This window comes from Marisediminitalea oceani (genome assembly GCF_003731635.1).
Classification (GTDB): Bacteria; Pseudomonadota; Gammaproteobacteria; order Enterobacterales; family Alteromonadaceae; genus Alteromonas; species Alteromonas oceani.
The window spans coordinates 24950-82620 of the sequence record NZ_RCUA01000032.1; the positions used below are offsets into that span (position 1 = coordinate 24950).

General features: G+C 45.1%; 57 protein-coding genes and 1 pseudogene (1 of these 58 cut by a window edge). 4 read left to right on the forward strand and 54 right to left on the reverse strand.

Translation table 11 applies throughout. From position 1 onward, the window contains the following. The first annotated feature begins 377 nt into the window (after positions 1-377). Positions 378-1115: a hypothetical protein gene (locus tag D9T21_RS09530; protein WP_377908090.1), complete on the forward strand. Its 738-nt coding sequence runs from the start codon at positions 378-380 to the stop codon at positions 1113-1115. Here D9T21_RS09530 and D9T21_RS09535 read toward each other — a convergent pair. The 47 genes and pseudogenes from D9T21_RS09535 to D9T21_RS09770 all read right to left on the reverse strand — a co-directional run bounded on the left by D9T21_RS09535 (position 1112) and on the right by D9T21_RS09770 (position 49143). Next, entirely contained in the window at positions 1112-2851 is a 1740-nt protein-coding gene (locus D9T21_RS09535) for a glycosyltransferase family 2 protein (RefSeq protein ID WP_123324939.1), read from the reverse strand. The two genes, D9T21_RS09530 and D9T21_RS09535, sit on opposite strands and share 4 nt — an antisense overlap. A 174-nt stretch (positions 2852-3025) precedes the next feature. Beyond that, positions 3026-4279: a J domain-containing protein gene (locus D9T21_RS09540; protein ID WP_123324741.1), complete on the reverse strand. Its 1254-nt coding sequence runs from the start codon at positions 4277-4279 to the stop codon at positions 3026-3028. 179 nt (positions 4280-4458) lie between these two features. Further along, positions 4459-5658: a Wadjet anti-phage system protein JetD domain-containing protein gene (locus tag D9T21_RS09545; RefSeq protein ID WP_206427255.1), complete on the reverse strand. Its 1200-nt coding sequence runs from the start codon at positions 5656-5658 to the stop codon at positions 4459-4461. A gap of 12 nt (positions 5659-5670) precedes the next feature. Beyond that, positions 5671-9114 (reverse strand): ATP-binding protein, encoded by a 3444-nt coding sequence (locus D9T21_RS09550; RefSeq protein ID WP_123324742.1) that lies wholly within the window; start codon positions 9112-9114, stop codon positions 5671-5673. Further along, positions 9104-9715: a DUF4194 domain-containing protein gene (locus D9T21_RS09555; protein ID WP_123324743.1), complete on the reverse strand. Its 612-nt coding sequence runs from the start codon at positions 9713-9715 to the stop codon at positions 9104-9106. The genes D9T21_RS09550 and D9T21_RS09555 overlap by 11 nt, the downstream gene beginning before the upstream one ends. After that, positions 9712-11193, reverse strand: a complete 1482-nt coding sequence (locus D9T21_RS09560; RefSeq protein WP_123324744.1) for a DUF3375 domain-containing protein — start codon at positions 11191-11193, stop codon at positions 9712-9714. The genes D9T21_RS09555 and D9T21_RS09560 overlap by 4 nt, the downstream gene beginning before the upstream one ends. Beyond that, entirely contained in the window at positions 11190-12062 is an 873-nt protein-coding gene (locus tag D9T21_RS09565) for a WYL domain-containing protein (RefSeq protein ID WP_123324745.1), read from the reverse strand. Before D9T21_RS09565 ends, D9T21_RS09560 begins: the two co-directional genes overlap by 4 nt. A gap of 93 nt (positions 12063-12155) precedes the next feature. Then, on the reverse strand, positions 12156-12467 hold the full coding sequence (locus D9T21_RS09570; protein WP_123324746.1) for a type II toxin-antitoxin system RelE/ParE family toxin: 312 nt from the start codon (positions 12465-12467) through the stop codon (positions 12156-12158). Positions 12468-12471: 4 nt separating this feature from the next. Beyond that, a complete protein-coding gene (locus D9T21_RS09575; RefSeq protein WP_241155677.1) occupies positions 12472-12759 on the reverse strand; it encodes a type II toxin -antitoxin system TacA 1-like antitoxin in 288 nt (95 codons plus the stop codon). Between the two features lie 167 nt (positions 12760-12926). Beyond that, positions 12927-13404 (reverse strand): annotated as a pseudogene (locus D9T21_RS22970) (transposase); the annotation flags it as partial. Between the two features lie 352 nt (positions 13405-13756). Continuing rightward, positions 13757-14767, reverse strand: a complete 1011-nt coding sequence (locus D9T21_RS09585; RefSeq protein WP_123324748.1) for a HipA domain-containing protein — start codon at positions 14765-14767, stop codon at positions 13757-13759. Further along, entirely contained in the window at positions 14764-15117 is a 354-nt protein-coding gene (locus D9T21_RS09590; protein ID WP_123324749.1) for a HipA N-terminal domain-containing protein, read from the reverse strand. Before D9T21_RS09590 ends, D9T21_RS09585 begins: the two co-directional genes overlap by 4 nt. Next, entirely contained in the window at positions 15110-15451 is a 342-nt protein-coding gene (locus D9T21_RS09595) for a helix-turn-helix domain-containing protein (protein ID WP_164464632.1), read from the reverse strand. Before D9T21_RS09595 ends, D9T21_RS09590 begins: the two co-directional genes overlap by 8 nt. Before the next feature lie 512 nt (positions 15452-15963). Beyond that, entirely contained in the window at positions 15964-17052 is a 1089-nt protein-coding gene (rfbB, locus tag D9T21_RS09600; protein ID WP_123324750.1) for a dTDP-glucose 4,6-dehydratase, read from the reverse strand. A gap of 22 nt (positions 17053-17074) precedes the next feature. After that, positions 17075-17929, reverse strand: coding sequence for a dTDP-4-dehydrorhamnose reductase (rfbD, locus tag D9T21_RS09605; protein WP_123324751.1), 855 nt, complete (start codon positions 17927-17929; stop codon positions 17075-17077). A 9-nt stretch (positions 17930-17938) separates the two neighbouring features. After that, positions 17939-18484: a dTDP-4-dehydrorhamnose 3,5-epimerase gene (gene rfbC / locus D9T21_RS09610; RefSeq protein ID WP_123324752.1), complete on the reverse strand. Its 546-nt coding sequence runs from the start codon at positions 18482-18484 to the stop codon at positions 17939-17941. 294 nt (positions 18485-18778) lie between these two features. Continuing rightward, positions 18779-19657: a glucose-1-phosphate thymidylyltransferase RfbA gene (gene rfbA / locus D9T21_RS09615; protein ID WP_123324753.1), complete on the reverse strand. Its 879-nt coding sequence runs from the start codon at positions 19655-19657 to the stop codon at positions 18779-18781. Positions 19658-19846: 189 nt separating this feature from the next. Then, positions 19847-20809 (reverse strand): GDP-L-fucose synthase, encoded by a 963-nt coding sequence (gene fcl / locus D9T21_RS09620; RefSeq protein WP_123324754.1) that lies wholly within the window; start codon positions 20807-20809, stop codon positions 19847-19849. A gap of 63 nt (positions 20810-20872) precedes the next feature. Further along, on the reverse strand, positions 20873-21988 hold the full coding sequence (gene gmd / locus D9T21_RS09625; RefSeq protein ID WP_123324755.1) for a GDP-mannose 4,6-dehydratase: 1116 nt from the start codon (positions 21986-21988) through the stop codon (positions 20873-20875). A 27-nt stretch (positions 21989-22015) separates the two neighbouring features. Continuing rightward, positions 22016-23266 carry a protoporphyrinogen/coproporphyrinogen oxidase gene (locus D9T21_RS09630; RefSeq protein ID WP_206427256.1) on the reverse strand — a complete coding sequence of 417 codons (1251 nt, stop codon included), beginning with the start codon at positions 23264-23266 and terminating at the stop codon, positions 22016-22018. Positions 23267-23292: 26 nt separating this feature from the next. Beyond that, on the reverse strand, positions 23293-24753 hold the full coding sequence (locus D9T21_RS09635; protein WP_123324757.1) for a hypothetical protein: 1461 nt from the start codon (positions 24751-24753) through the stop codon (positions 23293-23295). A 133-nt stretch (positions 24754-24886) separates the two neighbouring features. Next, positions 24887-25975: a polysaccharide pyruvyl transferase family protein gene (locus D9T21_RS09640; RefSeq protein WP_123324758.1), complete on the reverse strand. Its 1089-nt coding sequence runs from the start codon at positions 25973-25975 to the stop codon at positions 24887-24889. Beyond that, complete coding sequence (locus D9T21_RS09645) at positions 25975-29685, reverse strand: glycoside hydrolase family 99-like domain-containing protein (RefSeq protein ID WP_123324759.1); 3711 nt, start codon at positions 29683-29685, stop codon at positions 25975-25977. The genes D9T21_RS09640 and D9T21_RS09645 overlap by 1 nt, the downstream gene beginning before the upstream one ends. 110 nt (positions 29686-29795) lie before the next feature. Next, positions 29796-30743 (reverse strand): acyltransferase, encoded by a 948-nt coding sequence (locus tag D9T21_RS09650; protein WP_123324760.1) that lies wholly within the window; start codon positions 30741-30743, stop codon positions 29796-29798. Between the two features lie 3 nt (positions 30744-30746). Beyond that, positions 30747-31844 (reverse strand): globin family protein, encoded by a 1098-nt coding sequence (locus D9T21_RS09655; RefSeq protein WP_123324761.1) that lies wholly within the window; start codon positions 31842-31844, stop codon positions 30747-30749. A 15-nt stretch (positions 31845-31859) separates the two neighbouring features. Then, positions 31860-33092, reverse strand: coding sequence for a glycosyltransferase family 2 protein (locus D9T21_RS09660; protein WP_123324762.1), 1233 nt, complete (start codon positions 33090-33092; stop codon positions 31860-31862). Between the two features lie 17 nt (positions 33093-33109). Further along, a complete protein-coding gene (locus D9T21_RS09665; protein WP_123324763.1) occupies positions 33110-35035 on the reverse strand; it encodes a rhamnan synthesis F family protein in 1926 nt (641 codons plus the stop codon). A 2-nt stretch (positions 35036-35037) separates the two neighbouring features. After that, entirely contained in the window at positions 35038-36078 is a 1041-nt protein-coding gene (locus tag D9T21_RS09670; protein WP_206427257.1) for an HAD family hydrolase, read from the reverse strand. A gap of 243 nt (positions 36079-36321) precedes the next feature. After that, positions 36322-36723 carry a 50S ribosomal protein L17 gene (rplQ, locus tag D9T21_RS09675; RefSeq protein WP_070176332.1) on the reverse strand — a complete coding sequence of 134 codons (402 nt, stop codon included), beginning with the start codon at positions 36721-36723 and terminating at the stop codon, positions 36322-36324. A gap of 40 nt (positions 36724-36763) precedes the next feature. Further along, a complete protein-coding gene (locus D9T21_RS09680; protein ID WP_123324765.1) occupies positions 36764-37753 on the reverse strand; it encodes a DNA-directed RNA polymerase subunit alpha in 990 nt (329 codons plus the stop codon). Between the two features lie 19 nt (positions 37754-37772). Further along, a complete protein-coding gene (rpsD, locus tag D9T21_RS09685) occupies positions 37773-38393 on the reverse strand; it encodes a 30S ribosomal protein S4 (protein ID WP_070176334.1) in 621 nt (206 codons plus the stop codon). A gap of 24 nt (positions 38394-38417) precedes the next feature. After that, positions 38418-38810, reverse strand: a complete 393-nt coding sequence (gene rpsK / locus D9T21_RS09690; RefSeq protein WP_012519215.1) for a 30S ribosomal protein S11 — start codon at positions 38808-38810, stop codon at positions 38418-38420. A 16-nt stretch (positions 38811-38826) separates the two neighbouring features. Beyond that, complete coding sequence (gene rpsM / locus D9T21_RS09695; RefSeq protein WP_070176335.1) at positions 38827-39183, reverse strand: 30S ribosomal protein S13; 357 nt, start codon at positions 39181-39183, stop codon at positions 38827-38829. 164 nt (positions 39184-39347) lie between these two features. Then, a complete protein-coding gene (rpmJ, locus tag D9T21_RS09700) occupies positions 39348-39464 on the reverse strand; it encodes a 50S ribosomal protein L36 (RefSeq protein ID WP_073325329.1) in 117 nt (38 codons plus the stop codon). A 25-nt stretch (positions 39465-39489) separates the two neighbouring features. Further along, entirely contained in the window at positions 39490-40809 is a 1320-nt protein-coding gene (gene secY / locus D9T21_RS09705) for a preprotein translocase subunit SecY (RefSeq protein ID WP_123324766.1), read from the reverse strand. 5 nt (positions 40810-40814) lie between these two features. Then, positions 40815-41249 (reverse strand): 50S ribosomal protein L15, encoded by a 435-nt coding sequence (gene rplO, locus D9T21_RS09710; protein ID WP_105934293.1) that lies wholly within the window; start codon positions 41247-41249, stop codon positions 40815-40817. Between the two features lie 3 nt (positions 41250-41252). After that, the gene (gene rpmD, locus D9T21_RS09715; protein ID WP_014950907.1) at positions 41253-41432 is read right to left on the reverse strand and encodes a 50S ribosomal protein L30; all 180 of its coding nucleotides are present in this window, start codon (positions 41430-41432) and stop codon (positions 41253-41255) included. 6 nt (positions 41433-41438) lie between these two features. Next, entirely contained in the window at positions 41439-41939 is a 501-nt protein-coding gene (gene rpsE, locus D9T21_RS09720) for a 30S ribosomal protein S5 (RefSeq protein ID WP_123324767.1), read from the reverse strand. A gap of 9 nt (positions 41940-41948) precedes the next feature. Next, positions 41949-42302: a 50S ribosomal protein L18 gene (gene rplR / locus D9T21_RS09725; protein WP_123324942.1), complete on the reverse strand. Its 354-nt coding sequence runs from the start codon at positions 42300-42302 to the stop codon at positions 41949-41951. 12 nt (positions 42303-42314) lie between these two features. After that, positions 42315-42848 carry a 50S ribosomal protein L6 gene (rplF, locus tag D9T21_RS09730; RefSeq protein WP_123324768.1) on the reverse strand — a complete coding sequence of 178 codons (534 nt, stop codon included), beginning with the start codon at positions 42846-42848 and terminating at the stop codon, positions 42315-42317. 13 nt (positions 42849-42861) lie between these two features. Further along, on the reverse strand, positions 42862-43254 hold the full coding sequence (gene rpsH / locus D9T21_RS09735; RefSeq protein ID WP_105934289.1) for a 30S ribosomal protein S8: 393 nt from the start codon (positions 43252-43254) through the stop codon (positions 42862-42864). Between the two features lie 12 nt (positions 43255-43266). After that, a complete protein-coding gene (gene rpsN / locus D9T21_RS09740; protein ID WP_070125769.1) occupies positions 43267-43572 on the reverse strand; it encodes a 30S ribosomal protein S14 in 306 nt (101 codons plus the stop codon). 11 nt (positions 43573-43583) lie between these two features. Next, positions 43584-44123 (reverse strand): 50S ribosomal protein L5, encoded by a 540-nt coding sequence (gene rplE / locus D9T21_RS09745; protein WP_105934288.1) that lies wholly within the window; start codon positions 44121-44123, stop codon positions 43584-43586. Between the two features lie 16 nt (positions 44124-44139). Beyond that, on the reverse strand, positions 44140-44454 hold the full coding sequence (rplX, locus tag D9T21_RS09750; protein ID WP_105934287.1) for a 50S ribosomal protein L24: 315 nt from the start codon (positions 44452-44454) through the stop codon (positions 44140-44142). Between the two features lie 12 nt (positions 44455-44466). Further along, entirely contained in the window at positions 44467-44835 is a 369-nt protein-coding gene (rplN, locus tag D9T21_RS09755) for a 50S ribosomal protein L14 (protein WP_105934286.1), read from the reverse strand. 281 nt (positions 44836-45116) lie between these two features. Further along, positions 45117-46499 (reverse strand): DUF4397 domain-containing protein, encoded by a 1383-nt coding sequence (locus D9T21_RS09760; protein WP_123324769.1) that lies wholly within the window; start codon positions 46497-46499, stop codon positions 45117-45119. A 199-nt stretch (positions 46500-46698) separates the two neighbouring features. Next, positions 46699-49143, reverse strand: coding sequence for a TonB-dependent receptor (locus D9T21_RS09770; RefSeq protein WP_123324771.1), 2445 nt, complete (start codon positions 49141-49143; stop codon positions 46699-46701). A 314-nt stretch (positions 49144-49457) separates the two neighbouring features. On the opposite strand from D9T21_RS09770, the gene D9T21_RS09775 reads away from it, so the two are divergent. Then, positions 49458-50009, forward strand: coding sequence for a DsrE family protein (locus tag D9T21_RS09775; RefSeq protein WP_123324772.1), 552 nt, complete (start codon positions 49458-49460; stop codon positions 50007-50009). A 19-nt stretch (positions 50010-50028) separates the two neighbouring features. Here the strand turns inward: D9T21_RS09775 and epmA are convergent, their stop codons facing one another. Next, positions 50029-51006 carry an elongation factor P--(R)-beta-lysine ligase gene (gene epmA, locus D9T21_RS09780; protein ID WP_123324773.1) on the reverse strand — a complete coding sequence of 326 codons (978 nt, stop codon included), beginning with the start codon at positions 51004-51006 and terminating at the stop codon, positions 50029-50031. A gap of 58 nt (positions 51007-51064) precedes the next feature. After that, positions 51065-51634, reverse strand: a complete 570-nt coding sequence (efp, locus tag D9T21_RS09785; RefSeq protein ID WP_123324774.1) for an elongation factor P — start codon at positions 51632-51634, stop codon at positions 51065-51067. 34 nt (positions 51635-51668) lie between these two features. On the opposite strand from efp, the gene epmB reads away from it, so the two are divergent. Continuing rightward, positions 51669-52700: an EF-P beta-lysylation protein EpmB gene (epmB, locus tag D9T21_RS09790; protein ID WP_123324775.1), complete on the forward strand. Its 1032-nt coding sequence runs from the start codon at positions 51669-51671 to the stop codon at positions 52698-52700. Positions 52701-52720: 20 nt separating this feature from the next. Here epmB and D9T21_RS09795 read toward each other — a convergent pair whose 3' ends face one another. Further along, positions 52721-52912, reverse strand: coding sequence for a hypothetical protein (locus tag D9T21_RS09795; RefSeq protein WP_105934279.1), 192 nt, complete (start codon positions 52910-52912; stop codon positions 52721-52723). Positions 52913-53034: 122 nt separating this feature from the next. Between D9T21_RS09795 and priC the strand changes: the two genes are divergently transcribed. Next, complete coding sequence (gene priC, locus D9T21_RS09800; protein WP_123324776.1) at positions 53035-53346, forward strand: primosomal replication protein PriC; 312 nt, start codon at positions 53035-53037, stop codon at positions 53344-53346. Between the two features lie 21 nt (positions 53347-53367). On the opposite strand, the gene D9T21_RS09805 is transcribed toward priC, so the two are convergent. From D9T21_RS09805 to D9T21_RS09820, 4 genes are all read right to left on the reverse strand, one after another. Further along, positions 53368-54639, reverse strand: a complete 1272-nt coding sequence (locus tag D9T21_RS09805; RefSeq protein ID WP_123324777.1) for a YfiM family lipoprotein — start codon at positions 54637-54639, stop codon at positions 53368-53370. 35 nt (positions 54640-54674) lie between these two features. Then, positions 54675-55340: an HAD family hydrolase gene (locus D9T21_RS09810; protein ID WP_123324778.1), complete on the reverse strand. Its 666-nt coding sequence runs from the start codon at positions 55338-55340 to the stop codon at positions 54675-54677. Beyond that, positions 55340-57232 carry a DNA topoisomerase IV subunit B gene (parE, locus tag D9T21_RS09815; RefSeq protein ID WP_123324779.1) on the reverse strand — a complete coding sequence of 631 codons (1893 nt, stop codon included), beginning with the start codon at positions 57230-57232 and terminating at the stop codon, positions 55340-55342. Before parE ends, D9T21_RS09810 begins: the two co-directional genes overlap by 1 nt. Before the next feature lie 120 nt (positions 57233-57352). Beyond that, on the reverse strand, positions 57353-57671 hold the 3' portion of the coding sequence (locus D9T21_RS09820; protein WP_123324780.1) for a YqiA/YcfP family alpha/beta fold hydrolase. It continues 281 nt past the right edge of the window; only the last 319 of its 600 coding nucleotides appear in the window; its start codon lies beyond the right edge, outside the window; the stop codon is at positions 57353-57355.

Genomic DNA, 57671 nt, shown 5'->3' on the forward strand with positions numbered 1-57671 from the left:
ACCTGCCGAAGCGGGATGCGTATAATACGCTTTTGGTTTTCTGCGTCAACACTTTTTTGAAAATTTATTTTCGAAGCATTGTCGCTGTATACCGCTTCACATAAGGCTTTCACGTTATGCCGGGTTGGCCTGTTAGGGCGATCCCTTTCGAAGTGGGGCGCATTTTAGAGATTTATAATTAAAGGTCAATACCCATACCTAACATTTCTTGTAATTTTGTGATCGAACGGATACTTTGTAACCAATGTGACAATTTTGTCAGCTATTGTTGAACTAAATCGTAAAGTGCTGTTCAAAATTTAGCTAAAAAGTCTCTTTACTATTATAAGTAGGGTTTGAACATGAATCGTAGTTGTTGCTTTATCCTTGGTTCGCTGATGTTACTCACTAACCACTGTGCGCTTGCTATTACAGACACAGCTGTTAAAGAAAGTGAAAATAAGGTGCTGCAAGTTTTCATTAAGCGCCAGGTAAACCAGTCGATGTCTGTAGGTCGGGCAGTTGGCTCGATTACCAGTAACTATCCAAATGAAGTTGAAACCATCGTAGCAACTGCACTCGATTTATACCCGGAAAATTACCAGGAGATCATCCATGCAGCAATTTCCTCGCAACCTACGGCTACGTCTAAAATTGTAAAGATTGCTATAGATAAAGAAGTCAGTAGCTGCCCTAATATAGTACAGCTGGCGATACAAGCTGATCCCAGTTACGTGGATTTTGTGGTTGATGCCGCTGCAAATTCGAATCCGGAACAGCTTAAAGACATTGTGCGGGTAGCGGTTCTTACTGAGCCGGATTCTGCCGATACTATAGTACAAACCCTTACTGCTGAGCATCCTAATGAACTGGTTGACATTCTTTCCAGCGCTATTCGTGCCGTACCACTGGTAGGTGAGTATGTAGTGGATGCATTACTGGCAGTATTCCCAGGCGAAGCTGAAGCTGTAGTGACTACGGCAGTTCGTGAATCCGGTGAACAGCGGGAACAGGTGCGTAAGATTATTGAAGCTGCGCATCAGGCCGGAGTAGATGAAGACTCCCTTAAACGGTTTGCTATTAATGGTGGTGCCAGTGAAGAAGAGTACAGTGCTGCGGTAAAGCAGGATAATTAATTATCCTGCTGCGCAACTAACTCATTCCACTCTTTTTGGTCTTTTATTGAGAAGTTTTCCCGACGCAGCGTAAGATTAGGGTTATATGCCGGATCATGGGCAATCACCTCTGCCCAATTGGACTTTAAGTAATCGAGCTCAGCATTGAAACGGGCCATTTTCTTTTTACTTACGTCCAGCCCTCGCGATACCGATTCATGATGATAAAGTTCTGCCTCAGCGCAGTAGAGGTTTCTTACTCCTTGCGCTCTCACCCGCAGGCAGAAGTCCACGTCATTAAACGCGACTGTGAGATCTGTTTCATTTAATCCCCCCACCGCATCAAACAACGACTTTTTCACCAGTAAGCAAGCGGCGGTTACTGCACTGTAATTATGTGAGGCGATTAGCCGGTTCATATAACCGGGATGGTACCGAGGAAAGTACTTATGGGCATGCCCGGCTCCACCGCCATAGCCCAATACTACACCGGCATGCTGAATACGGTCGTCGCCGTACATGAGCTTCGCACCCACACAACCAATATCTTCTCTTAACGCATGACCAACCATATATTCCAGCCAGTCCGGCGTGATCACCTCGATATCGTTATTGATCAACCCGATCACTTCTCCTTTGGCCTGCTGCGCCGCAAAGTTATTGATAGCGGAGTAGTTAAAGGGATGTGGGTATTTTAATACCCTGATCTTCTCGTGTTGACTGAGTTCCTCGAAATAAGCCAGGGATTCAGGCTCATCGGAGTTATTATCCACCAGCAGAATTTCATAGTTCTGGTAGGTGCTCTTGGTCAAAATAGACTCGATACACTCTTTAACCAGTTGTTTGGCATTTTTGGTGGGGATGATGAGCGAGACTAAAGGCCTATTGAATATTGGCCACTGGATAACATTAACGAGTTTGTCGGACACTACCCTGGAACGAGCGTCTATCGTGTTAACAAGCTGAGTAATCTCTTTAAGCTGAGCACGTTTTTTGGCATTGCTATCGGGGCGGTGAATTAACGCGTAAGGAAAATGCTCGACCACCATATCCGGCGATTTAAGCCACCACTCGCTAATGAGGCCAGCTATGGACTTTGCTGTTGTGGTGCTAATTGCTCTTCTCCAATCAGCAGGTAGCACAACGCCTGTTTCGATATACCCGTTGGTTAACTGATAATCCGGATTCCAGTCTGGCAACATTCGTGCATTCTCAAAGGTGTTGCCTGAGTTTTTTTCATCGGTGTCCACATAGAGTAATGCAGTGATGTGCTGACGAGCCAATAACGCTAGTGTTGATGGATGCAGTTCATCACCACACTCTAATAATAGTAAGGGTACATTCTCTGACGTTACAACATCATCCGTAAGGTGGTTAAACGCGGTAATATTTAGCGTTTTAGTATTGGTCTGCCGTTTAAACAACGTGCACTGTACAAGAACGGATTCAATATGTGCCGACTGATGAACTAACGATGCCAGGGTTTTCGATACTCCCAGCGCATCGTTACCAATAATTGCGACTGAAATTTTAGCGTGCAGTACCGGTAAATCAGCCAATATTTGATTGATGTCGCTGGCTTGCTTAGCTAACGACTGATTGTAAAGTGCCTGAAGTTTTTTCTTACTCGGAAACCCATAAAACAGTCCGGATTTTTGCAATGAACGGCTGTAAAAAGAGGTAAGAGCCGGGTTTTTCTTAGCAAAATTACGCAATGGCTTGGGCACAACCCCAACACCAGCCTTAATTGCCATCATCGAATATTTTTTTACAGACATGCGCGAAGAATTCAAAAACCTTGATTAGTAATTATCCGGTTACTGGTAATGCATAGCAACCGGCGGGCAGTATCGCTTAAAAAACAAAAAGGGGCAATCTGCCGCCACAACGAGTACTCGAACAAGATAGCCATCAACCTAGCTAGACGTTGATTAATCGAACATATCAAATGGAAAATCGTCAAAGGGCAGTTCGGACATAGGAATACGCGTGAAATTAAGTGGTTTAAGTCGTGCCTTTAGGTGCTTCTGCAGCCCTTTAACCGTTTTAATTTCCCGGCACTTTGCCATGAGAATCTCAACATCTTGCTCAAGCGCCTGGCGATATTCTCGTAAGCCTTTTTCCCGGGCGGCCTTAGTGCCACCACCAAAGCGCTGCCAAATTATCACACTCAGTCCGTCACCGCGTCGCAACTCGTGATAATCGGCGTTTAACTGTTTAACCTTGTCTTTTAATATTGTTTCTAACTGCACAGTTAAATTGTCGTTTAACTCCAACTGATATTCTGGCAAATACTGCTGTGCTAACAAAAATATAGCCAGCGGATCCTTAACGTCCCTGGCGTGTGAAAGTTGTTGCATCAAATCCATTTTTTCAGCCTTCTTATCCGGGTCGAGTTCCCGGTCAGGATGCAGCTTTTTAGCTAACTGCCGATAGAGTCTGTTGATTTGTTTATCGCTGAACAAAGCAGTAGCTACATCGACATTCGTATTATGGAAGTCTTGATTATGTTGTTGGTACGAATGATCGTGTTGATCTGACTCGTCATGAAAATATGGCGACTCCTGCCCGTGAATATCTTCATCATCACCCACGTAACCTGATTCCATTTTATGTTTGAGCACCGATTCAAAATAGGCCATTGCCTTATGCGGGTCATGGATCAACTCAACCAACTCTTCGTCACTGAGTTCTATCTCTTCTCCAAGCATTAGCGACAACTCAATCCGGTAATGATCGAGTTGCTCCTCAGGTACCTCGCTGGAGTTGGGGTTCTGCTTAATTGAGGTGACTATCGCTTCATTAAAAGCGTCCCTCAAGTCATTGGTATTCACAGGATTAAACGGATTCGACTCAAGTATCGTTAATTCTTCCTGGATCCAATCCAGCAGGGCCTCATGTTGCCTACCCTTTATTGATTTACGCGGCACAAAAGAAACTAGATGGCGGATCCACTGCTCGTTAGCCCGGCAGACCTCCTGTTCAATGGGTTCAACCGATTGCTTGAAGTACGCCATAAACGCTTCAAGCTTAGCCTGATAACGGTCATTTCGTTGCTGTTTTTTGTTAACTTCTACCCACAGTTTATCGACCGTCTCCCGTGCTTGGGCGCTTTGGCTTCCTGAGGAACTCACTGATACAACCGTTAACCCACTATTGCTGTTGATGTGACCTTGCTTAGCCATTACTTATCTCTTTGTAGACCTTCATTCCAATTCGCCAGCATACTGTTAGCAAACCTTTCATTACATTCAGCGATCCTACCATGTTTGTTTTGCTAAACCGATGTTACTAACCACTATTGCAGTAAACGTATGCGCTCTCATCCCCTGTCATAGCCGTGACAAATACAACCAAACTATTGTTACTTACATCCTAGTTGCCGTAACTGCTCGGTTAACAGACTGAATGGAATTCTTTCTTGTTCCAGCCTTAAGCGCGGTTGCCAATGATCTGCTTTTAGCTTTGAATAGAGTGCAGCTTCGGCGGGAATGAGGTTGGGCAGGCTTTCTGGCGTTTGGCGTTTGTTAAGCGCTTCCGCGCCCCAAAAAGGCTTAGTGGCTAACAATGTCGCCTCATCCATCAACAGCGATTGAGTGTTGCTGAAATACCCGCGTATTTGTGAGAGCATGGCAAAACCGTCAGTATCAATATCGCCCCAGTAATATAGTCGGCAGTTGTTTAACCACTGTATCTGTTTGAGCAACTGAATGCTATAGCCTTTGCCAAAGATTACCAGCGCATTTTTCACATTGGGAAACGCCAGACCATTTACCAGGTTTTCCGTTATGAAGACACGGTCGACCATTAACGACAACTGAGCAAAATGGCTAATCGGTAGCGTAATATCCCGCAACCCGCCAAATTCATAATACAGTTGTGTGTCAAGCAGCCGAAAGCGTATCTGTGGCTCATCAAAACGCAAACCAAAGCGCTTTTCAAAACCGTGTTCACCCATCTGCGTATACTGGCTATTAATCGCGTCCGCGGGTAATACCGAATCTAACAGCGTTTTTACGGTTTGCTTGCGGTGTTCTATATACTTACTGTCTACCCCGGCTATGGGGAGCTCGCGCAGATAACACCCGGGGATCGGATTCGCCCTGAAAAAGTGCGCAATCGCAATAAGCTTCTCCCACTCCCCCGCATGATTCAGTAACAGTTTAATCGATATCTGCTGGCCAATGCGCACATGAGGCAAACCAGCTTGCAACAGCTTGGCATCGGCAATGAATTGCTGCCATTCCTGCCATTTCCCACAAAACCGGGCCAAAGCTTCTGGCGACTCAAACACCACAGCAACGGGGACATTCTGACGCCCCATAGTGGCATAACTCACTTGTTGTTTAAGCAGACTCACGCCAGCATAAGGCAGAAGCTCCCGCTCAAAGGCCTGTTGAGCGGTCGTCAGTACGGCAAAATCGTGCAGCAGTTGTTTGTCTGTCGGCCGTTTGAGTGAAACTTGCAAAGGAAATAACATTTCGCCACAGAGCCACTGCTTGTAGAACATCTGATTTTGCCATTGCTTTTGCAGTTTTGCTTTCAGCGCTTTTACTGTCTGCACCTATTAAACCCCTTATTCACGTTCCGGCGCTGGGTTATGTTCTACCTCTTCCACCAGCGCTTTATATTGCCGCTGCGATTTATGTTGTGCGAGCCGCTCACGATATTCTTTTATAGTCATATTCAGCACCATGGAGCGGTTATTGCGCTGATCAACAAAGTGCACTTGTTTTACGTAGTGTTCAATGACATCGAGTTTCTGTAGCGGCGTTACCAGTAACAGTTGAAGTCCGAGTTTTTTAAACAATTCAAGCCCAAAACGTGTACTGTCTTTCGAGCCACGGGCAAAGGCTTCGTCAATCACCACCAGATTAAAACGGCGCTTGGCGTTTGCGCCGGTTTCTTCATCCACCAGGCGATATTGCAGCAGGATGGCCGCCGCCAAAATGGAATACGCCAGCTTCTCTTTCTGCCCGCCGGACTTACCCCCTGAGTCGGAATAACACTCTTTCTCACTGTTATCTTCACGGTATCGCTCAACCACATTAAATAGTTGCCAGAAACGTACATCCACCACTTTCTGAGTCCACTTCGGCTCGTTGCGCATTTGTTCAATCAGCGCTTTGACCTGCTCGAACTTGTGTTCGGAATATAAATTGTCGTCGGTAGAAAACTCCACACAACTCTTCAGGCGCTGTTTGAATTCACGAATATCCAAATCCGATGAGGAAATACTGTCTATTTCAATATAGGTGCCCTGCTGGTAATCCAGTTCCCGTAGCGAACGGTTGATCATACTGACTCGCGCATCTATTTGCTCTTCCTGCTTATCCAGATAGCTACGAAACAGTGCCATCGAACGAATGGTGTCCTGATTAAGCATTTCTTTAAAACGGGTTTCATGGCGGGGTAAGTCTTCATCCTGCAGTGTTTTCAGCATCTGCTGATATTCAGACAGTGACTGCTCACTAACGTCCAGTTCGGTTACATCGTTAGGAAAACGGAAAGCAAAATCTTTCATGGCGGTGAGCATCTGCTTTTCCCGCTTACTGCGTTTCTCCTCAAGATGCTGGATTTTTTCATTCAGTTTGGTGCGTAACACCGAGCATTGGTTCGCCAGCATGTCGATGCGCAATTGCGCCGCACCATGCTTTTCATACAAGGCGGACAGATCCGGGTAACAACGCTGCTTTACCTGTTCGGATACTGCGTTACACTCGGCTGTCTTTTCAGCCAGGATCTTATGATCGTCTTCCAGCTTAGTCTCAAGTTTACCCAGTTGTTGATAGTGCGCACGAAACGCTTCTTCCACCTGGGTTAATTCGGTTTGTGCGTGCTGAAACTGTTGTTGTAACTCCCGCAATACATCGGAGCTTTGTTCCAGTACCCGTATTTCTTGCCTGGCTACTTCCAACTGATTAGCAAACTGTGACCAGTTGATTTGCTCAAAGGTTAAGTTAAAGTCGCTGAGGTTTTTGGCCTGACGACGTAACTCTTCAATATCGCTGCGCTGGCTGGCGCATTGCGCTAACTTGGTTGCCATGGCCCCGGCATCAGTTTGCAGTGCACGTATTTGGGCGGCCAGCAGGTCGAGCTTTGCCTGGTTACTCCAGCCAAGTACAAAGCGGCTTTTGTCATGCAAGCTGTGGCGATCGTCTTTCTCATGACGAAAACGACCTGACTTTACCTGCCCCTGCAGAGTGATGGCTTTTTCACTCCGACGAAAGTCAGTCATTGACTCGCAGCACTGATAGTCAAAACGCTGCTGTAACTCGCGGTGCAACCACTGAAAGTGCTCACTGTCGCGCTTGATTGCTATTTTTGCCAGCAGAGAATCCGGCTGCGGCGATTGCGGAAAGTAATTCTCGGTACTTTTAACACGGTAATACACCAACCGCGTACCCAGATGGGTGTTTTCAACAAAATCACTCACATCAGCGTACAGTGAATCCGGTACCACCAACGACAATGCAAAGTTGTGCATCACCCGCTCAACGGCGCCCTGCCATTGAGTCTGGCTCTGTTTTACCTGCACCAACTCACCAACAAAGGGTAAGCGGCTTTCCTCTACATTAAGATGTTCACACAATCGCTCGCGGATGTTTAGCTGGCGTACCGGGATATTGGATTTGCGATGACGCAGCGCCTCCAACTCTTGCTGCACCGCCTGTTGTTGTTGCTGTAACTGGTGGTTTTGCAACTTGTAATCGTCTTGCCGGCTCTCAATATTTTCGAGTTGCTGTTGATGTTGTTCAAACAAAGAATGCGATTCACGTATATTGCTGACAAAGTTATCTGCTGTTAGCGCTTCGGGCAGCCCGAGCTGCTTCACCAGTGCGAGATAGTTATCACACAAACGCTTACTTTGGTTTCTTGCTTCATCTAAGCCTTTAATTTTATCTTGCAGTTGCTGCAACCGGCCCCCACCGTTTTGATCGATATCGCTTCTGAGCTGACTTACCGTTTGATTAAGGCGATGTTTCTGACTTTGCAACTGCTGTTCATCAATGGCCAGTTTTTCAAGCTCTCCTTGCTGGCGGGCAATCCGCTTTTGATACAGTACAATCGCTTTCTCGGCCATAAAGCTGTCTACGTAATCACGGCAGAACGCAAAGTGTTGTTTTTCCTGCGCCGCCTCTTTCGCCTGACGGCCATGTTTATCAATCGGTTGGAGTAAGGTAATTTTTTCACGAGCCGCGACCACCGCGTCGTGGAGTCGCTTTAATGATTCATAATTGCGCTCCAGTTCCTGAATTTGCCCCTCCACATCGGGCTGCTCAAGCATATTCTGGCGCACAAAATCGGTCACAGAGCCGACTGATTTCATGGAAATCGTTTGATTAAACAACTCCAGCGCCTTGCCATCGGTACCTAACCCCAACCACTTACTGAAGGTTTGTTGATATTGATTAAAACTCTCAACCAGAGTGAGCTCGGGCATTTTTTGCAAGCGTTTACGCAACGCCTTAATTTGCGTGCCAAAGTCGCTGAAGTGGGTGGCAATGTCGAGCGCCTCCGGAACAACAACGAACAAGCGTTTCACTTTGTTTTCGCCAGGTTTGAGCCAGAAGATCTGCGCCAGCGTAATTGTTTGTTGCAGTGCTACGGAGTGAAATTGTGCCAGCAGTACCGAATAGTGATTTCCCTTGCTACGCAAACCTACCGCACGGGCTTTACCCGACTCATCCTGCTGTGACGTATAATAGCCGTAAAAGTACGACTCCAGCGAACGCTCTTTGTTTTCAGCACCCGCAGCCTTATTAAACGCCAGCTTTCTGGGCGGAACCAGCAACGTTGTCAGGCCATCGACCAGCGTTGATTTACCGCTACCGATATTGCCGGTGAGCAGGCAATTGTCGCCACTATTGTCCAGGTGCCAGATCTGCCTATCAAAGGTCCCCCAGTTTAATACCTCAAACCGGGTTAAACGAAAACCCTGCCGCTGCGTTGCTTGTGATACAGGGCGAGGATCGTTATGTATTGGCGCAGCGGCCTCTGTTAACGTGTCACTGCTCATCACTGGCTTCCTCATTGCTATGGATATCGAATAATTCCGTGTACCGGACAATTTGCTCTGCTGTCACAAAGGCTTTGAGGATACGCTGGACTTCAAAATCATTTTTATGATTGGGTAACTGATTCAAAAAGCCCATTTGGGTGATCTTTTTAATCAGCGCATCAAACTCTTTGTGCTGCTTTACTTCGTTACTGGCATCCGGGAAATGGGGGGCGAGCCACTGCCATATTTCCTGACGCTCAACAATAAGACGCGGACTGCTCTCTTCACTATCGTGTTCGGCCAGGCGCTTGCGTAAAAATATCAGCAGCAAGGTTTGCCCAAAGCTCAGTTGACGACGGGTAATGAGCGAGGGGATCTCTGTTTGCTCTTCTTCGGTATCAACCTCACGCTGTTGTAAAAATGCATACCCTTCTGCATCATCGAGTCGCAACGACAAACCGATCTGGTCAAAATAACTGCGGATAAGCGCCTGATCACGCTCCAGCACATCCCACAGGTCGCGATGTTTTGCCCGGTAAACCGGCCCTTTGAGCAGCCGGACCTTCAATGCCGCATGATGCTGCGCAGTCAAGGCTTCTACAGATGCTTGTTCGTTCATGATGACGTATCCCGAATAAACGTAATAGTGGGTACCGACAGAGTGCGGCTAACGCCCGGTTCACTCTGCCAGCTAACATGTTGCGGTTGTTGGGGGTCAATACTGGCAGGCACAACCTCTTCACAGGCCAGTTTAATGTAGCTGAGTACCTCATCAAGGCCGTACTGCAGGGGATAGTCTTCCAGCACACTGGCTAACGTCACCTGCCCCTGATGTTTATCCAGCGAAGTAAAGATCTGCTGCTGTAACTGCAGTTCGTCAATATGACTGACTTCAAACAGATTGCTTAAATCCACATCGGCTTCTTGTGCACCCTCTTTGATGTCAGAATCCACTTGTTCCGGGGTTTTAGGGACAAACAAACCACGGCTGAGGTGAGGATAAATACTGGCCTGGATTCCAGCAATCTCGGCAAAATTCTGCAGCAAATGCAAAGGGGTGTCGGGACTATTCGTTTGATGTGCAACGGCTTCAAAATCGCGGATAAGTTCGAGAATGCGCCGGTTATCCTGCGACTGCTCCTCGATGTAGCGGCGCAGTTGTTCGGTAATTTGCTGTTTGGTGCGATTAACTTTGTCACCGGCCTCCAGCAAATAGCTGTAAAGGTGCTGGAGCAAATCGTCACTACTGACAAACTCATGCCCCAATTGGTGGTGCATTATCTGCTTTAAGTTTTGTCTTAGCGAATCGCGCATTTGCTGTGTCATCAACAATTCAAAAAACGCGATAAACGATTTCCCTTCGTCGGAACTGTTTATTACGTCTTGATCGGCAAATACGATATCCAGCACCCGCCCTTTCTGGCCACCTCCCAAGGTGATCTTCTTGCGGGTGTCCTTATCCAGGAGCCGAAAATTCGCCTCTACCTGCCTGAAATCACCGAGTAATTTACGCGATATATCAGAGACCAGATAGAGCCTTTCCCGCACTTCGGTATCGTCTAGCCCGAGGCTGGAGCCTTGCTTTACTGCCTCGATTTGCTGTTCGATCAACGCTTTTTTCTGCTGCAAGGCTTCTAGTTGCAAAGACTTATCGTCGGTGGTGCCCTGCACCAGCTCCCCAATTAAATCAATAAGGAGTTTCAGGCGCGATTCTGTGCCGACAAATTGTCGCCCCTGCAACTCTTCAACCCAGTGCAACGCCTTCTCGACATCAGGCAATAAATCGCATTCTGGTTCATCAGTGTTTTGCGGCAGGTACTTACGCAGATAACCGGGCTTTTGATTGATCCAGTCGTCGATATAGGCGCGGGCTGTTTTCGGGTATTTTTGCTCACCATACACTTCAGCGACATCGTTTAAGTGGTAATCGAGCATTGCGATCAGTTCCTGATACGGTACCGCCCGGCGATTATGGCGAATAAACGCACTGTAAAAAAAACTCGTCATCAATGGAAAGTGTTGGGCGCGCAGCAAACGCAAAGCGACACTTTGATCTTTAAATTGCTCCAAAAACTCTACGCTGAAATCGGCTTTCATTGCTTAACTCCTGGTAGCAACGGACTCACATCCATGTTTTTCAGCACCTCTTTATTCGCCAGCGCCAGTGGGAACTGAATGGGATCGAGCCTGTAATTTGCAGAACAATCCACTCGCCATGCCTGGGTTAAATAGCCCAGCAACGCTTCGCGGGTTTCCACGGTTAAGCTGCCGTTTGTCATGTTGTAATCAAGTTCGATGGCTTGCTTATGCTTAACTCCCGGATGCGGTATTAAGTCCAAAGGGATGACATTATTCCAGGCCGTATCACTGAGCACCGACTCTGTATTCAGCGGCTGCCCGTCCAGTAAATTGATATCTAAAAAACGATTGCTGACAAAATCCCTGAATGCCTGATTGCTTCTGTCGTAGCAGCGTACGTGCCAGCGATAACCGTTATTAATGAGTGAATGGGGCACTAGTTCCCGTTCCGTTATGCCGGAAGACAGCGACACGTAGCGGCAGTGTATGGCTTTTTTATGCATGATGGCCCGTAACAGCGGCGCAATAGTCGATGATGAAGCATGAATAAGACGCACCGCTTCAACGCATACGTCACTGGGTCGCTGCGGCAACTTAAATTTATTTGCGTCTTTGTTTGCCAACCTGAACAGCACTTCTTCCGCGTGATGCGGAAACAACGGTGAAAATTCGGCGGTACGGTAGTAGAGCTTGGTTTGATGCCTTAGCACCAGGTTGTCGGGTGCCAGCGATTTATACAACGTTAAATCACGGGTGGCGGAGGCGATACCCGTTTGAAAATGGCCAACCAGATCCGCTCTGGCCACTTGCCCGAAGAATTCCAAACAAAAATCGATAAACGCGAGCCGTTTTTGCTGAGTGAATGGAATAGTGCTGAAATCTGCCATGTCTTGCCACTGTGTGTATAACTATTGTTCAGCATAACATGAAATCATAATGATGCAATCTTTTTGATTCCACCATTACAAGTGTAACAGGATCTAAGCTTCAAGGCGAGATAGTAGTAACGCGACGATGTCTCTCGCTTCGTGGAGTACTGCGATAATAGTCGGCTTTTTTACGCCTTCATAAAGATAAAAGATATAGTGATGCTGGCATTTTGTGACGAGTAAATCAGGAAACGTATCTGAAAATTTGCGAATGGCTACAGTTTTGCGCCCGATAAGCTCAAAAGTGTCTTTTATGGCTTTTCTATAGATGTTTGTTTGTGCAACGCCCCAGTTCTCAAGGGTATAGCTTACTATCTCGCGAATATCGGCTTCAGCAGCATCCGTAATGTCATACAAAGGCATTGTTTTATTTAGCTTTCGCTATTTCTTCATCAAAAATTTCATCAACGGACTTACTCGAAATTTTACCTGCTTTGGCGGCGGCAACACGCGGCGCCAGATACGCCTCAAGCTTTTGTAAGGCGGCTTGCTCGTCTGCATTAGGTAGTGCCCGTTCAAGCACATAGCTTTTGATACTCTTGCCTTGTAAGGCAGCTGCGGCTTTTAAGTTCTGATGCTGCTCAGGCGTAATTTCTATAGATAATCGCATAAATACCTCCAAAGCATTTGATGATAAATGCTCAATTTTCATCATACTGGGATTTACAACAATTTGTCAATTTTGTACAAATGTTGTTTAACTAACCGACTAATGTCACATTAGAAAAATTGCTTGCAGTACAGGCGAACAAGCAATAAAAAAGGCCGTACTGGACAACCTTAATACAGTTATTCGAATAACGATTGCTCATAGGTTGGACATTAAGGATTAACCGAGACCAAGCCATGCTTCAAGCGCCCGGTTTTCTTATCTCTGGCAGGATGTGCCCGATTGGCACATCCTGATAAATAATTTACTGCCCAATTCCACGTTTGTATAAATTCAGATTAAGCGTCATGGAGTATCGACTCCATTAATAGATAAAACCAGCTTTGCGTATTTTTCGCGACCATGAAGCTCGATATATCGACGCCCATCAGACGTTGAATACTAAACCCAATACGCTGTTTTACCAATAATGCCAGCAAACTGCCATATCAGTCCCTCCATCAAGCCCGTATTCCGAGTATTGAACTTACGTAAACTGCAGTAGGGTTTCCACTCCTTGAAGAGTAATTCTATCTGCCAGCGCTAGCTGTATAATTGTAAGACTGCTTGTACTGCGTATTGCTCTCACGGCAAGTTCGTCGCCCAATAGGTTGGCTCTGATTTACCTGGAGGCCAACTCGCTATCAGGCGATCTGACATGGCGAATCAATGCCATAGAGTTTACTTTTTTGACAATACCGATCTGCTACTACCAATTGCAGAAATTAACCCAAATGGTTTTCTGGATGTAAAAGAAAAGGAATATAACTCAGTTAAACCCGGCTGGTTTCGTACAAATGTTCTTTTGAAGTGGGATAAGGATAAAGTCCGGATACTCCGCTGATCCTTTAGAAAATGGGCTGCACCTGATGCTTTCTCCCTGTTTTATTATCTCACTGTCTTATGGCCTATATCCCCACAGTAAGAGAGAAAGATCGAGTAACAATGAACCATTTTCTTTACGAGCCTGCCTAAAAACACACAATACCGCGCTACAATTACATCACTTAACTGATTTTAGCCCAGCAATATCCGGGGCAAAGCGAGCCAGCTTTGCTTTGATATGCTGTTCGATAACCGTTTTATCCGGACTCGAAGAAGCCGCGAGCAACGGCTGAAAATAGCGGGCAACATCGTTGCAGAGTTGAGCCACTAGCTTCTGTGCCGCCGCTTTGTGCATTCCAAGATTCATTGCCAAACGCACAAAACATTCCATACAATAATGACCAACGGCTTCATACGACGGACTAAACACGGCATTTAACTCACTCGCCAAAACACAAAGCGTTAAATCCTCGTTATAGTAATCCTGATAGGGTGCTACCGACACTACATCATACACCGGCGTAAAATCCCGCATCCTGACAGTCGCATCATCCGGGTGTCGGTACATCGACAAATTTTTACAATGGAGATCGTTGTTGCCTACCAGGTAGGCGAATAACACCTGCCTGACACCGTTGAATATTATCGCCATATTTCGCCCACTGGCTTCATATAATTTTTTCAGCACACCTTCATAAGAAAGGTTGTCACTGCCTTTATTCGATGAGTGGACGTTACACAAACTTGCGGCATCTTCAACAAACAACCGGCGACCATCGTCGCGCAAATCAAACCGACGGGTCACATAACACAGTTCACCGTCTTCAAAAGGCACCAGGGCGTTATCTGCTACATTAAATTTGCAGAGTCTGGCCAATTGCATGATGGCATGTTCGTTTTCCGGCAGATGGGGCAGATGGTCGGGGGCTGGTTTAACAATATACCGGCCATGGCCTTTTACCGGTACCAGGTAATTGCCTTCTAGATCCATGAATAATTTTTTCTGGACACCCGAGATAGATTGACCATCCAAATAGCGCGGCGCGGCACGATTAAATAATGCCTGGTCCCCTTTAACGCTTATCCCCGCTGCGGGCAGGCGGGTTAACGTAAACATCTTCTTCAGAAACGCCGGGGAGTATGGTGCAGCTCCGCCTTTAAGTGATATTTGGCCTAGCTGAGCAGTCATAATCTCACGAATTCCTTTTCCATATTCACCACAGATAGCGCCCCAATCAATACCCGGCCATTATGCAATAGCAAGCCAAATTCATCACGTTTGTCTAACCGGGTATTGGTTGTTTGATACATTTTTATCCACCCTTCACTTAGCAGGTTTTCAAAAAATGAGGGAAACGCATCAAATATAAAAGCGTCGGCTTGCAAAGGAAACTGGTGGCCTATGGGCACACCGCTACCAAGATACTCCAAGACATACTGATAGGTATACCGTACTTTACCATTAGCGGTGAGTTCTGTGAGATAACCCGCCAGCAGGTTATTGGCATAGATGGCCCCCTGGCGATTTATTTCACTCATCGGTTTGAGCCTTTCTGGCTATCACTATTTCCATGCCCATAACATTCAGTACGGCATTTAACGTGTCGATTCTGCAAGACTCAACCGATTTTTTAAGACGGGTCATGGTATTTTTGGACACGCCCGCCAGCATGGCCAGGGTACTCAAATCCATTTGGTGTTGCCGAAGGTAATCGTCAAGGACGTAATTAAACTGGTTGAGGTTCCCCGCTACTTCACTTGAGTTCATGGCCATCTTCAATTGCCTTTCCAGCGTTGATGTAGCGGCGGAAAGGCTTTGCTGGTGAGCAGATAAAGCCTGATGTAACAGCTCGTTATTCTCTGAAGCGCTCATAAACAACCTTAAAAAGTGATTATATAAAGTAAAATACAATATAGTCACCATTCAATGCGAAGTAAAGACAGAAAATCATCATTAATAGTGATTATAAAATTTAACCATTAAAAAATAACAATAAAGAGTGATTAACCACAAAAAAATCACCACGAATAAGGAAAATGTAAATAATAGACCCCTGACATCACAATAAAATAGTAACAGCTTAGTAAAAGTGAACAGTCTCATACGCCAGTAAGGCTCATCCATAGATTTATTTTTAGCTATTCCTTTGTTGCCAAACGCAGTTGTTCATTTACTGTGGTAACTCAACGGCAACGATAAACCGGAAGATAAAAGATGCGGATACTGACAATAGAGGTGTGGAGAAGGTGTATTGGATTAGACTTGCAAATACTTACCGCATTGCCGGCGCTGGTTATACGAAAGCAGGTATATCCCCTGATAACACAAAGGGAGCAACTTGCCCCCTTTCCTTTGCATTAACTATCGAGTTAAACGACAATAATTTAAGCAGTGCCTAACCGCTCCCCCTGATAACTGCCATCTAATACAGCTTGCCACCAGGCGGTATTGTTTAAATACCATTCCACGGTTTTCTTAATGCCGCTCTCAAAGGTTTCCCGGGGTGACCAGCCCAGCTCTTTTTGAATTTTACTGGCATCAATGGCATAGCGCATATCATGGCCAGGACGATCGGCAACGCTGGTAATCAGATCGCGGTAGCTGCCTTCTGCTTTGGGTTTTACGTCATCGAGGATGTCACAGATGGTATGCACCACTTCGATATTTTGTTTTTCGTTATGACCACCAATGTTATAGGTTTCGCCAATTTCGCCCTGTGTGGCTACCACCACCAGCGCCCTGGCATGATCCTCAACAAACAGCCAGTCACGAATCTGATTGCCTTTACCGTAAACTGGCAGCGGTTTACCAGCCAACGCGTTTAAGATCATCAGCGGAATAAGCTTTTCCGGAAAATGGTAAGGACCATAGTTGTTAGAACAGTTAGTCACCACGGTAGGTAATTTAAAGGTTCTTAACCATGCACGCACCAGATGATCAGAAGCAGCTTTCGACGCCGAATAAGGAGAGCTTGGTTCGTAAGACGTTTCCTCGGTGAAAAGAGGTAATTTAGTTCCCGCAGCCACTTCATCCGGATGCGGCAGGTCGCCGTATACTTCATCGGTAGAAATATGGTGGAAACGAAACGCTGACTTTTTATCCTCATCCAATTGCGCATAGTAAGCGCGGGCTTGCTCAAGTAGTACGTAAGTACCTACTACGTTTGTTTGAATGAATTCACCAGGTCCGTCGATAGAGCGGTCGACGTGGCTTTCTGCAGCCAGGTGCATAATGATATCCGGCTGATACGTATCTAGTACACGCTTTACTTCTGCGCCATCACAAATATCTACTTTTTCAAAGTGGTAACGTTCATTTGAGTCAACTTCTTTAAGCGACTCTAAATTCCCGGCATATGTTAGCTTGTCGAGGTTAACGACTTTATGATTGGTATCGTTAATCAAGTGACGCACTACCGCGGAGCCTATAAATCCCGCCCCGCCGGTTACAATAATGGTTTTCGCTGTTGTCATGGTATGTCGTTCTCTGCTGCGCTTACACCAACTCATCCATCATAGCGCTTAACTGTTCGCGCCAGTGGTTAAGTGGTGAAGTAAAAGTTTCTCGCGTTACGGTTTTATCCAGTACGCTGTAATGGGGGCGCTTTGCCGGCGTGGGATAAGCGCTGCTCGGAATGGGTTTAACCGGCACGGCCTGTTCCAGTAAGCCTTTTTCCAGCCCTAATTGCTGAATAGCTATGGCAAAATCATACCAACTGCATACGCCTTCGTCAGACCAGTGATATATGCCTACTGTGCGATGAGAAGCGGCTTCCACACAGGCACGCGCCAGCCCTTTCGCCCAGGTAGGGCTGCCAATTTGATCGTCAATCACGCCTAGCTGAGGTTTCTCCGCCATCAGGCGAAGCATGGTTTTCACAAAGTTATTGCCGTGGCTCGAATACACCCAGGATGTACGCAGAATAGCACTTGCTTCTGGAAGAATCGAAGTCACTTCCGCCTCACCCGCCGCTTTAGTTTTACCATACATGCCCTGCGGCTCAATGGCATCATCTACCGTATAGGGTGAGCCTTTTTCGCCGTTGAATACATAGTCGGTAGATACATGCACAAAAAACACATTATTGCTTTTGCAATATTTCGCCAGGTTGGCTACCGCTGTTTGATTAAGCAGGTAAGCATTTTCTTCATCAGACTCAGCTTTATCCACAGCGGTATAGGCTGAGGCATTGATCACTGCTTCAGGTTTAACCTGATCCAGCTTTGCAGCGATATCTTCACTGGAAGTAATATCCACATCTTCCCTACCAAGGCACACAGCCTCGGGTACCAGTCGAGCAATTTCCCAGGCCAGCTGACCGCTTTTACCGATGACCACGAGTTTAGTCATGATTCTTCCTTAAAACGTTGGCGCATCAACGAAAGCCGTACCGGCTTCATCCTTGCCCGATAAAGACGGCGCTTCGCCATTCACTAACGGCCACTGAATGCCAATGGTTGGGTCGTCGTATTTAACCGATACTTCGGATTCCGGATGGTAGTAATCAGTACATTTATAAACAAATTCTGCTGATTCACTGGTGACGTAAAAACCATGTGCAAAACCGGCCGGGACCCAAAGCTGGCGTTTGTTTTCAGCAGAAAGGTATACCCCAACCCACTTGCCGAAGGTTTCAGAATCCTTACGCATATCCACGGCCACGTCGAACACTTCGCCAGACACCACACGGACCAGCTTACCCTGGGTTTGCTCTAGTTGATAATGCAAGCCACGCAAAATGCCTTGTTTAGATTTAGAGTGGTTATCCTGTACGAATTCCACGTCTGCACATTCGGCTTTAAACCAATCTGTACGGAAGGTTTCCATAAAAAAACCACGCTCATCACCAAACACGCGTGGTTCAATAATTTTGACATCGGGGATGTCTGTTTTAACTACTTGCATTATTAATTCTTTTCCTATCTTGATTCTGTCATATCGACAGGGGGCATCTGTTCATTCGGGACTTCCTGACTATTCTGCGTCTTCACAGAAAGTGCACATTATCCTGTCATTCCGGTAAAGGGCGAAACACTTATCCAAGATCTCCCGACTTTACACCGTCATCCCGGAAAGGGCGTAGCACTTATCCGGGATCTCCCAATCAATGCGCCTATGCAAACTAACCAAACTGTTATGGATATCCCGGCTCAAGGCCGGGATGACAATAAAATCGGCCGAGATGAAATGCTAAGCATTTCACTTAACCCGATCACCAATCACTTTTAACAGATAACTACCATAACCACTTTTCACCAGTGGCGCCGCCAGTTTTTCTAACTGTTCAGCATCGATATACCCCATACGGTAGGCCACTTCTTCAGGGCAACAAATTTTAAGGCCCTGACGCTTCTCAATCGCTGCAACGAAGTTTGCTGCATCAAGCAGGCTATCAAGTGTACCTGTATCTAACCAGGCAGACCCCCGCCCCATCAACTCAACTTTCAGTGAGCCATCCTGCAGATACATATTATTGAGATCGGTGATTTCCAGCTCACCTCGTGGTGAAGGCTTAACTTCTTTAGCAAAATGGACAACCCGATTGTCGTAATAGTACAGACCAGTTACTGCATAATTCGATTTAGCAACAGTGGGCTTTTCTTCGATTGAAAGTGCATTCCAGTCATCATCAAAATCAACAACGCCGTATCGTTCCGGGTCATGTACATGATATCCAAACACTGTTGCACCTGAAGTCTGACCATAGGCATTTTTCAGCGACTGACGTAAATCATGGCCGTAGTAAATATTATCACCCAATACCAGTGAGCAACTGTTGTTACCGATAAAGTCTTCGCCAATCAGAAATGCTTGCGCAAGGCCGTCAGGCGATGGCTGAACAGCATACTGAAGGTTTAATCCCCATGAACTACCGTCTCCCAGTAACTCAATAAATCGTGATTGTTCTTCCGGCGTAGTGATGATGAGAATATCACGTATGCCCGACATCATTAACGTAGATAGTGGATAGTAAATCATTGGTTTGTCGTAAACAGGCATTAATTGCTTGCTGACTACCTTAGTAAGAGGGTGAAGACGGGAACCTGAACCACCCGCTAGTATTATTCCTTTTCTCATATCATCTCTTAAGCTTTATTTCAGAATTTAAATAGGGTATGGCAATGATACGCCACAAAACAATCAATAAATAACGATGTTGAAAATCATAGGCCGAAGCCTTTGTAAAATTAGGTATAATTGATAGAAAAATTCCAAGTTTATTAATTTAATTTTGGCACTAACCTAAAAATCTCACTTATAAAATGGCTAGCTACTTCGGAACTTGCTTATGTTATCTACGAACCACCCATAAGTTTGATATAAACCTTCTTCAAGGCTTAAAGTCGATTCCCATCCTAAGTATTTCAATCGTGATACGTCCATCAACTTACGTGGGGTTCCGTCGGGCTTCGTAGTATCCCAGACAATCTTACCTTTGAATCCGGTGACGTTGGCTACCGTTTCAACCAGTTCCTTGATGGTACAATCAACACCCGTACCAACGTTGATATGGCTAAACATCGGCTCGGTGTATTCATCGTAAGTGGCTTCATCCAGTTCCATTACGTGCACACTTGCAGCAGCCATGTCATAGACGTGCAGGAATTCTCGCATGGGTTTACCACTGCCCCAAGCTACCACTTCAGCATCATGGCGCTGCGCCGCTTCATGAAAACGGCGTAACAACGCAGGAATAACATGCGAGTTGTCCGGGTGGAAGTTATCATTCGGGCCATACAGGTTAGTAGGCATTACCGATCTGTAATCCCGGCCATACTGGCGATTATAGCTTTCGCACAGTTTAATACCGGCAATCTTAGCAATGGCGTAAGGTTCGTTAGTTTCTTCCAGTGTACCTGTAAGCAACGCTTTTTCGGTCATAGGCTGTTCAGCCAACTTAGGATAGATACAACTGGAGCCTAAGAACAATAGCTTTTGTACATCGTTAACGTGTGCTGCGTGAATAATGTTTGCTTCTATCATCAGATTTTCATAAATGAACTCTGCAGGATAGGTATTGTTAGCATGAATTCCGCCCACTTTAGCGGCAGCCAAATAAACTTCATCAATGTCATTGTCAGCAAAAAACTGAGACACCGCTGCCTGGCTGGTTAAATCTAGCTCATTTCGTGTGCGGGTTACAATATGCACACCGCCACGTTTCTCTAAGTTTCTGACTATCGCTGCGCCAACCATTCCGCGGTGACCAGCTACAAATACGGTTTTCATAATTTCTCCAAAACAACAAAGGCCCCAACAGAGGCCTATGTGTTAATTATACTGTAACCGCTATTATTCCTTCGCTACTGCGACAGAATAGCCGTGCTTCTTTAGTAGAGCGTGTTGTTTGGCTTTTTGTAAATCGCCTTCCACCATTTCGGCACACATCTCTTCAACAGTTATTTCTGGTACCCAGCCTAGCTTTTCTTTGGCCTTGGCTGGGTCACCGAGCAGGGTTTCTACTTCTGCAGGGCGGAAGTAACGCGGGTCCACTTTAACAATCACATCACCCACTCTAACGCCTGGTGCATTCTCGCCTTCAACTGCGGTTACTATAGCAATTTCATCCACGCCTTCACCACTGAACTCAACAGTAATACCCGCTTCTTTACAGCTCATGCGCACAAATTCACGTACGGAAATTTGTTTGCCGGTAGCGATAACAAAATCTTCGGCATGGTCTTGTTGCAGCATCATCCACTGCATACGCACATAGTCTTTAGCATGGCCCCAGTCACGCAGCGCATCCATGTTGCCAAGATACAAACACTTCTCAAGCCCTTGGGCGATATTGGCAATACCACGGGTGATTTTACGGGTTACGAAAGTTTCTCCACGGCGTGGTGATTCGTGGTTAAACAGAATACCGTTACACGCATACATACCGTAAGACTCACGGTAGTTTACCGTAATCCAATAGGCATACATTTTAGCTACGGCATAAGGCGAACGTGGGTAGAAAGGCGTGGTTTCTTTCTGCGGGATTTCCTGCACTAAACCATAGAGTTCAGAAGTGGATGCCTGATAAAAACGGGTTTTCTTTTCCAAACCTAAAAAGCGAATCGCTTCCAGTAAACGCAGAGTACCAATTGCATCAACATCTGCCGTGTATTCTGGGGCTTCAAAGGATACTGCAACGTGAGATTGAGCACCTAAGTTATATACTTCATCCGGCTGCACTTCCTGTAGGATACGCGTAAGGTTAGACGTATCGGTTAAGTCGCCATAATGCAGATGGAATTTTGGGTTTTCGTTGTGCGGATCTTCATAGATGTGATCAACACGCTCTGTATTGAATAATGACGCACGACGCTTTATTCCGTGTACTTCGTATCCTTTCTCTAACAAAAACTCGGCTAAATAAGAGCCGTCCTGGCCGGTCACACCGGTAATAAGTGCTTTTCTCATTACTAATTACTTGTCCGTTTTACAAAATTAATGATCTAAGGTAATTTTCTGAGACAACCGCATCGCAGATTCGATCGCAGCATCCATGTTAAAATATTCCCACTCAGCAAATCTACCTAATAAGTAAATGTTTGCTTTGGCTAACTCATATTTTATTTTAGATATCTTGTCTCTAGTAAATTGGTCTTGAATTACATAGGAATATATTTCATTGTTGCTGGCGATTGGAACCAAATTACCAGGTAAATTTTCAAGCTCACTCACCATTTCATCGAAAGTTAATTCACCTGAAAATTCTACAGTGCAGCTCATTCTCTTGGAGCTACCATTATTTGACTTAGAAAACCCTCCTGTGTATATAATTCTGTGAGCTTTCACATTGTCCTCTGGAAGATATAACCAGGAAATATCGGTAAAGTCACATTCACAAAGAAGGTTGCTGGTTCCATGAAAATTAAGGTTGCTGACAGACGCCAAACTATTTACTATATCTTCGTCGTCAGAAAAAAAGATATTTTGAAGGTCAGTAACCCTACCGGTATAAATTAATTTATCGACTGACTCCCCGTTGACCATTAGCGCTCCATCATAGAATTCAATTTTGTCAACAAGAACATTATATTTCACATTAAGATTTTCAGCCAATGTATCGGCTATAAATTGAGAGCCTCCTACCTTTGGATAATAAAAAGTAGAATGCACCATCTCAGCCTCCTCCTCTCTGAATATATTATCTAAGATAATAGAACCGAGATTTGGCATTGGTAACTTCCCTTCTAACCAATCAAGGGAAACCTTTTCTAAATCACACTGCCATATTTTTTGATTGTAAGGAAAAAAATAAATTTCACAAAGAGTTTGACCGAATGTATTGAGTAAATATTCTTTAAAGTTAATACAATTGGAATCGCCCCTTTTGTCACGCAACAACTCTTCGAAAATTTGCCGAACCACTCCTTTTGAAAGTTGGTACAAATTATTTTCTATTGGATATCCGATGAGCTTACCCATTAACAATATTTTGGCATTTCTCTTTACTTTTACAAAATCAGAATCCTTATCAAAAAAGGACCAAAACCAATCCAAAACATCATTATTTCTAGAATTAAAAACATGGCCACCGACCTTATGATATAGAAATCCAGACTCTATATCACATGCAATTAAGCCCCCTACTTTAGAATTCTTCTCAAGAACTTGAACTTCAGCCCCTTTCGATGAGAGCATATTAGCAATAGCCAAACCACTGACACCAGACCCTACAACTTTAATTTTCAAAATCAGACCTATAATTTTTTAAATATCTACTTATCCAATAAAATTTTAACTAATGGTTCTACAAGTATTCTCCAATCAAAATCGTATTCTCCATACATAGCAGCGTCACCTGTTATACTAGATTCGTTAATGAAATGGACACTATCTGCCCCATCTGAAACATCATTCCAAAATTTCTTTTGATTTAAATGTGCTATATTGCTGTGAGCAACTCCAGATTTAGATACTAACCAGGAATTTAATACCAAGCCAGAACCTATTACACTTACATATGAGCCCACATGAGCCGCCCACACTAAACTTTCTTCAAAAGGAATGTTAATTCCATCAAATACTGGTATTGAATGTTTTTGTAAAGTTAAGCGAATTTCGTCAGCTACGCATTTTACATCTCCAAACCCATCAACGAATATTGCGAAATTTGAGATACGTTCAGACATGTCAATTGCGAGTTCGATTAATCCGGAAGCTTGACTGATCCAAGTTTTATTGTGACTCCTTAGATTCACCCAAAGTACTGTATGATTTGAGCAAGCGGATATAATGGAACTATATTTATTAGTACCAGCTGACTCTACTTTTGACTCTACTTTTTGTTTGCATAGCGAATATATTCTATCTTTTAAATATTGAGAGATATGAAGCCCAACTGGACGAATCCATGCCCTCTTCTCATCATACAATTCCGAATCATAATTAAACAAATCTTTCGGACTTTCTAACTCTATATATTTACGTATTTTCAAGTCAGGAAATAATTCCTTAACAGATAGCCAACGATTTGAACAAGTTACAACATCAAACTCTATTGTTGCTCCGGACATATTATTTATTCTTTCCACGCCGGCCATTTCTTGCCAAAAATAATGCCCTAAATTTTCTTTTAAACCTATCAATAATGTTCTTACTTCTACATCAGTGCTATTACCGCACGACTCTTCAATAAACTCAACTTCCCTAGAATATTTCTTGTAGATATTGCTCGACTTCACTCTTAATACACTATTCCACATCATATCAACCATTTCGGGTTGCTGTTCAGGAGCATCGAGAACAAAAACTGCTGCCAAATCGGGTATAAAGATTGCGGCTCTTCTACCATGCCAGCGTCCAACTAGTAGAAAGAATTCATGAACATCTTTAAAAATATATGCTACATGGTACGCATCACAAGGTACATTTAGGAATGACTTCAATACATTACCACTAAATGGACTGAAAACAGAGAATTTGCCGTTCAAACAAAGATTTTTTTGGTATTCTGGAATCCTTAGATTGCTATTTTTAAGTACCGAACTAACGCTTCCTTCGTCTGGTACTATATCTTCCGGAAAAAATTTATTTGGTGAAATTACAGACCACAGTGCCTTTTCCGTACTCTCAGAATCTGAAGATAATTTGACAACATAATCCCAATTAAGTCCATTTTCCTCACAAAACCTTTTTGATCTTTCAACTTCAGACTTAAAATAAAAAATTTTCAGCACAATCTTTCTCTTACAATAAAATAAGAATGTATTAAGATGAACATATTAAATGGAATAAGAATTCGGCTGGACATTCAACTCTATATTATATATGGATCATCATTCAAATCACTCAGAACAAACAGCTCAAAAACTATAAATCAACCTTAAATGATAAGTCATTTACCTTATAGAATTGTTGGAATCGCTTAAAGTTATTTTCTGCCCTTCTCAAATATTTTGCAAAATCAAGAGTGCTTATTATTTCCTCTATCTGAAATAATGAATTTAATTCAAAGTCCATTATATTTATACTTGGTACACACATAGATTCCGCTAACTCTTCAGTCCGCTTGTCGTGTGTAATCAACAACGGTGGCGTTCCAGCGAGTGTAGCGGCAATTGCCCCGTGAATTCTTGTGCCTACATAAACATCATCCTTTGCAACATCGACCAACCAACTATTTAAGTTTGTATGATACTTACCTTTTTCCATCAATGCTCTTTCAAAAAAAGAAAAGTTGCTAAAACCATAATAAGACATGGCTAGTTGATGTTCATTCTCAGATAAGTCCTCCCTCGACAATAATTTTATTTCATATGCTTCAGATTGATAATATATGGAAGATGCTTCGCGAATCGCGAATCTGTACAGCATTTGCTGCTTATCTTTTAGATTGCCCTTATGCAGATGATATCTGGTGGGACCTACCCCTATTCTAATTCTCTGATTACTCGCCTGAGGACGAAGTTTAGGTAATTTGCCGAATGAGAATAATGAAGGGCAACCTAACACTTCTACATTTTTTACTCCCAACTTGTTTATAACTTCAGCAGTAAATTCTCCTCTAACCGCTAATGCTGAGGAACGTTCAGCAATAACTTCTAATAATCTTTTTGTTCCCTCAGGGACTTGAGACACTTCCTCTAAACTCTCAAGCTGGGCTCCTAAACCTACTGCAACACAAGGAAGTTTACTTTGTTCAATTTCTTCAGCCAACCACCCCCAGTCCTGTTTAAGATTTATCCAGTTAGCGGCAGGTACAAGTAGTTTAGAGATATTGTTGTCAATTGCTTTATCTAAATTTCTAAATCCCACATTTTCACTTTTATCGATTTGCCTATGTGCAGCATAAGTGAAAAGCATATTACCAAAGTTATTTCCACTAAGTTCAAGTGCAGTACTTCCTTGACTTACAGAAAGTTTATCGAGTCCAATACCAACAATACCTACGTTTGACATTACAATACTTGCCTTTTTAAATTTTCAATATATTTTTTTTGCATAGAGACATTTGATGAGTCTCCGAGTATATCTGTAACCAAGACTTGAATACTCTCGATCTCTTTAATTTGACCGGCTAGATTTGAGTGTGTAACACTCTTATTGTGTCTTCTATGCACGTTCAAGCTGTCCTTAATCAATTTTATAGTACAATCTGAAGATAGCAAATGCACATAAATGAACCAATCCCCAGCGACTTTAAATTCCAATAAAGAGTCTAAGTGCTGGAGTATACAATCTGAAAACTCTTTTCTTCTAAAAGTCATAGCACTTACATTCATAAATTGATTGTTAACTGACAAACAACTTTTTATTACCTCTTTACCAGACAGTAGCTCCCCCCTATCCATATCTCGTAGCATTGCCGGAGTGTAATAATACCTGTAGTTATCTGCTAAATGAGCCCCAGTTTCATCAATTTGGATCGAGTCTGTATATGTTGCGACCACATCTATTTCAAAATCCATAGAACGAGCCAAGAAATTAGCCGACGCAGAGTCATCCGCCTCTGCAATCCAGACATATTCTCCAGTTGCAATTTTAACTCCTTTCGCCCACTGTTTGAAGACAGAACCAGAGTTTGACCGATTTATAATAAGTTCAATATCTCTTTTATGGATATCTGTAAGATGCTTAATTACTTCAACACTATTATCAGGAGACTTATCATCTAGAACAATTATTTCAAATATTGGGTAGGACTGATTAAAAATTGATAATAGCCGTTCTTCCAGATAATTCTCATAATTATAATTAGGAACTACTACTGATACTCTTTTTAAATTTTTTATCAGCAACTCTAGCAAAGAGAATACGTAGTTATTCCAATCATATTTTTGCAAAGCAAAATCCCGACGTTTATTTGCCTTCATATTGCAGTCACTTTCAACCTGATTAATTATTGCTAGTGAAAACGCCTCAATGTCGCCAACGCGAACTAGCTCCCCATTAACTGGCAGTGAAATAGGTTCTTCGAACCCACCTGAATTTTCAAAAGCAACAACAGGCGTACCTAAAACTAACGACTCGAGAACCACTGATGGAAATGGATCTTCTCTAGATGTTAAGGCAAAACAATCAGCGCCTTGCACGTATAATGCAATTTCCTTAGTAAAAGGCACGATATGAATATGTTCTTTTAGTTCTGGCTCAATACTGTCGAGAAGCCAAATGGCAAGATCCTGCTTTACATTACCCACCCAAACAAAATGAAATAAAGGATCTTGTTTTACCAGCTTTCTGGCTATGGAAATAAATAAATCGAAACCTTTACGTAGATCCGCAAATCCGGTATTAACCACTATTTTTGCGTCTGATGAAAGCGACAAACGTTCTCGAAGTTTCGCCTTGGCGTTCTCGTCAAAGGTAAGTTGCTGGTATATACCCTGAGGAATAATATGGAGCTTATCCTCATTTGCATCTTCTACAACTCTATTGAATGAGCGTTTTACAAAATCAGCGGCAAAGACTACCGCTTTAGAGTAATCAGAGACACCTTGGGCATTGTCTTCAAGTTTGTATTCTTTAATCAGGTTAGAAAGCTCATGTACTAACTGAATACTTTCTATATTGTTTTCATGCAATATTTTGGCGCAGTGTCCTGAAACCAATGTGTTACAAATGGCGTACTGATAAGCTTTAGATTTGTTCAAATCTTCGATTAACGCTCTGAAATGCCCCTCGGTACCGTCGAGCACGTGCGTCGTCCCTACCTTTTTGTATTCCTCAACCAGAGGTCCGCCCTCAAGCAGAACGCAGACAACATCTATTCCGAAGGTTTGTTTAAGCGTTTTAAAGATATTTAACGTGAGTAGTTGAGCGCCGTGCTTATAAGCATCGTGACCTATCAGAATGAGCTTTGTTTTATCTTCAAAGCTATCAATTGCGTGAACGGCTCTGTAGGTGGCGTTTAAGTAAGCATGGCCATTGTACACATCCGGCTCTAAATGCGCGCCTTCCGCCCACTCATTCCACGCATTAATCATCACAAAACTTTCTTTATTTTCGATTGGATAAGTGCGTGCGTACTGAGCAATCGCTTTTAACCATTTTTCATATTTTTGTGGTGTAGAACCAACATATCCCATTCCTCTACCAGGCTTACGCGCTTCGTTATCCCAAGACGGTGTTACGCCCCGTATCAGCGGAAATGGATGTTCTTTTTCAGATAAGCTTGAACTCACCAATGCGTCGTATGACGGATAATGACCGGTAAATGTCGGGTCAATTAAGCCCTCTGCTCTGGACGCATCGGGTAGCCCTGAAGCAATTTTATGCGGCGGAAATTCTATAGCACCATCGAGATCGAACAAGCGGGGATCGGTATCATCAAAAGCCTGAGCCATATAAAACAAAGGCATTTCATTTAGTTGTTCTTCACAAATTCTACGCCATTTTTTAATGGTTTCTTTAACATTAGGAATAATACCCGGTCGATAAATGATGAATAGTGGGCGGCCATCAACGCGGATGTAACGTTCATCTTTAAAGTGGCGGCCTAAATCTTCAATAAACGGGATATCGTCTTCTTCGTAATAATCTTGAGCTATTAACACATCATTGTCGAAACCATCCCATGTTCTTGTCCAATTCTCGTTTGCCCACATTAAACAAAACGAGATATTAATGTCTTTATTTTCTAAAAACATATCAATTGGCTTTTCCATTAGCCTCTTACCATTAAACCAATAATGGTAGAAACAAAAACCGTGTATGCCTGCTGCTTTGGCTAATTCAGCCTGCTCTTTGAAAACCTCTTTTACACGCAGGTCATAAAAACCAAGGTCACTGGGGATATGAGGTTGATAGTGCCCGTGAAAACGAGGCTTTCCCCGAACTACATTTCGCCACTCGGTAAAACCTTTACCCCACCATTCATCATTCTCTTTAAAAGGGTGGAATTGCGGTAAATAAAACGCTAACGGCTTTACTTGGGGATTTGTATCACTTTCTCCTGTGAACTGCTTAGTTTCAAACAGTGGGCCGGGCGCACTGTAGTCGGCAGTAGGGGCTGTTGAAACGCTATGCTCTGCCGTGGCTACGTTTCCTACTTCTTCAATTTGAGTTTTTGCATCGAGATATTCTTTTCCATAATGCGTTATAAAATGCAGAAAAGGATTAGTGATTTTCTTATCGACCTTGAAAAGCTCGCAATACTCGCCCATTTCTATATCGGCCTTTGGTCTTCGGCTTTCAAAAACACCGGTATAGATGAAGTGATAAAACGGAGATAAGCCTGCCACGTCGATATCATTATATGTAGAGATATAAAAAGACACATCAAAATGGGGATTGATATTAAGGCTTAGACGCTTTTCGTTTTCGTAGAAAAAGGCAATCGCTAACTGCCCTTCCGCCATAGCCTGAAGATTCTCCAGGCACATTGGATCTACAAATGGTGATGTTATTCGAAGTTCGGCGGCACCATACAAAATGTAATGTAATAACGGATTTAAATCTGACTCAGCAAGATCTGAATACTGTTGAAGATACCATTTTGTATCAAACAAATAGGACGGAGAAGCTCCATCGCTAGCTCCAACACTCAAAAAGTGCTGTATAGCATCTTGTTGTTTTATGTCGGGGTATTGTTGAGCGTAAAAGTCAAAATCAAAAAGCCCACTTAGTTCGATTATATCTATTTTTTCTTGTAACTGATCAGAGTCCATTTATATACCCAAATATTTCTTAAATTACACTAACATTAAAAGCCGATTGTCATACACGCGATTAAATTCAACATATGCACCCAGCGATACAATTCTTTTGTGAATTTGTTTTACTCGCTTTGCTGTAAGCAAGCTTTCACTACGATTTGGACGAGATGAATAATAGTCCCATTAACCTTAACATCAAGTCTAACATTTTCCTGTATTGGTCCGATCTTAAAACCTAACACTTTTCCGTTAGAAACAATGACGGGCTTAGTTTTTGACAAGTATTCTTTTACGTCCGGTCGTTCGTGGAATCCACTAACGGCTTGTTCAATATTTCCGTTATTAATAACGATAGCTTCAATAGTGTCGACGGTGGCTAACCAGGCATTGAGATATGGAGAGGTAGCCTCAAGCACACCCGTCCGGGGCAGATCCAAACAGTATTCAAACGTCTTTCCAGTATTTGCTAAATTTGTAACATTAATCTGAAAGTCTGTTTTCTTTATTCTTGACTTAATTAGCTTAGCTGGAACACCACCAATAATCGAAAAGTCCGGAAATGACTTCGTTACAACTGCGCCGGCTGCTACCACACAGTGAGCGCCTATTTTTACACCGTCTACTATCGACCCCCCCGCTCCAATCCATGTACCTTCGCCAATTTCTATTCCTTTAGAAGTAATAGGTTGATCTTTTATGTATTTATCAACCCGATCAAATCCATGATTAAAACCAAATATTTGAACAGAACTGGCAATTCTAACCGCAGTGCCAATTTTCACGTTGCCAATAATATTAGTTAATGGATTAACAGAAACATCGTTACCCATTGTGATGTTGCCACGTAAAGTTACCTGAGATGCTATGCGAACATTTCTCCCTAGGCGTGCACTGTCTGTAAAAAAATTGCAGTCTGGAGCGATGTAACAGTTAGGCCCGAAAGAAGCATTAGCATTGCGAGCAAGCACCTCTTTAATAACTTTCTGTTGTGGCAGTTCGGCCACGTTCGCTTCCCATGTAGCTACCGACAGTTTTTTGGCTTTCCATTCTTCATCTGTAAGGTTGTGCAATGCCTACTCCCTCATTTTTCTCATCAGCTTGCTCAGCCACAATCTCTTTTGTTCTGGTAGTGTATCAGTTCCTAAAAGTTGTCGAAGTAGCTCTAAATACTGCACATCTAAATCCGAAAGCTCTTTACTACCAATATGGGTTACAAGCTCACTTAATAGTGCTTTGTCGGCTTCAAGCAAGTACTTGCCAACCTTGGTAAGATGGTCAGGATAAAGCTCCTGATGTATATAGCTAGCTCTGTTTTTTGCCTTTACATAATTGATAAGATTTTCATAGTTCTCGATAGGAGCCAAGGCCTGTAATGCCATTATTTTTTCAAGGCTTTGCTCCTTATAACACTGATATGTATTAGCCGGGAGCAAGCTGTAAGCTTGGGAATTACTCTTAAACCCCTGTAAGCATTGGTCGATTCTACGATCCAGGTCGCCGAGGTCAAACTTATTAACCCACCGCTTGAATTCGAGACATTCAAAACTGTAAGACGAGTTAATTTTTTCGCTCTGGGGGGTATAGCCTGTTGGCGGCTCTAAGTCGAGACAAGTTAATAAGTCAGTAATGATATCGGTACGGAAAACCGTTGAATCACCGTAGGCACGAAGATTAAAAGTGCATTCTGAATAAATGGAAATAGAGTCAATCAATTCGTCCAGGTAACTTTTGGGTAACTGGCTGCGATGTGGCAAGGGCAAAACCTGTCCGTTACGTTTTACTGACTGATTATACAAAGATTCAATAAGCTCAAAATCAGCACGAACATAGGCAATAAATTGAATGTTGTACTGTTCTCTATATTTTAAAAATTCTGGTATCTGGTAAAAGAAAAACTCAGAACTAAGTAAGAGGTTATTGCAACCAGTTTCATTGAACTCAGTTAACAGCTGTTGAAATTTAGCATGATTAAATTGCGTTCTCGTTGTTTGTGATAAACGCTCTAGAAACAAAGCTCTGTGGCCAGAGCTTACACTATTAGAATCAAGTTCATGTTGAGGGTAATATACACCTTGACTCCTCAACCATGAAGCATGTGTACTTAACCAAAACTGGATTACTGACGTGCCGGTCTTTGGTGGCCCAACGTGAATATATAATTTCTTATTCATTGGAATATTAACGAACTATTGATTGGTAAGAGCTGCATAGTTAAAGGTCTGTAGATGCTTACGCATATCAAACTCAAAAAACTTACCATCAAAATCTACAAAAGCACAAAGCTCACCTGGTAGTTCTTTCTTGTTGGCAGGGATAGCGGACAGATTACACGCTGCAACAAACCCGAGAGGCTCCCCCTTGACATTCAACATTTCATTCACATCATCTCTTACCTGCCGAGAAACAATCTCAAACCGTATCCTGGTTTTACTGTCTAACTTTAAGTAAATGTGGCTTACCGGTTTTGCGTGGCGGATTATTCCCCAGCCTGAAATGATAAGCTTATCTTGCTCAGTCTTGATATTGTCTATTGACCCATTAAACGTTTTCACTTGTTTTTTAAAGCCATCGCCTGCGTCACTAAACCCAAGCTTAGATGCTGTAACCGATACATCCTCTGCATAAGGCCAATTTTGGCCTAATTCTTTAAATTTGGTAATCAAAGAGGCGGAGTATATATGGTTTAAACAAATTTGATTTGCGATAAAACGCTCTTCGTCTTCAGTAAAATAGCGAACTAAATGAAAACCTTTTCCCCGATAAGTTCTGAGAGTTTCAATGTTTAAATCAGGAACACGTCCTCGTAGTTTCTCTTCGGCATGTAGGCGTGCTATTCGGTAGGGTTTATTATGAAAATGGATATGTACCAAACCAGTCCTTTTTTCCCGATCACTCTGAATCACCTTACCCCAGTGAAACCCTTGATCTAAAGACTTAATAGTGCCGCGGCGAAAGAAACATTTACGATAAGGCTGCTTATTAAACCAGTAAGGACTCACGGAAGAATTATAAAACTGGCTATCGATTAAAAGTGAACCCTCGGTTTCTGCATGCTTTTGCAACTCCAATTGCAAAGCGCCTTTATCACAGCTAATGACCCCCTCATTATCCAATGTTGCAAGAAATTCATCACAATCTAACAACATGTAATAATCGAATTCAGAAGTCTTATCTAGTTTTTTGATGAACTCACAAAAGATATCACCGCGATTTTCATAATCCTGTTTGCTGCTGTATTGCTGTATAATGTTACAACCAGATGCACCTGCCCATGACAATTGCTCTTTTGTATTAGTACTTTCGCTACCATTATCAAAAATGAATAGATTTTCATGCCCTACGAGGTAACTATGATAAGCAATCCACTTGCTTAGCAGTTCTTCCTCATTTTTTTGCATCATTAATATTGCTATTTTCATATAAGCTTTGTCTAAAGTTATTCACCAAAAAATGGATAACGCCCTAAATTACTAATTTGTGGACCCCACTTAAGAGTTTCATTCTCGGTGGGAACATCCAACAATCCCATTTTGTTAAAACCGGCTAGTTTCCATTTATCGATTGGATTCAATATGTGAATATTCTGTAACCCAAAATCACCGCAGATTTGTGCATCTGATCGCACATTATCACCCACATGAATATAATTTTTGGAGGTTTCAGCAAGAAGTCCTTTTATGTGTGACCACATCGTCCCGGCGTCTTTTCGCTTGCCTAAATCTGAGCTAACAAATAATCGATAAGGCACTGCAATGCCAATTTTACGCAACATGATTTCGACCTGTTGCTTGGTGTAATAAATGTCGGTGATAAACCAGATTTCCTTTCCTTCCTGGCTAAGTTGTTTCACGATTTCGACCATCTCATCCTTCGGAAGCGACATTTCAAGGTCGAAATAAAACTCTTTATTCATCCAATCTTCTGTAGTCTTGTTGGCAACATTAACGTCGCGAGCAAGCTGTGTATAAATTTCTGTAATACATACATCTTGTTGAAAGTGCTTAGTTTGTCGGCAGGTTAATTCAGCTTTATTACGAGCAGCAACAAAATCTTCAGGTGATTCAAATACATTTTCTTTGGTTAGTTCTTTACCCAAAAGATACTTTGCATAATCAGGTTCGTAGTATTTTCTTCTTAATACCGTGTCAAAAACATCAAACGAAATGATATCAAAGCCCGATAAATCGCCTAACAGCGATGACGCGGGTTTGTAATAGCTTGTTGCTATAGATGTTTTATCCTGGGTAAACCGTCCTAAGGGAGGATAATAGTAAAATTGTTGAAACCCCTGCTTCTCGGTCAGTGGCCCAAGAATCCGTTCTAATGCATGAAGCTTAGAGCCGTCATTTGGTAGTGGCTCTTCAGGAAAATCATCGTACTGGTACGTTTTCTCAAGCAAAGGCTTTAAGGCTGCTGGTCGAGCCCAAAACATACCACCGACAGGATAGGTTAAGAAATTATCGCTGATATCCACGCCCCATTCATCTACGAATTCCTTTGCAAATGGTTTATTACATGTCCAGTGATTTACCCATGCCGGCATCATCCAAAACGATGTCGGATAATACAATCCTAACTCTTTATGCTCATCAAACAAACGTAGCACCGATGATGTTACATGCTTGTCTCCTAAGAGGAATTGATTCTGATAATCAAACCATTGTGTTTGCTCACGACCACTGTAAAGCGACTTTTTCGAATGCAGATGACACATCAAATCATAAGCAAGGAGCTCTTTACCAAAGTGCACTAAAAATGGGCCAAAGTTACGGCCGCGATTTTCGCAGACAGCTACTTTAACTTTATTAACTTTAGTAATTTTATTGAAAGTCGCGGTTGCAGTCTCGGCAATCTCCTTCGTTGCAGCTGTAACGAACACATCTACACTGGTGGGAAATTTTTCTAAGCTACCGGCAAATCTGCCTACAAAATCAGCATAAAAGACATGTAGCACGATCGCTATTTTTTGCCCGCGCCAGCTTCCACTCTCTTTAGGGATAAGATTATCTTTCGGCGTCCATCGTGGTAGTGCTCTGGACCACGCGCGACCTTCGTTGCGGCCATGATACATATAATGAAGTAACGGTGAGATGCCCGCATGATAAACATCCACGTTACAGCGTAAATAAGTTTCAGTATCAAATTCCGGTGATGGATTCACATTTGCGTAAGAGGATTTCTTTATATAATCTTTAAACGCTAACCAGTTACTAGGAAATGAACCATAGTGCTCCTGATACCACTGTGGGTTAAACAGGCCTGATTTGATGGCAAGTTTATATGCCTTCGCTAAAGATGGGTAAGCTAGACCTTCTATTTTAGTTTGGAGTCCTCTGGCGAGATTTTTGATGTTTCTTTTCATTGTTATAAACCAAAAAATTGCATTGAATTGACGTTACCGAAACCAGAGATAGCATCGTCAAACTCAAACAATGGCCAGGTAGACTGAGGTAAGAGATTTCTTTTCGATACATACTGCGCATAAAGGAATTCAATCTCCTCTACGCTAAATTCTACGTTGTGCAGGTTGAAATGCGCAACAGCTTCCAGCGCGCCCTCAAAAACCAGGGATAGCTTTTCAAAGTGGTGCTGGGTGAAGTTACGTTTACCAAAAGACAACATAAAATCACCGTCTTTGAGAGGCGATTCTAAGATATCAATGAATTGTCCATCGGGCGAGGTAAACAACGACTCCATAAACATAGAGCGATCCAGCATTGTATAACCGCCCCCCATTTTCACTTTGTCTTTGAATACAAAATTCAGATTTGCCTTATATTCGCCAGCTGCTGTTTTACTACTATCGGTAGTAATGAAATAGAAGCCATTGGTGTCGCTTTTCAGCAGCATACTTAGTAATTTCTGAATTGTTCCTGAGTAACCAACATCTAAAAATATTGCTTGTTCGGCCGTTTCTTTTGTCAATTTCACTGAAGCTAAGTACTTTAAGTAAGCCTTCTTAGTCGGCTCCACTATGCTATGAATTTTCTCTAAGTTATTTGTAACTAACGTTTCGAGCTTTGGCATGTCAGCAGGCACAACGATTTCTTTATCGAGCTCATCTTCAGGAATTATTTGATTTACTTGTTCCAGTGTAAACCCGAATCTTGCCATAAAAAAATCGCGAATAGATCCTTCATAACCATGACCTAATGATAGGGGCCACGATTCTTGATCTGTAAGCATAATTCTAAATAGAAATGTGCGAGATGCGTATAGATAGTGCGTTTCCAACTGAGGGTTAATAACTTCTAACCCTTTTTGAAGGATATATCCCTCTCGTGCGAGACAATATACTCGTTTAGGGGCTCTATCGAGTGAGGCGAGCACTTTCGATAAATAAGTATGAAGAAGCGGGCCACAAAAATTGTACCCGAATTCCTTTAATGATGCTGACTCTACCATGCCTTGTGGATTTACTCTTTTAGTTGCTTGTAGCTGAAACGGTCGTTTCTGCGTAAACACGAATCCTAACATTTAGTATAGAGTTTGTCTTGAAACTCATTCCAATTTTAATCTTGAATTAACAGGAAAAATTTCAACAATAATGGCCTATGGCTACCGGTAATCTGAAACAAAAAACCCGCCAGCGGCGGGTTTTTTAATCGAACCGGTTAAGCGTGAGCTTAGCCGTTATCGAGTAATTGCTTACTCTTCAGTTGCTTCTACTGCTTCTTCTTCAGCTTCTACAACCGGGCGGTCAACTAACTCAACGTATGCCATAGGCGCGTTGTCGCCAGCACGGAAACCGCATTTTAAAATGCGAAGATAACCGCCTGGGCGAGTTTCGTAACGAGGACCAAGCTCGTTGAACAGTTTACCTACTACTTCTTTATCACCAGTGCGGGCCATTGCCAGACGACGGTTTGCAACGCTGTCTTGCTTAGCCAGAGTGATAAGAGGCTCAATTACGCGACGTAATTCTTTCGCTTTTGGTAACGTCGTTTTGATCACTTCGTGCTTGACCAAAGAACCGGCCATGTTTTTAAACATAGCTTGACGATGGCTGCTGTTGCGATTCAACTGACGACCACTCTTACGATGGCGCATAGTTTTATCCTTCTAAAAAATCAGTTTCTTTTAAACCTGATTAATCTTTTTCAGCGATGCTCTCAGGCGGCCAGTTTTCCAGGCGCATGCCCAGAGAAAGTCCACGTGAAGCGAGAACATCTTTGATCTCAGTTAGCGATTTCTTACCTAAGTTAGGAGTTTTAAGTAACTCAACTTCGGTACGCTGAACCAGGTCACCAATATACTGGATAGCTTCTGCTTTCAGACAGTTAGCAGAACGTACTGTTAATTCCAGGTCATCAACCGGACGCAGCAGAATAGGATCGAACTCTGGTTTCTCTTCTTTCTGCACTGGCTCAGAGATATCACGCAGTTCAACAAACGCATCCAGCTGTTCAGCCAGGATGGTTGCGCTACGACGGATGGCTTCTTCAGGATCTAAAGTACCATTCGTTTCCATATCAATGATCAGTTTGTCCAGGTCGGTACGCTGTTCAACACGCGCAGACTCTACGGTGTAAGCAATACGCTCTACTGGGCTGTATGATGCATCTACTAATAAACGACCAATTGGACGATCATCTTCTTCAGAGGAACGACGAGTTGACGCTGGAACGTAACCACGACCCATCTCTACTTTAATACGCATGCTGATTTCAGCTTCGCCGGTTAAAGTACAAACTACGTGCTCAGGGTTTACGATTTCTACGTCACCATCATGCTGGATGTCACCAGCTACAACAGGGCCAGCGCCAGATTTCACCAGAGTCAGAGTCGCTTCGTTTTTGCCTTCTAAGCGTACCGCCAAACCTTTAAGGTTCAACAAGATCTCGATTACATCTTCTTGAACACCTTCTTTGGTGCTGTACTCGTGAAGGACGCCGTCGATCTCAACTTCAGTTACCGCACATCCAGGCATGGATGACAGTAAGATGCGACGTAAGGCGTTACCTAAAGTGTGGCCAAAACCACGCTCCAGGGGTTCCAAAGTTACTTTGGCACGAGTAGGAGAAACGTTTTCGATCTCAACTAATCTCGGTTTAAGGAATTCAGTCACAGAACCCACAATGCTTCCTCTTTAGTTAGCTTTACTTAGAGTAAAGTTCGACGATCAACTGTTCGTTAATTTCGGCAGACAAGTCAGTTCTTTCAGGAACACGCTTGAACGTACCTTCCATTTTGTTGCTGTCTACTTCAATCCAGGTTGGCTTCTCACGCTGTTCAGCCAGTTCCAAAGCAGCCGCGATACGCGCTTGCTTTTTAGCTTTTTCACGAACAGAAACCACGTCTTCGGCAGTAACGTTAAACGATGGAATGTTTACCACTTTACCATTTACTAAAATGGCTTTGTGGCTAACCAGCTGACGTGCTTCTGCACGAGTGCTGGCAAATCCCATACGATAAACTACGTTATCAAGACGCTGCTCAAGAAGTTGCAACAGGTTTTCACCGGTGTTGCCTTTCAGACGAGCGGCTTCTTTGTAGTAGTTACGGAATTGCTTTTCTAAAATGCCGTACATACGACGGACTTTTTGCTTTTCACGCAGCTGCACACCGTAGTCAGACAGACGACCACGACGGGCACCATGTTGACCAGGCGCAGTTTCGATTTTACATTTAGAATCGATTGCGCGAACGCCGCTTTTCAGGAACAGGTCAGTTCCTTCACGACGGCTAAGCTTGAGTTTTGGACCCAAATATCTTGCCATGTTCTTTCTCCAACTGTCCGTCGATTAAACGCGACGTTTTTTCGGTGGACGACAACCGTTGTGAGGAATAGGCGTCACATCGGTAATGTTTGTGATCTTGTAACCTGTAGCGTTCAGGGCACGGATCGCAGACTCACGGCCTGGACCTGGACCTTTAACGAAAACTTCAAGGTTTTTCAGACCGTATTCTTGCGCGGCTACGCCGGCACGCTCAGCAGCTACCTGTGCAGCAAATGGGGTAGATTTACGTGAACCACGGAAACCTGAACCACCAGAAGTTGCCCATGCAAGTGCGTTGCCTGAACGATCTGTGATAGTCACAATTGTGTTATTGAAAGACGCATGGATATGAGCCATACCGTCTGCAACCTGACGTTTAGCGCGCTTACGCGTGCTACGAGCTGGTGCTTTTGCCATAACTTATACTCCCCGTTTACTTCTTAATTGGCTTACGAGGACCTTTACGGGTACGCGCATTAGTTTTAGTGCGCTGACCACGTAGAGGCAAGCTACGACGGTGGCGAATACCACGGAAGCAACCCAGGTCCATCAAACGTTTGATGCTCATAGAAACTTCACGACGTAAGTCACCTTCTACAGTGAATAACGCCACTTGTTCACGAAGCTTCTCGATTGTAGCTTCATCAAGCTCTTTGATTTTTGTATCTTCTGCAACACCAGCGCCTGCACAAATGCTTTTCGCACGTGTAGGACCAACGCCGAAGATTGCCTGAAGGGCGATCACAGCGTGCTTGTGCTCAGGAATGTTAATGCCAGCGATACGGGCCATTAACAGCACTCCTCTTAATTATAGTCGACGGCCTAAAAAGCCCGATAGGATACTTACCCGTCGAACAAATTGCAAATAAAAGGTGATTAATTCATCTGCGCCGAAAGCAGAACCTGATGTCAGGTTCTGCTTACAGTTTTTAACAAATCATTCACCGCGTTAGATTAGCCTTGACGCTGCTTATGCTTAGGGTCAGAGCTACAAATCACACGCACAACACCGTTGCGCTTGATGATTTTGCAGTTACGGCAAATCTTCTTTACTGATGCACGAACTTTCATTACATCACTCCGTAGTAGGCTTATCTTAGCGGCCGTAGCCTTTAAGATTCGCTTTCTTCAGAACAGACTCATACTGACTGGACATCAGATGGGTCTGCACCTGTGCCATAAAGTCCATGATAACAACTACGATAATCAACAGTGACGTTCCACCGAAGTAGAAAGGCACGTTCCACGCAATCAACATGAACTCGGGCACTAAACAAATAAAGGTTATATACATTGCGCCAGCAAGTGTCAGGCGAGTCATTACCTTATCGATATAACGTGAGGTTTGTTCACCCGGGCGGATGCCTGGGATGAATGCACCGGATTTCTTCAGGTTGTCTGCTGTATCACGCGGGTTAAATACCAGCGCAGTATAGAAGAAGCAGAAGAAGATAATCGCTACTGCATATAACATCACGTACAACGGCTGACCAGGCGACAGCAATAACGCCACGTCCTGTAACCATGCCATTGATTCATTTTGTCCAAACCAGCCCGCAATGGTACCAGGGAACAGAATGATACTGGAAGCAAAGATTGGTGGGATAACCCCGGCCATGTTTACTTTAAGTGGTAAGTGTGTGCTCTGCGCAGCATAAACCTTACGGCCTTGCTGACGTTTTGCATAGTTTACCACAATACGACGCTGGGCGCGTTCTACAAACACTACCAGGTACGTTAAGCCTACTACAATGGCGCCAATCAACAGCAGCAACAACATATTGATGTCGCCCTGTCTTGCTTGTTCCGCGGTCTGACCTATCGCTGTTGGCAGACCGGCAACAATACCAGCAAATATCAAAATAGAGATACCGTTACCGATACCTCGCTCGGTAATTTGCTCACCCAGCCACATCAGGAACATTGTCCCGGTGACCAAGCTTACTACCGCTGTAAAGTAAAATCCGAAGCCAGGATTAATCACCAAACCACTAATCAGGTTAGGCAGGCCGGTAGCAATACCGATAGACTGGAACGTTGCCAGTACCAGCGTTAAATAACGCGTATACTGACTAATTTTACGTCTGCCTGCTTCACCTTCTTTTTTCAACTCAACCATTGGCGGATGCACAACAGAGAGCAGCTGCATAATAATTGATGCAGTAATGTAAGGCATAATCCCCAAAGCCAGAACTGATGCACGCTCAAGCGCACCACCGGAGAACATGTTAAACATTTCTACGATAGTACCTTTTTGTTGCTCGAACAGTTGCGACAGTACTGCAGCATCGATACCAGGAATAGGCACATATGAACCCAACCGGAATACTACAATCGCACCAAGTACGAACAACAACCTTGCTTTAAGCTCACTCAAGCCGCTTTTTGCGCCCGAATCCAATCCTGGTTTCGCCATTTAGCTTATTCCTCTACTTTACCGCCAGCAGCTTCAATCGCCTCTTTGGCACCTTTAGTAACCTTCAACCCGCTAACAGTAACAGCGCGTGATACTTCGCCGCTCTTAAGCACTTTAACGAACAGTACGTCTTTCTTAACCAGACCAGCTGCTTTTAAAGTGTCTACAGTTACTGTGTCGCCTTCGACCTTAGCGATTTCAGTCAGTGTAACCTGATCGGATACAAAGCTCTTACGAGAAGTGAAACCGAATTTAGGCAGACGGCGCTGAATAGGCATCTGACCACCTTCGAAGCCTGGCTTGATAGAACCGCCTGAACGGCTGGTTTGGCCTTTATGACCACGACCACCAGTTTTACCAAGACCAGAACCGATACCACGACCGACACGCTTAGCGCTTGTCTTTGATCCTTCGGCAGGAGAAATTGTGTTTAAACGCATGTCTTACTCCTCCACGATCTCAACCATGTAATATACACGGTTGATCATGCCACGAACGGCTGGGGTATCTTCGAGTTCACGAACATGGTTGATTTTACGCAGGCCTAAACCTTTAAGCGTCGCTTTGTGCTTTGGCAGACGGCCAATCGCACTTTTAGTTTGCTTTACTTTAATCGTTGCCATGTCTGATTACCCCAAAATTTCTTCTACAGACAATCCACGTTTAGCAGCGATACCGGCTGGCGAGTTCATCTCGGTCAGCGCGTTAACGGTTGCACGAACAACGTTGATTGGGTTTGTAGAGCCGTAACATTTTGAAAGTACGTTCTGCACACCAGCCACTTCAAGTACTGCACGCATTGCACCGCCGGCGATGATACCGGTACCTTCTGATGCAGGCTGCATGTAAACTTTAGAGCCAGAGTGACGACCTTTAATAGGGTGCTGCAGCGTGTGACCGTTCAGGTCAACGTTAACCATGTTGCGACGGGCTTTTTCCATCGCTTTTTGGATAGCGGCTGGCACTTCACGTGCTTTACCGTAACCAAAACCAACACGGCCATTGCCGTCACCAACTACTGTCAATGCAGTGAAGCTGAAAATACGACCACCTTTAACCACTTTAGATACGCGGTTAACGGCAATCAATTTTTCAAGCATTTCACCTGTTTGAACTTCTTGTTTAGCCATTATTAACTCCTAGAACTGAAGGCCAGCTTCGCGAGCTGCATCAGCTAATGCTTTAACGCGACCGTGGTATTTGAAACCGCTACGATCGAAAGCAACATCTTTGATGCCTTTTTCGATAGCGCGTTCTGCGATTGCTTTACCTACTAAAGCCGCTGCTTCAGCGTTGCCAGTTGATTTCAGATCTTTAGCCAGATCTTTTTCAACCGTAGAAGCCGCCGCCAATACTTCAGCACCGCTAGGAGCGATTAACTGAGCATAGATGTGGCGAGGTGTACGGTTAATCACCAGGCGATGCGCGGCCAGTTCACGAATTTTAGCGCGTGCGCGAGTTGCGCGACGCAAGCGTGCTGCTTTCTTATCCATCGTATCACCCACCTACTTTTTCTTAGCTTCTTTACGACGTACATGTTCGTCTGCATAACGAACACCTTTACCTTTGTAAGGCTCTGGTGGACGGTACGCGCGAATGTTCGCCGCAACCTGACCAACTACCTGCTTATCGGCGCCTTTAACGACGATTTCAGTTTGGGTCGGAGTTTCAACTGTAATACCTGCTGGCATTTCGTATGCTACAGGGTGAGAGAAACCCAGAGTCAGGTTCAGTTTGTTACCTTGTGCCTGCGCACGGTAACCAACACCTAACAGCTGCAGTTTTTTCTCAAAACCTTGCGTTACACCAACAACCATTGAATTTAACAGAGCGCGAACAGTACCAGCCTGAGCCCAGCCATCAGGGAAACCTTCACGAGGTAACGCCTTAACCTGGTTCTCTTCCTGTACTACTTCAACTGCGTCGTTAAATACGCGGGTCAATGTACCGTTTTTACCTTTGATTGTGACTTCTTGACCTGAGATTGAGATCTCTACGCCAGAGGCGAGGTCAACAGGGGCCTTTGCTACACGTGACATTTCAACTCCTCCGTTACGCTACATAACCGATGATCTCACCGCCCATGCCTGCTTTACGCGCAGCACGGTCAGTCATCACACCTTTAGAAGTTGACACGATAGCAACACCTAAACCACCCATTACTTTTGGCAGCTCATCTTTTTTCTTATAGATGCGCAGACCAGGACGGCTTACACGTTCAATAGTGTCGATTACTTGCTTGCCTTCGAAGTACTTAAGGGTAACTTCTAAAACAGGCTTAACGTCACCAGATACAGCGAAGTCTGTGATATAACCTTCAGCTTTAAGAACGCCAGCAATTGCTACACGTTGCTTAGAAGAAGGCATAAGTACAGAAACTTTCTGTGCCATCTGGCCGTTACGGATGCGGGTAAACATATCCGCGATAGGATCTTGCATGCTCATATCAGCTACTCCTTACCAGCTGGCTTTTTTCAGGCCAGGGACTTCACCGCGCATCGCCGCTTCACGCAGCTTGATACGGCTCAGACCGAACTTACGTAGGAAACCATGTGGACGACCAGTAACACGGCAGCGGTTTTGCTGACGAGACTTGGCGCTGTCACGTGGTAATTGTTGCAGCTTCAATACAGCATCCCAACGCTCTTCTTCAGAGGCGTTAACATCGCTGATAATCGCTTTAAGCGCAGCACGTTTTTCAGCATACTTAGCAACAAGCTTTGCACGCTTTACTTCACGAGCCTTCATTGATTCTTTTGCCATAACCCTACACCTTATTTTCTGAATGGGAAGTTGAACGCACTAAGTAATGCGCGCGCTTCTTCGTCAGTGCCAGCACTGGTAGTGATGGTGATATCCATACCACGAACCTTATCTACCTTATCGAAATCGATTTCAGGGAAGATAATTTGCTCGCGTACACCCATGCTGTAGTTACCACGTCCGTCGAACGACTTAGCGTTCAGACCACGGAAGTCACGGATACGTGGAATTGCAATCGAAATTAAGCGCTCTAAGAATTCCCACATGCGCTCGCCGCGCAGGGTTACTTTACAGCCAATCGGATAACCTTCACGGATTTTAAAACCCGCTACTGATTTACGTGCAACTGTAACAATTGGCTTCTGGCCAGCGATAGCAGTCATATCTGCTGTCGCGTGCTCAAGAACTTTCTTGTCAGCAACTGCTTCACCTAAACCCATGTTTAGAGTGATTTTTTCAATCCGAGGGACTTGCATGACGCTTTTGTATCCGAACTGCTTCGCAAGTTCAGCTACTACTGTTTCTTTATAGAAATCATGCAGTTTCGCCATCGTACTCTCCAATAAATTAAACGAGTTCGCCGTTAGACTTAAAGAAACGAACTTTCTTACCGTCTTCTGTACGGAAACCAACGCGATCAGCTTTACCCGTTGCCGGGTTAACTACCGCAACATTAGAAACGTGAATGGATGCTTCTTTCTCAACAATACCGCCAGCTTCACCCAGTTGAGGGTTAGGCTTTTGGTGTTTCTTGACAAGATTTACACCTTCAACGACTACACGGTCATCAGAATTAAGAACACGCACGACTTTGCCTTGCTTGCCTTTATCTTTACCCGCTAATACGACTACTTCATCATCACGACGAATTTTATTAGCCATTATCGTGACTCCTTATAGTACCTCTGGGGCCAGTGAGATGATCTTCATGAAGTTATCACTTCTCAGCTCACGGGTTACCGGTCCAAAGATACGCGTACCAATTGGTTGCTTGTTTGCATTAAGCAAAACAGCCGCATTACTATCGAAACGGATGGTTGAACCATCTGCACGACGAATGCCTTTTCTAGTACGCACCACCACTGCGTTCAGAACGTCACCTTTTTTTACTTTACCGCGAGGAATTGCTTCCTTAACAGTAACTTTGATGATGTCACCGATACCTGCATAACGGCGATGCGAGCCACCAAGAACCTTAATACACTGAACCCTGCGAGCGCCGCTGTTGTCGGCAACATCCAGGTTAGTTTGCATTTGGATCATGATTAATGCTCCGCTGTTAATTATGACTCTCTCGAGTCTCCGATTGTGCTAAAAACGATCATATTGACCATTTTTAAACCATACCCCGCTAAAAAGGGCGCGAAATAATAACAGAAAAGAATCAGGGAGTGTAGCGGGAATTTGAATTATTTTTAGCTAATCGCGGGTTTTGTGCGTTTAACTGTTAAAATATCTTTCCAATTGGCGTGGATGCCGGAATTTACTGGCCGGATGCGTAATGAAACATCCGGCCGAGGGTGCGTAATATAGGCTATTTTGGCTTAATTTACGATCTTTATTTCATAGCCAGAGCTCGTTTCGGCCGGCTCGACGGTAATAAAATAATTTTTGGTTTCATTAAAGCCGTACAACGGATACCTGAATAACAAATATTGTTCCTCATTACTGTCTTCATGCACGGCAATGACTTCGTAATAGTCCGCTGGCACCACATCTGAGTTGGTCTCGGCAAAGCCAATATGCTGAGTGCTGTATTCGGCGGTATCAATGGTTTCATCATGTCTTACCATGTAAAAGTCGACATCTGCATAATCATCTACCAGATTCACGAAATTAATGGTTTTGTCATAGGCCTGCGATGCCGAACTCTCAACAAAACTCAGTGATGCCAGTGATGTACCATTCTGGTAGAGCACAATCGCCTTACTCTCGCTCTGATTAAGCGTAATCAGTTTGTTGTTCATGGTTGTCAGGCTGTTATCGGCGATACTGGCGGTAATTCGGTAGTCACCGTATTCCACTTCGGTAAACTCCCCTGCCTCACCAGGCGCCAGTTCTACGCTGATTGCCTCTGCTTCATCGTCACCGGTAAAGGTAACGGTAACCGGTGAGTCGGTATTCAGACTGTTGTAGATGCGATACTGCGATGTGGCGTCGACGTCTGTCACTTCGTACACCGTGGTAGAGTTCAGAAGTACATCCAGTGCCATACCGTTTTGAATAGCACCAGATAAGTCCCGGGTAATAAGTACGTATTCTGTGTTATATGCAAGGCTGAGGGTTGGCGTTTCAAATATCACTTCATCAGAGCCAGGTTCAGTGAGGTAGATAGTGTATTCGTCTTCATTAAAATCTTCGCTGTCGTCATCGCCGTCCCAGTACGTGTATTCGGTAAGTTCACCGCTGGTTATCGTCCCGAGATAATTGGCTGCTTCGAAAGGGTCGCCTGAATCGCTCATATACAAATCAAAGGTGGTGGTGCTGTCGAACATGGTTGAGGTAGCCATCAGCCGAAAATGGTCTTCCAGCGATTCACGGTAATATTCGTAGGTATCAAATACCGGCGCTTCAAAGTCACCACTTAGCACCACCAGCGTTTTGTAGGAGGTTTTGAGAGTAACGGTAATAGTATCAATCACTACCTCCTGGTCGTCGCTGTCGATGCGATAAAATTCGAGCTCCAAATCGCCCTTTTCACCGGAAATAAGCGCACTGGCATCGCCGAACTGAGCGTAGCCGAGGTCTGAGCCATCCACTTCCCGCATGTAAACGGTAGCGCCATTTGGCGAGCCGTTATAAAAATGGAGGTATGCTTCATCGTAGTCGCTGTTGGTAGAGCTGCCTGAGCCTCCGCAAGCCGTTAACAGCACGGTTAACAGTGCTGCCATGGCCAGGCGCATTATTATTTTAGAATGGGTAAACATGAGGTATTGCTTCCTTGAGATAATCAAAAATCATCTCAACAGACGCCCGGTTCCGATGTTGGTTCGCCAACCTCGCGCAGCTTTGCATTCCTTAACACTTCTTTACATTGGCGTCGCAATATTTCAGAAAAGGCAAAAAAAAAGCGGCCGGGAGGCCGCTAAAATGGGAATGAAGTGAAATATACCGGGTACGCTCAGCTTAAAAACTAAAACGCGTGCCCAGTGTAAAATTACGACCGGGCAATGGCGCCTGATCTTTCAAAAATGACGTATGCACCCGGGCTTCTTCGTCAAACAGGTTGTTGGCTCTAACGTAAACCGTCCAGTCCTGCGTATCAGACACGCGATAATCTACCGAGGCATTTACCAGGGTGTAACCATCTGTGGGGGTTTCATATTCGGTGGTTTTCGTCTGATCGTCATACCACACTACCGATAGCTCTGAGCTTAACGCTTCACCTTCATAACTGATGGTAGAGCCTAACCGCAGAGGCGGAATGCGTGGCAGGTTATCGGAATCGATTTTGGCGCGAATGTAATCACCAAACAGGCTCACACGCCAGTTGACGTTGAGATCAACAATGCCTTCCGCTTCCACACCGTAGATGGTGGCATCATCCTGATTGAAGTAGTACACCGGTGTGCCTTCTTCAGCGTGTTCTTCATGCTCATCATGAGCTTCTTCCTCTTCTTCCTCGTGGCCATGGGCCAGCGCAGTGAGATCGGTGGCACTCTGATAAATATAGTCATCAGCCTGATTGTAGAAGAACGAGAGGGTGTAACCGCTGTCGCCGCTAAATTTGCGGAACGTCAGATCGATGTTATTACTCACCTCTTCTTTTACGCTGCGCAGGTTTTCAGACACTTCGCCATCTTCATCCATGTCGTAAATCAGGCCAACCTCAAAGGTTTGTGTTGCCAGATGCTGGCCGGCCGAGAATAGCTCTTGCATACTCGGTGCACGTTCGTTGCGCGATAAAGTCAGTGCTACCGAGTAACCGGGTGTATATTCCCAGTTTAAACCTGCTGACAAAGAGCTACTGGTAAACGCATATTCATCAAAATCGAACACCAGCTCATGTTCTTCGTGTTCGTCTTCATGGTGGTCTTCCTCATGACCTTCCTCGTCATGATGCTCTTCTTCGTGTTGTGCGACTTCGAGTTCGAAGTCTACCGTATCCGCGTTATATATGGTGCGCTCCAGGCGTCCGCCAAGCTCGAGGATCACTGAGCCAAACTTCTTCTGCTCTACTAAAAACACTGCCATGCTTTCGGTTTCGGTAGGTGGTGTGTAGGCTTCCTCACCTTCTGCGGTATAGTCACTGTTATGATATTGCAAGCCAAACACGCCGTGCCAGGCATCAATGTCTGCATGGGTAGCAGCCAGTCGAATATCGCTGCCCTGATTGGTAAAGCGAGTTCCAACCTGACCATCTTCTATCTCAACGTGCTCGTAATCTGTGTAGGCTGCGCCAAATTTCAGTGAGCTGATACCTTTAAATGGCGAGTACCACTCACCGGCCGCCTGATAACGGGTCATGTCTACATCCAGGTTAGTGCCTTCCTCACCTGCATGCTCAGCATGTTCTTCTTCGGTTTCACCTTCATGCTCTTCTTCATGAGCATGACTGTGACCCGGCACGCCATAAAAATTGTCGAGCTTTTCTACCGAGAAACCAAAGTACCCTTCTTCATCAACCAGAGAAAGACCCGCCGTTATATTGGTGGTATCCATGGCACTGCTTTCCAGGATGCCCGGTTGCTCATCGTCATCGGGCGTTACCGACGCGTAACCCGGAATATCGGCGTTGTCGGTTTTACGTTTAAAGCCATCTACATGAAAAGCGATATTGTTTTGGCCACCGGTCAGATTAAAACGGCCGAATTTGCCGTCGTTAACCGTGGCGTAGTTGGCCTCCACATCGCCTTCGATGCCGACGGGGACTTCACTGGGTATACGGTTATCCACCACGTTTACCACGCCGCCGATAGCACCGCTGCCGTATTGCAGGGTAGCCGGGCCGCGCAGTACTTCAACCTGGGTTGCACTGGTGCTGTTAGCCGCTACGTTATGGTCCGGGCCAATACGCGATACGTCAGAAACATCCAAACCATTCTGCACGATTTTAACCCGTGGACCATCGTTACCGCGGATCACCGGGCTACTGGCAACAGGGCCGAAGTAAGTACTGTGCACTCCGGGCGTGTTTTTTAACGTCTCACCCAGGGTTTCGGCCTGAATTTTTCGCAGCTTATATTCATCAATTACCGATACCGGCGTGACCGACTCAAGCACAGAAGAGCCCAGCACACTGGCGGTGACTACAATGTTTTCAATGGATACGGGCGTCAGTACAAAGTCTGCCACCTGATCACTACTGATATCACCAAGGTCGTTATCACCATGGACATAATCCGGCGAATACACATGCAGATGTACATGAGGCACCTGCACGCCGGTAAATTCATAGTTACCCTGAGCATCGGTAAAAGTAACCTGTTTGGAGCCTTCTATACGCACTTCAGCGCCTACGACAACCTTACCGGCTTCGTTAGTCACTTTGCCCTTAATGGTAGTCGCCGCAGCAACCTGGGCAGTTAATGCCATAAACACTGCAGCATTAATTGCGGTTATTTTTTTCATTATGTGATTGACCTTGAATGTGTCGATATGCGTTGATGTTACAATATAACATTACCTCTCCCCTGACGTTTTCGTCAAGCACCAGTTACCGATGAAATTATTCATATTGTCGTAAGGAAGACGATGCGGCGATTTTATAGGTAAGCACTTACTTTCAACTTATCTCCCATTAAATTAATAATTGAGAGTTTATAGCTGAGTATTATGATGATCATCACACAACGTGAACGATTAAATGCTGTATCCGTTAGCGCTATTCCGATATGGTGAAAACAACAATATCTCATCAATGAGTTTTTATTTCGGGAGGAAACATGGGCATTCGTCAGTCAGTTACGTGGTGTATTTCGGGTCTTATTTTAACTTGTACCCTGGTTACCGGCGTAAGTTCTGCCGCTGAATTTAGCGCAGGGCCGGTGTTTCAGGATTATGGCAAAAAGGTGCAGGTTGAAGGCGTCGAATTTAACGCTAACACTGAGTTTAAAGTGGCTTTTGATGTGGCGAAGGGGGCAGAACCCGGTAAAGTAAACCGACAGTTCGATAGTCTTGCCCGATTTATTAATATGCACGTGGCGAGCGGTGTTCCGGCAGAAAATATTGAGTTGGCGTTAGTGGTTCATGGCAGTGCCACACTGGATTTACTCGCTGCCCCAGCCTATCAACAAAAGCAGGGCGCCAACAATGCCAATATTGCGTTGTTAAATGCACTAATGGCAAATCAGGTACGCGTTATCGTATGCGGCCAGTCTGCCGCGGCTCATGGCTATGCCAGTGAGGCTTTTTTGCCCGGCGTAGAAATGGCGCTATCTGCAATGAGCGCTCACGCACTGTTGCAACAACAGGGTTATACGTTAAATCCTTTTTAAGCAATCCCGTTTACATTTGTCAGGCGCGATTAACCGGAAACGCCAGTACCTGTTCGATGTGGGTGTAGCCGTGTTTAAGCATTAAAATACGATCGATGCCCATGGCCACGCCTGCACAATCGGGTAAACCTGCCTCTAACGACGCCAGAAAGCGTTCGTCGAGGGGTTTTTCCTCAAACCGGAAAGTGCGACGCAAACCGTTATCGTGCTCAAACCGTTTGCGCTGCTCGGCGGCATCCTGCAATTCATGAAAACCATTCGCCAGCTCGGTACCTTTAAAATACAGCTCAAAGCGATCGGCTACCCGCGGATCGTCGCGGTTAATTTTTGCCAGCGACGACTGTGAGGCCGGGTAATCATAAATAAAACACGGATATTGCTGGCCAATTCTTGGCTCAATTTCATAGCTGAACAGCAACTGCAGCATGCCATCGTGGTCGATGGGATACTCATCGCTAAGATCGATATTGCAATCGTTAAAGACTTGAGCAATTCGCTGGGTACTATCGCTCAGAGGGTCTAGATTCAGGTGTTTTTGAAATGCCTGCTGATAGGTCATGCGTTCGGTTTGCTGCGCACCAATAAGCGCATTAAGCAGATCGCTTATTTCATCCATCAAATCATGGTGATCAAGCCCCACCCGATACCATTCAAGCATGGTGAATTCGGGGTTATGTAAGCGTCCGAAGCCCTCATGGCGGAACACTTTTGACAGCTGATAAACGGATGTCTGGTAGCTGGCCAGTAAGCGTTTTAAGGCGAATTCGGGTGATGTCTGTAAATACAACGTTTCATTGTGGCCACTGTCGCTGTACGCGAAGTTAGTTGAAAAGCCATCAATAAAAACATCGGTAACAGTACCGTGAGATAACACCGGCGTGTCGACTTCCAGCACATCACGTTCGGCGAAAAACTGGCGAATGGCAGTGTAAAGTTGGGCTCGCTCGCGCAGTGCTTGTAATGAGGCGGTGGGCCGCCAGTTATCTGGAGTTGTCATAGGGTACGCTGGTTAGTCTGCGTACCTGCCCGGTTGGAAGGTACGCAGTGAAGGGGGGTTATTTTTGTACGCGGGAAACGTATTCGCCGGTACGGGTATCAACCCTGATAACTTCGCCGGTTTGTACAAACAGCGGTACGCGAACCACAGCACCGGTGCTTAATGTTGCTGGTTTACCGCCGGTACCGGCAGTATCGCCTTTCAGGCCCGGGTCGGTTTCGGTAATTTCCAGTTCCACAAAGTTTGGCGGGCTCACAGTGATCGGAGCGCCGTTCCATAAAGTAATGGTACAAACATCGTTTTCTACCAACCACTTAACATTCTCACCCACGGCTTTTTCGTCGGCAGCGATTTGTTCGAATGTTTCATTATTCATAAAGTGGTAGAATTCGCCGTCGGTATACAGATAGGCCAGTTCCGTATCCATTACGTCTGCGCCTTCTACTGATTCACCGGAGCGAAAGGTTTTTTCCAGCACTTTGCCAGAAATCAGTTTACGAATTTTAACCCGGTTAAATGCCTGGCCTTTACCCGGCTTAACGTATTCGTTTTCAAGAATGTTGCAAGGTTCGCCGTCGAGCATGATTTTCAGGCCCGCTTTGAACTCGTTAGTGCTGAAATTAGCCATAATTCCTCAATAAACACTGTAGGTTTTAGTTTTAGTGGCGCAAATAATACAAAAAAATAGCATAACTGTAGAGCAAAACTGGCAAAAAGAGTTAGCCAGTGGTTTTACTGATCCATTTTCACTGCTCAGTTACCTGAATCTGGACCCCACTGACTTTGGCTCTCATGCCGAAGCCCGTCGCTTGTTTCCGATGCGGGTGCCGCGCTTTTTTGCCTCATTAATGGAAAAAGGCAACTGGCAGGATCCCTTATTATTGCAAGTGTTGCCCAGCAATCAGGAATTTCTCCCCGCGCCGGGTTACAGTCAGGATCCGCTTGCAGAGCATGATACCGCGAATCCCGGCCTGTTACATAAATACCACAGCCGTGTACTGTTGATTGTAAAAGGCGGCTGCGCGGTAAATTGCCGCTATTGCTTTCGCCGGCACTTCCCTTACGCCGACAACTCACTGAGTAACGCTGAACTGGAAAATAACATCGCCTATATTGCCGCGGATCCGGCCATCGACGAAGTGATTCTCTCCGGTGGCGATCCGTTAATGGCGAAAGACAGCAAGCTCGCTGCTCTGGCCGAAAAAATTGCTGCCATTCCCCATGTAAAAAGACTGCGTATCCACACTCGCCTGCCGGTGGTAATGCCCTCAAGGCTCGACGCTTCTTTTTATCGCTGGTTTGCCGGGCTCCCCGTGCAACGTGTACTGGTATTGCATATCAACCACGCCAATGAGGTGTCGGCTGAACTCACCGAAAAACTTGCGCCTATGCGTCAGGCGGGCGTCACAGTGCTTAATCAGGCAGTATTGCTAAAAGGAGTAAACGACACCGCCGATACACAGGCACAGTTAAACGAAAAGGTGTTTGCTGCGGGCATTATGCCTTATTACCTGCATCTGTTGGATAAGGTACAGGGTGCAGCGCATTTTGATATTGATGTAGAACAAGCCAGAGAAATAATGGCCGGAGTGATAAAGCGATTGCCAGGCTTTATGGTTCCCAAGCTCGTTACCGAAATTGGTGGCCAGCCTGGCAAAACGCCGGTTGACTTACGTCTTTATCCGCAAGACTGAACCCACAGGTTCAGTCCGAGTTACGCGAACGTATCGATGTTGGCACCGATAGCCGGGTTGGCGGATGTAGGTTTTGGTACGTCAGCGGCTGATTCCAGCAGCTGAAGCGTCGCCTTTCCTTCCTGCTCTTGCTGACCCTTAGCCAGTTTGAGAGAAGCCAACTCAAGCGACGCACCGGACGTTCCAGAGGCACCTGCACCTTGAATATCCATACCAGTTTCCTTATTTGCTTGTAGCAACGTTAAAAAGTGGGCAGAATTGCCCACCTCACTGCTATATCGGCAGACCTTAACCATTCTTTAGTCTTTTTTCTGTTTTACTTAAGGAGCGCTCTTTGGATTCTGTTCACCAGCAATTACAGGAAACGCTACAAACACTTTATCGCAAAGCGGTGGATGCCGATCAGATCCTTGATCAGTTGCAGCACCAGCAACAGGGCAAGTTTGCTGCCATCTTTGCCGACGACAGCGGTTTTACCACCCGGTCAAAACGCTTTGGCCCCTATGTGGAAGAGATCGCCGCCGACTGGCAGGCCCTCAAGCAACTTAGCGATGAAGACGCTAAACAGGCACTGGTGCCGTTAGTGAAGAAGATAGAACTGGCATTAAGCACCCTGCAGCAATTTGCCAGCAGCGTGAAGAAGTAACAAAAGTAAAGGCTGCCGCGATTACTGGTACAGCGGCAGGTTATCAATACGCTGTTGAATCTCAGCAACCTGTTTTCGGTATGCCGGGCTGTCTACCTCGCTGTAGCGGTGCCGAAACTCCTGCTTGCTTAGTCCTTCCGGTAAGCCACCGATGTAGGGCAGAATATCCCGTTCACGAAGGCCCTCCTGCGCCAGTTCCTGGAGCCGCACCGCGCTGTCTGGCTGAGTGGCGATACGGGCAAATGCCATTCCCGACATATCCGCCGCTAAATCAACAAAACTGTAGCCACTGCCACCCATGGCCCGGTCCATGAGTTCCTTGAACTCGCCAATGGCGAGGGTCATATTTTGTTGAGAAAGAATTTGCAAGGCTGCAGAAATGGTAAAGTGACGCGCCAGATCGTTACGCTGGGCCAGCACAGCCGGCGCTTTAGACTCAACCGGCGAATCCCCTTCTGGCTGAGTTGCCCCGGCCAGTCCGCTGATTCTGTGATCGCCCAGAAAGATGGCTAAAGCCAGCAGCGCAGCCTGATTATGCATTACCGGATCGCCCTCTGCACTCAGTGAAGCGGCCCGGCTGAGCATCAGGTTAAGGTAATTAGCAACAGACTGCGGCGACGGTGACCGCCCTAAAGGCGAGCCATTAATGTAAGCCAGATAATCGGTAGTTAATTCGCCGAGTTCGTCCACACCGGTACTGATGTTTTCCCGGGCAACATCGATTTGCTGGAGTAATTCATCCAACGGCCGCATGTCCAGTACCAGCAGTTCATCAGACATAGTGATTTGGGTGATCTGATTTGCAGCAGTACTGGCTACATCACTACTGGTAAAACGGTCCACCAGCCATACCGCGCTGGATAAGGCAGTATCTCCCGGTACCACCAGATTACCAATCCTTACGTGATCGATATTAACCCCCTCCCCCGGAAACACCTGGGCAGAAAGGTTAATGTAAAAGTCATCAGCCGGCGCCGGCAACGCAATACTGGCAGCAATTTGGGTTTGTTGCTCCTCTACCTCTACAGCCCCGTTAAAGCCGGGCAAAGCGCGCTGGGCAAATCCCATCAGGCTTTCAAACTGTGCTTCTGACACTTCTACGCGCTGCTGTGAATGGCGATCTTCAAGGCTGTTTTTTAACTGGCGAAGTAAGGCATGTACTGTTTCGGCATTATCGACCTGCTGCGAGGATACGCGACTGACCTTTGGCGAACCGTCTACCACCAGCACGGCAAGCAGGGTTAGCGCTGCAACAAACAGCAGTACAATAATAAACAGAAATCGGCCGAACATGTTTTTGGATATCCTATCAACACCGGATTGGTTAGTTAGCTAAATTGCTCGTTAGTCCACGCAGACAAACTTTGATATACCGCGGCCGCGGCAGAAAAGTCATGGCCCAGGGATTGTTCCGTGGGGATCGCCACACAACGCAGCCCGGCCGCTGCTGCGGCAGCCAGACCGTGTTCGGTATCTTCCACCGCCATCGCCTGCTCTGCTGTCAGGCCCATTTGTTCCAGCGCCATTAAGTAACAGTCGGGAGCGGGTTTACTGTGCTCCACGTCCTCTACCGCTACTACGCATTCCACCCAGTCGGCAAAGCCGTAACATTCCAGGGTGCGTTGAACCGAATACTTGCTGCCGCCAGTTACAATGGCAATACGTAGCCCCTGCTCATGACAGAGCGTCATGGTCTCCAGTGCGCCGGGCATTAACGGGAAAGGAGCTTTATGCAGATGCTCTTCTGTCAGCCGGGTTTTCGTATTGGCTAACTCCGCAGGCTCAGCTGATAAATTGAAATCCCGCACCACATCCACGCCATTTTGCGAGGTGGGCACACCAGCCATCGTCTCGTTATAATAAGCGTCGGTTAACTCCACACCATAAGGCGTGAGGGTTTGCTGCCATAATTTAAAATGAACCGCCTCTGAGTTTATCAGCGTACCGTCATGGTCGAATAAAATTGCCTGCAGCGGTGCTCCCGGGTTTGCCATTACACTACCTCGGCCAGATTACCTTTGCTTTCCAGCCAGGTTTTACGATCGCCGCTGCGTTTCTTGGCCAGCAACATGTCCATCATTTCGAGCATTTCGTCGTTATCGTCGGCGGTTAACTGCACTAAACGACGGGTATTAGGATCCATGGTGGTTTCGCGCAGTTGCATAGGGTTCATTTCACCCAGACCTTTAAATCGCTGTACATTTACCTTACCGCGCTTTTTATCGGCTTCGATACGGTCGAGGATCCCTTGTTTTTCGGCTTCATCAAGCGCATAGAACACTTCTTTACCCACATCGATTCTGAACAGTGGCGGCATGGCAACATACACATGACCGGCATTAACCAGCGCACGAAAGTGACGCACAAATAACGCACATAACAAGGTAGCGATATGCAGACCATCTGAGTCGGCATCGGCCAGAATACAAATTTTACCGTAACGCAAGCCGGTTAAATCTTCGGAGTCGGGATCAATTCCCAGCGCCACTGAAATGTCATGAATTTCCTGTGAGCCGAGTATTTGCCCGGAGTCCACTTCCCAGCTGTTAAGGATCTTACCGCGCAGCGGCATGATGGCCTGGAATTCACGATCGCGAGCCTGCTTGGCTGAACCGCCAGCGGAATCCCCTTCCACCAGAAACAATTCAGACTGTGTAATATCCTGTGAGCCACAGTCGGTTAATTTACCTGGCAACGCCGGGCCTTGGGTAACCTTTTTACGGGCTACCTTTTTGTTCTGACGTAAACGACGCTGCGCGTTGTTGATACACATTTCGGCCAGCGCTTCGGCGATGTCGGTGTGCTGGTTCAGCCACAGGCTGAATGAATCTTTCACCACACCAGAAACAAACGCAGAAGCCTGACGCGATGACAGGCGCTCTTTGGTCTGGCCGGCAAACTGCGGATCGTGCATTTTGGTGGAAAGAATATATGCACAGCGATCCCAGATATCGTCGGGCGTTAATTTAACCCCGCGTGGCAGTAAACTGCGGAATTCACAAAACTCACGCATAGATTCAAGCAAGCCCTGGCGCAAGCCATTTACGTGTGTGCCGCCCTGTGCAGTAGGAATGAGGTTTACATAACTTTCGGTAGTCAGCTCGCCACCTTCCGGTAACCACATTACGGCCCAGTCAGCCGCCTCGCCGTTACCACTGAAACTGCCGGTGAAAGGCACATCGTCGGGCACGGTAATGTAATCTTTAACGGCGCTTATCAGGTAATCCTGTAAACCGTCTTCATAGTGCCACTCGTGAGTTTCCTTGCCGATCTTGTCTTCAAACTTGATCCGCAGGCCTGGGCATAGCACTGCCTTGGCGCGCAGGTTATGACAAAGTTTTGCTACGGAGAATTTTGCCGAATCAAAATATTGCGGATCAGGCCAGAAGCGCACGCTGGTGCCGGTATTGCGCCGGCCGCAGGTATCGATAATGTTGAGGTCTTCGGCTCTGTCGCCATCGGCGAAGGCGATAAAGTAAACCTGACTGTCGCGACGGATGGTAACTTCCACCCGGTTAGACAGCGCGTTAACCACCGAGATCCCCACACCGTGCAAACCACCGGAGTACTCGTAGTTTTTATTAGAAAACTTACCACCGGCATGGAGCTTGGTCATGATCAGCTCAACCCCGGAGATCTTTTCTTCCGGGTGGATATCCACCGGCATACCACGACCGTCATCCACCACTTCCAGGGACTGGTCTTCATGCAGTACCACTTTGATATTAGAGGCGTGCCCCGCCAGCGCTTCATCCACACTGTTGTCGATCACTTCCTGACCAAGGTGATTCGGGCGGGTCGTGTCTGTGTACATTCCCGGACGCCGTTTAACCGGCTCCAGACCATTTAGGACCTCAATTGCATCTGAATTATATTGATTCGACATTGTTGTGATTATTCTTCGTTTGAGCTGCACACGTGTTGCAATGGTAGCGTTGCAAGCAGACGCCACCAGAACAACCTTTTAACTGATGTTATCAGGGGTCTGGTAGAAGCGCAATTTGACCTAACGTTGTGTTGCCTCGGCCGAATTCAGGAAAGCCATTATTCCCTCAAGGTGCGCTTCGTAATTCACAAAACTGTGATCGCCGCCTTCCTCTATATACACATCAGCGCCGGCGTAATGCTGTACTGCCTGACGGTAATCAAGGGTTTCATCGCCGGTTTGCAGCAGCACCTTATAGCGCTCGGGATGACTCAACTGCGGCTGATAAAATCCGCGGATATGGCCGATATCATCTTCGCTAAGAACGAAACGTTTATTCGTGTAAGGGTTTTCGTGTTCGCCCAGATAGTCTTTAAGCAATTCAAAGGGGGTTACCGCC

Excerpts from the sequence above, each read along its gene's own strand:
- D9T21_RS09770 (WP_123324771.1), bottom strand. The coding sequence starts at position 49,143 with ATGAAAAAAATAACCGCAATTAATGCTGCAGTGTTTATGGCATTAACT.
- D9T21_RS09670 (WP_206427257.1), bottom strand. The coding sequence starts at position 36,078 with ATGGTAGAGTCAGCATCATTAAAGGAATTCGGGTACAATTTTTGTGGC.
- rpsH (WP_105934289.1), bottom strand. The coding sequence starts at position 43,254 with ATGAGCATGCAAGATCCTATCGCGGATATGTTTACCCGCATCCGTAAC.
- D9T21_RS09590 (WP_123324749.1), bottom strand. The coding sequence starts at position 15,117 with ATGAGTGAAATAAATCGCCAGGGGGCCATCTATGCCAATAACCTGCTG.
- D9T21_RS09810 (WP_123324778.1), bottom strand. The coding sequence starts at position 55,340 with ATGGCAAACCCGGGAGCACCGCTGCAGGCAATTTTATTCGACCATGAC.
- rfbD (WP_123324751.1), bottom strand. The coding sequence starts at position 17,929 with ATGACTAAACTCGTGGTCATCGGTAAAAGCGGTCAGCTGGCCTGGGAA.
- D9T21_RS09530 (WP_377908090.1), top strand. The coding sequence starts at position 378 with ATGTTACTCACTAACCACTGTGCGCTTGCTATTACAGACACAGCTGTT.
- rpmJ (WP_073325329.1), bottom strand. The coding sequence starts at position 39,464 with ATGAAAGTTCGTGCATCAGTAAAGAAGATTTGCCGTAACTGCAAAATC.
- rplO (WP_105934293.1), bottom strand. The coding sequence starts at position 41,249 with ATGCGTTTAAACACAATTTCTCCTGCCGAAGGATCAAAGACAAGCGCT.
- D9T21_RS09655 (WP_123324761.1), bottom strand. The coding sequence starts at position 31,844 with ATGAATAAGAAATTATATATTCACGTTGGGCCACCAAAGACCGGCACG.
- rpsN (WP_070125769.1), bottom strand. The coding sequence starts at position 43,572 with ATGGCAAAAGAATCAATGAAGGCTCGTGAAGTAAAGCGTGCAAAGCTT.
- D9T21_RS09640 (WP_123324758.1), bottom strand. The coding sequence starts at position 25,975 with ATGTCAAACGTAGGTATTGTTGGTATTGGACTCGATAAACTTTCTGTA.
- D9T21_RS09585 (WP_123324748.1), bottom strand. The coding sequence starts at position 14,767 with ATGACTGCTCAGCTAGGCCAAATATCACTTAAAGGCGGAGCTGCACCA.
- D9T21_RS09795 (WP_105934279.1), bottom strand. The coding sequence starts at position 52,912 with ATGGATATTCAAGGTGCAGGTGCCTCTGGAACGTCCGGTGCGTCGCTT.
- D9T21_RS09560 (WP_123324744.1), bottom strand. The coding sequence starts at position 11,193 with ATGAAAGCCGATTTCAGCGTAGAGTTTTTGGAGCAATTTAAAGATCAA.
- D9T21_RS09555 (WP_123324743.1), bottom strand. The coding sequence starts at position 9,715 with ATGAACGAACAAGCATCTGTAGAAGCCTTGACTGCGCAGCATCATGCG.
- D9T21_RS09535 (WP_123324939.1), bottom strand. The coding sequence starts at position 2,851 with ATGATGGCAATTAAGGCTGGTGTTGGGGTTGTGCCCAAGCCATTGCGT.
- efp (WP_123324774.1), bottom strand. The coding sequence starts at position 51,634 with ATGGCTAATTTCAGCACTAACGAGTTCAAAGCGGGCCTGAAAATCATG.
- epmA (WP_123324773.1), bottom strand. The coding sequence starts at position 51,006 with ATGACAACTCCAGATAACTGGCGGCCCACCGCCTCATTACAAGCACTG.
- D9T21_RS09775 (WP_123324772.1), top strand. The coding sequence starts at position 49,458 with ATGGGCATTCGTCAGTCAGTTACGTGGTGTATTTCGGGTCTTATTTTA.
- D9T21_RS09595 (WP_164464632.1), bottom strand. The coding sequence starts at position 15,451 with ATGAGCGCTTCAGAGAATAACGAGCTGTTACATCAGGCTTTATCTGCT.
- D9T21_RS09805 (WP_123324777.1), bottom strand. The coding sequence starts at position 54,639 with ATGTTCGGCCGATTTCTGTTTATTATTGTACTGCTGTTTGTTGCAGCG.
- rplE (WP_105934288.1), bottom strand. The coding sequence starts at position 44,123 with ATGGCGAAACTGCATGATTTCTATAAAGAAACAGTAGTAGCTGAACTT.
- rplN (WP_105934286.1), bottom strand. The coding sequence starts at position 44,835 with ATGATCCAAATGCAAACTAACCTGGATGTTGCCGACAACAGCGGCGCT.
- rfbC (WP_123324752.1), bottom strand. The coding sequence starts at position 18,484 with ATGCAAGTAGTTAAAACAGACATCCCCGATGTCAAAATTATTGAACCA.
- D9T21_RS09575 (WP_241155677.1), bottom strand. The coding sequence starts at position 12,759 with ATGATGAAAATTGAGCATTTATCATCAAATGCTTTGGAGGTATTTATG.
- rplF (WP_123324768.1), bottom strand. The coding sequence starts at position 42,848 with ATGTCACGTGTAGCAAAGGCCCCTGTTGACCTCGCCTCTGGCGTAGAG.
- rpmD (WP_014950907.1), bottom strand. The coding sequence starts at position 41,432 with ATGGCAACGATTAAAGTAAAGCAAACTAAAAGTGCGATTGGCCGTCTG.
- D9T21_RS09760 (WP_123324769.1), bottom strand. The coding sequence starts at position 46,499 with ATGTTTACCCATTCTAAAATAATAATGCGCCTGGCCATGGCAGCACTG.
- rplR (WP_123324942.1), bottom strand. The coding sequence starts at position 42,302 with ATGGATAAGAAAGCAGCACGCTTGCGTCGCGCAACTCGCGCACGCGCT.
- rplQ (WP_070176332.1), bottom strand. The coding sequence starts at position 36,723 with ATGCGCCATCGTAAGAGTGGTCGTCAGTTGAATCGCAACAGCAGCCAT.
- rpsD (WP_070176334.1), bottom strand. The coding sequence starts at position 38,393 with ATGGCAAGATATTTGGGTCCAAAACTCAAGCTTAGCCGTCGTGAAGGA.
- D9T21_RS09665 (WP_123324763.1), bottom strand. The coding sequence starts at position 35,035 with ATGAAAAGAAACATCAAAAATCTCGCCAGAGGACTCCAAACTAAAATA.
- D9T21_RS09645 (WP_123324759.1), bottom strand. The coding sequence starts at position 29,685 with ATGGACTCTGATCAGTTACAAGAAAAAATAGATATAATCGAACTAAGT.
- D9T21_RS09570 (WP_123324746.1), bottom strand. The coding sequence starts at position 12,467 with ATGCCTTTGTATGACATTACGGATGCTGCTGAAGCCGATATTCGCGAG.
- secY (WP_123324766.1), bottom strand. The coding sequence starts at position 40,809 with ATGGCGAAACCAGGATTGGATTCGGGCGCAAAAAGCGGCTTGAGTGAG.
- gmd (WP_123324755.1), bottom strand. The coding sequence starts at position 21,988 with ATGAGAAAAGCACTTATTACCGGTGTGACCGGCCAGGACGGCTCTTAT.
- rpsM (WP_070176335.1), bottom strand. The coding sequence starts at position 39,183 with ATGGCCCGTATCGCTGGCATTAACATTCCTGAGCACAAGCACGCTGTG.
- rpsK (WP_012519215.1), bottom strand. The coding sequence starts at position 38,810 with ATGGCAAAAGCACCAGCTCGTAGCACGCGTAAGCGCGCTAAACGTCAG.
- rfbA (WP_123324753.1), bottom strand. The coding sequence starts at position 19,657 with ATGAGAAAAGGAATAATACTAGCGGGTGGTTCAGGTTCCCGTCTTCAC.
- D9T21_RS09565 (WP_123324745.1), bottom strand. The coding sequence starts at position 12,062 with ATGGCAGATTTCAGCACTATTCCATTCACTCAGCAAAAACGGCTCGCG.
- parE (WP_123324779.1), bottom strand. The coding sequence starts at position 57,232 with ATGTCGAATCAATATAATTCAGATGCAATTGAGGTCCTAAATGGTCTG.
- D9T21_RS09550 (WP_123324742.1), bottom strand. The coding sequence starts at position 9,114 with ATGAGCAGTGACACGTTAACAGAGGCCGCTGCGCCAATACATAACGAT.
- rpsE (WP_123324767.1), bottom strand. The coding sequence starts at position 41,939 with ATGGCTAAACAAGAAGTTCAAACAGGTGAAATGCTTGAAAAATTGATT.
- D9T21_RS09540 (WP_123324741.1), bottom strand. The coding sequence starts at position 4,279 with ATGGCTAAGCAAGGTCACATCAACAGCAATAGTGGGTTAACGGTTGTA.
- fcl (WP_123324754.1), bottom strand. The coding sequence starts at position 20,809 with ATGAAAACCGTATTTGTAGCTGGTCACCGCGGAATGGTTGGCGCAGCG.
- rfbB (WP_123324750.1), bottom strand. The coding sequence starts at position 17,052 with ATGACAACAGCGAAAACCATTATTGTAACCGGCGGGGCGGGATTTATA.
- D9T21_RS09660 (WP_123324762.1), bottom strand. The coding sequence starts at position 33,092 with ATGAAAATAGCAATATTAATGATGCAAAAAAATGAGGAAGAACTGCTA.
- rplX (WP_105934287.1), bottom strand. The coding sequence starts at position 44,454 with ATGGCTAATAAAATTCGTCGTGATGATGAAGTAGTCGTATTAGCGGGT.